We start from the raw sequence: 57,671 nt of genomic DNA, 5'->3' as shown, positions 1-57,671 counted from the left end.
CCAAAGGCACTGTCAGCAGCGATGCGGGTAGTCATTTCTATATCTGCATCCGGCAAAACGATAATCGGATTTTTCGCGCCCCCTTGACATTGCACTCGTTTGCCATTCGCCGCCCCCCGACTATATATATATTTAGCTACTGGTGTGGAACCGACAAAACTAATGGCTCGAATTTTGGGGTGTTCTAAAATTGCATCTACAACTTCTTTAGCACCGTTAACTAAATTAACAACTCCTTTAGGCAACCCAGTTTTTTCTAGTAATTGGAAAATTTTTTGCATCGTCAGCGGCACTTTTTCTGAAGGCTTGACAATATATGTATTACCGCAGGCGATCGCATAAGGTAAAAACCAAAAGGGAATCATCCCCGGAAAGTTGAAAGGGCAAATCACTGCCGCCACTCCCAGAGGTTGGCGAATCATCATCTCATCAATACCTTTGGCAATATCTTCCGAGTTAGTTCCCTGCATCATCATGGGGATGCCACAGGCGACTTCCACATTTTCAATAGCGCGGCGCATTTCACCCTGCGACTCAGCCAAAGTCTTACCACATTCTTGCGTGATTGTGCGAGCCAGATCTTGAAAATGTTCTTCCAGCAAATTCTTGAGTTTAAATAAATACTGGACTCGTTCAGTAGGAGGAGTGCGTCGCCAAGTAATAAAAGCTGCTGCCGCTGCTTCTGCGGCTTGATTTAACTCAGATACTGTTGATAGAGGCACTTGAGCTAGTAATTCTGCTGTAGCTGGGTTGAAAACTTCTAAGTATTCTGTAGTATTAGACGCACACCAGTGACCATTGATGTAATTGGGTAAAATAGGAATCGCGTTCATAAAGGTAGTGTCATTATAAAATGTAGATGCAGCAATATGACTATATTAGCCGTTCATTCTGACACACTAATTGCATTTGTCTATTGCAAATATGTTAACTGCATCAATTATAAATTTATAAAAAATGCCTGATTGAAGTATATCAATCAGGCTTAATTTCATGTCAAGAATTTAGCGGATTTTTCGCAGAAGATAAACTCTTTATACCGCAGGTTGCTGCAAATTGACCTTGACTACCTTGTTTTTTTCGGCTTCAGTTTTAGGCAGGGTTAAATTCAAAATCCCATCTTTGTATTCAGCCTTAACGTCAGTGTTTTGAATCCGGGCAGATAGAGGGATTACTCGTTGGAACTTACCGTAGTAAAATTCACTTCTGGTTCTGCCGTTATCTTCAGTTTTGGTTTCAGATTTCCGTTCGGCAACCACCTTAACTGCATTATTGGTGACTTCGATATCTAAATCCTTAGCTTCAACACCAGGGAGTTCTAGCTTCAGATGTATCGCTTCCTCAGTTTCGTGCAGTTCAGCTGCTGGAACTTTAGCAGAAATGGGTGCTGGAAAATCTTCAAATACTCGGTCGATTTGACGTTGCAGTGCGTTCAATTCTTGCCAAGGATTGTAGCGTACTAAAGTCATATTTCTCTCCAACTCGTAACTCTTTATTTACTTGATTTAGAACTTAATCATCGCTTTGATTACTATAGTAGAGATTATTTTTATTGCTGAAAATACGGTTAATCTCACTCCGAGTTTGATGATAACCGCACAACAATTACAGCCTAATTAAAGGTAGTAAAAATACGAATATTTCAGATAGGGTAAACCCAACTTATATAAATTTTACAGACGCACAATCGGGAGCACCCCACTTTTTTGCATGTCATTGCGAGCGTTAGCGTTAGCGTCTCGTACCCCTGTGGGGAAGCAAGCTACGCGCATCGTCTCCGACAGGAGAAGCGAAGCAATCGCAAAATCCTCCAACTACGAGCGAGTTCATGCGATTGCTACGTCGTTCCTCCTCTGTACGAGACGCTACGCGAACGCGATGACATTTATTCTCTCATTGAGAAATAAAAACGGGGATGCACCCCGCACAATCCTGGTTAGGCTCGATAATTGTAATACTTGTATAAAACCAAGACAGGAGATTTATATTATTGATTTAACTCAATGGTAGTGGAAACGGCGATTAGATATAATCATCGATCAATTATAACTAGCTTCGTTGTAGACAGCATTCAGCGCGGCTTGTAACTCATCTTCAACAACATTAATTAACAGTAACTTTACACAATCTTCCTTCGGGCATAGATTTTTTCTGCTGATGTTTTTGTTACAATTATTGAAATTTTTCCCTAAAATTACCACTATGACTTTATATGCTGAATTGCATCGGCATCTAGGCGGTTCGGTTGTACCTCGCGTTTTATGGCGATATTTTGAGCGACATTCGTCTGAGTTGATTTCTGGCTTTGCTGACTATTCAGAATTTGAAGACTTTTACACGCGACCGCGCAACACCCTAGATGAGTACCTGGAATTGCACACTTTAGTAGAAAGCGTGCAAACTGTGGAGACGTTGCCTTACTTTATCTACCGCTTGGTACGGGGTGCTTATATTTTTGAAAATTTAGCTTATCTAGAACTGCGCTACACTCCCTATTTGCGGACACCCGAACATCTGAGTCAATCCGGGAGAATTGATAAGATGGCGGAAATTGTAGAGGTAGTAGGAAAAGCGAGTCACCTATCAGAATATCCAATTGTTACTAGCCAAATTCTTTGTATGCACTCGCGCTTACCCTATGAGGTAAATCGGGCAATTGTTGACTTGGCAGTGCAGAATAAGCAGTACGTCTGTGGTATAGATGTAGCGGGTGGTGATAGTTACTATGCCGATCGCATGGAAGAATGGATTAAATTGTACGATTATGCGCGATCGCAAGGCGTTAACACCACAGGACATTTATATGAAACCACTGCCGGTTGTTATCCCCAACTGTTACCCTATCTGATGCGGATTGGTCACGGCATCCAAATTCCCTTGTTGTCTCCAGAGTTACTTCAGGATGTGGCTAAACGCGGGCAGTGTTTGGAAGTTTGTCCCACAACTTATCTGAAAACTGGCACTTTAGAGGATATTCGTCAACTCAAATTAGTTTTTGACCGTTGTTTTGATGCTGGGGTTGATATCGCTATTTGCACCGATAATGCTGGCTTACACAACGTACGTCTACCGTTTGAGTATGAAAATCTCTTGACTTACGACATTATTAGCTTTGAACAATTGCAAGCTTGTCAAGATGCAGCTTTTCGCCATGCTTTTGCTTGGCCTTACAGTCAACGTCCTGCATCACTTTTAAACGGCTTGCTAAAACCTGGCACTCCCAAGGTTATGGCGATTAAAGATTAATCAATTACCTCTGTGTGGTAACACAATAGAGTGATGAAACGTTCATTTTCTAACCAATGAATTTTTCTGATTACCTAGAAAAAACTGTACTGCACACTGTGCAGTACACAACAACAAACATAGTTAATCAATAAACCCGAAATATTATATCTGGGTAAGGTTTATGTGCTCAAACCTTCTATAGCGCCACCAGCTGACTTCCAGGCAGCAAAACCCCCATTGATTTCAGCTACCTCAGCAAACCCAGAATCTTGCAATAGTTTAGCAGCTTGGGCTGTTTGTTCGTCATTTTCGCCATAAACGTAGATATGGCGTTCCGCGTGCAAAGAAGATTTAGCACGAGTTACCAAATCGTCCAATGGGATAGTTATTGCCCCGCTAATATGACCGTGATTGTAAGTGGGGCGATCGCGCACATCAATAATTGTAAAATTTGGTTGACCCCATTGCAGACGTGATTTTAGCTCGTGTGCATCAGCTGCTAAATTAACACTCATAAGCATTTCCTGCTTGGTACTTTAAGAGCAATCTATCAAAAATCATCTTTTAATTGAGCTTTCTTTACAATTAATAAAAATTTCTATTGAACTGTCAATAAAATTGCTTATTCTATTCAGTGGTTGGCTGCTCGCCTACACTGTAACTTATGGCATCTACTATTCAAGCTTTACCGACAGAAGTCGTCTATCTCATTACAGCTGGAGAGGTAATAGACTCTTTAGCATCTGTAGTGCGGGAATTAGTAGAAAATTCCCTGGATGCAGGTGCAACGCGAATTGTGGTTTCTTTATGGCCGCAGCAATGGCGCATCCGTGTTGCAGATAACGGCTGCGGGATGAACATAGATGACTTGCAACAAGCAGCTACAGCCCACAGTACTAGTAAAATTCGCTCTAGTGACGATTTATGGAAAATCAACAGTTTGGGTTTTCGTGGTGAGGCATTACACAGCTTAACGACTTTGGCAGAGTTGGAAATTTTGAGTCGTCCAGCGAGTGGCAAGGTAGGATGGCGAGTTGTCTATGGTGATGGCGGCAAAGCTGTACAAGTAGAACCAACTGCGATCGCTCCTGGTACAGTTGTCACAGTCTCTAATTTATTTGCCAATTGTGCATCTCGTCGTCAGGGTTTACCAACAACAGCACAGCAAATGAAAGCCGTGCAAGCGGCAATTCAACAAATTGCCCTCTGTCATCCCCATGTGACTTGGCAAGTTTGGCAAAACGATCGTCAATGGTTAACCATCTATCCCGCTGCCACAGTCGGAAAACTGTTGCCCCAAATCTTGCCTCAAATCCGACAAGGCGACTTGCAAGAGGTAAAACTCGAAGTACCCAACCCTGCCAACTCAGTACTCCCTTGTACAGACGCGATTAATCGCGTCTGTACTCCTAACTCAGCACTCTCTTTGGTGGTAGGATTACCAGACCGTTGCCATCGTCGTCGTCCAGATTGGGTGCGAGTGGCTATAAATAGACGGATGATAAAATCACCAGAACTAGAGCAAACAATTCTTGCAGCATTTCACAGAACATTACCACGCGATCGCTATCCAGTTTGTTTTCTGCATCTTGTCATTTCCCCCGACCAAATTAACTGGAATCGCAATCCTGCAAAAACAGAAGTTTACCTCAACGAACTAACTTACTGGCAAGAACAAATTACCCAAGCAATTAACCAAGCACTGCGAATTTCTGCCGCCAATCTGAAAGAATCTGTCCACACAACACGAGTAACTAAACTCCTCAAAGCAGCAGAACAAAAGGGTAACTATAACTTCAAACCACAAAATCCTAATGAGGATAACAAAACTCCTAACTCCTGTACAGACGCGATTAATCGCGTCTCTCCTCACTCCTTAAAGGCTGTAGCGCAAGTGAGTAATACTTATATTGTTGCCGAACATCCTGGAGGAATGTGGTTAATAGAACAGCACATTGCTCACGAGCGAGTTTTATACGAACAATTATGCGATCGTTGGCAACTCGTTTCCGTGGAACCAGCAATTATTCTTTATCAACTGTCGCCAGCCCAAGTTTCCCAATTGCAACGCATCAGTTTAGATATCGAACCCTTTGGCGAACAACTCTGGGCTGTTCGTAATATACCCGCAATGTTGCAGCAGCGAGAAGATTGTGCAGAAGCGATTTTAGAACTTAGTTGGGGAGGCGACTTACAAACAGCTCAAGTCGCCGTTGCTTGTCGTAGTGCCATTCGTAACGGTACACCGATGAACTTGCCAGAAATGCAAACACTTTTAGATGACTGGCAACGTACTCGCAACCCCCGTACCTGTCCCCACGGACGACCGATTTATTTATCATTAGAAGAGTCAGCTTTAGCTCGGTTTTTTCGACGTAATTGGGTGATTGGTAAAAGTCACGGGATTTGATTTTATCTCGTACAAAAATGCAAAAAGTCAACACTATTTATGGCTTTTAAATCAATACGGTTCAGTTAAGGCTAAAACTCTTTGTCAAAGTTAAATTTTTTAACGTAGACGCTTCTGCGGCTTTTCGCAGGGTACCGCCAAGAACGCCAAGGACGCAGAGAGAAGAAAGGGAAGAAAGAAAATGTTCAACTGAACTGTATTGGCTTTTAAATACTCGCCTGAAAATTAAGTATGAAAATACCTCAAATTGAAAAATTATCCAAACCACTCATAGAAAAAGTTGCAATTATTGGTGCTGGACTTGGGGGTTTAGCTGTTGCTGTAGCACTGCGGAAATTGGGATACGACGTGCAAGTGTACGAAAAAGCACAAGATTTTCGCCCAGTGGGCGGTGGTCTCGGTTTAATGCCAAATGGCTTGAACTGTCTGAATGCGATCGAACCTGAAATAGTCAAAAATATTAGAAATTCTGGTTGTGAGGTGAACACAAGCATTTTAAAAAATACTCAAGGTGAAACAATCCGCACTAACCCAGCAACCAGGTATCAAGATAAATATGGTCAACCATTAGTCACTATTTGGTGGTGGCATTTGCAGCAAGTTCTAGTATCTCAATTACCAGATGATGTGATTCATCTTAACCATCGTTGTATTGATTTTAAACAAGATGATAGTGGTGTGGAAATATATTTTGATGCAGCACAAAAGGTAAATGCAGATTTGTTGATTGGAGCTGATGGTATTAATTCTGCAATTAGAGAAGTTTTAATTGCAGATGGCAAACCTCGCTATTTGGGAAGTATGTCTTGGCGTGCTGTCATCCAGAGTAATCAAGACATACTTAAACCGGGAGAACTCGGTTTTGTTAGAGGTAATAAAGAATTCATGTATCTACTGAATGTCGCAGACGGGTATATTTCGTGGCTGTATCGTAGGTTATCATCGGATTGCGAGCTTTCCCAAAATGTGGATCTTGTCAAATCGCGGGTTCTCTATCAATTAGCTGACTGGGGAGAATCATTGCGCTCACTTGTAGAAGCAACACCAGCCGAGCAAATTTTGGAGGGGCCAATTTGCGATAGATTACCACTCAACTTTTGGAGTCAAGGAAGAGTTGCTTTGTTAGGTGATGCTGCTCACCCAATGGCTCCGGCTTTAGGACAGGGAGCGAATAGCGCTTTTGAAGACGCGTACGAACTTGCATTGTGCTTTTCTGAAGCATCCAGCATTCAAGAAGCTCTAGCTAGCTACGAACAGCGCCGTATCCCGCGCACACAACTGATTCAAACCCGCAGTGCTTTAGGTGAGATGCGCTACTACGAAACCGACAAAGAGGCATCTGCTAGGCAAATGCAAGAGCAGTCACAAATGAGCAGTGAAGAATTTCAAGATTGGCTTTTGAACTACAAGCCTTATGAGTAGCCGTAACCCCCACCACCAGGAGTTTCAATCCCAAACACATCACCAGCCTTCATCTCCACTACAGCTTTACTTTCTAATTCCTCCACAGTTCCATCACTTCTCTCAACGTAATTTTGCCCTACTTTCCCCGCTTCACCACCACATAAACCAAAAGGCTCAACAATCCGGTGATTTGATAGAATTCCCGCTGTCATTTTCTCTAAAAAACGCAAGCGACGAATCACTCCATTTCCACCATGATGATATCCTTTACCTCCACTATTAGAACGAATTGCGAAACTTTCTAAAACTACAGGGAACCGCCATTCTAATACTTCTGGATCTGTCAGACGCGAATTTGTCATGTGAGTGTGAACTGCATCTGTACCATCAAAATCCGCACCTGCACCCGAACCACCGCAAATGGTTTCATAATATTGATAGCGTTCGTTGCCAAAAGTAAAATTATTCATTGTACCTTGGGAAGCAGCCAACACACCCAATGCACCGTATAAAGTATCAGTAACTGCTTGGGAAGTTTCCACATTTCCCGCTACAACGGCCGCAGGATACCGAGGATTCAGCATAGAGCCTTCGGGAATGATAATTTCTAAAGGTTTAAGACATCCTGCATTCAAAGGAATATCATCATTAACTAAGGTGCGGAACACATACAAAACTGCGGCTTTACATACTGCTGCGGGGGCATTAAAATTATTTAATTGCTGAGATGAAGTACCTGTAAAATCAATTTTGGCACTACGATTTTCTCTATCAATGGTAATTGTAACTTGAATAATACTGCCATCATCCAAACCGTAACTGAAACTGCCATCTTTTAAAACTTCAATTACACGACGCACTGACTCTTCAGCATTATCTTGAACAAAACCCATGTAAGCTTGTACAGCTTCTAAGCTGTAGTGTTCTACCATTTTGAGCAGTTCTTGTACACCGCGTTCGTTTGCAGCAATTTGCGCTTTTAAATCTGCAATATTTTGATTAATATTCCGTACAGGATATGGTTCGCTTGTCAACAACTGTACTAATTCTTGTTCGCGGAATTTACCTGCATCAACTAACTGGAAATTATCTAGTAAAATTCCTTCTTCTGTGACATTTATACTGTTAGGTGGCATCGAACCTGGAGTAATACCACCGATGTCTGCATGGTGTCCGCGTGAGGCTACGTAAAAAAGTGGTGAGGGAGAGACGCGATGCCAGTCGCTACAACGGGGGGAACCCCCGCAACGCGCTGGCTCATTAATCGCGTCTGTACAAGGCAGTGGGGAGTCCGGAAATACGGGGGTGATGACGGTAATATCTGGAAGGTGAGTACCGCCATTGTAAGGGTTATTGGAGACGAATACATCTCTGGGTTTGATGGTGTCGCCATAAGCAGCAATCAACGCTTGTACGCTTTCACTCATAGAACCCAGATGTACGGGGATATGAGGTGCATTTGCCACTAATTGTCCAGAACCGTCGAAGATAGCACAAGAAAAATCTAGCCTTTCTTTGATATTTACTGAAGAACTGGTATTTTGTAGTGTAATGCCCATTTGTTCGGCGATCGCTCGAAACAAATTGTTGAAAATTTCTAGCATCACAGGATCTGGACGATTTTGGATTTGAGATTGCTGATTTTGGATTAAAGATTCTGAATTAGCTTTCCGCTTTAATACCAGATGATTGCGTGGGGTTAATTCGGCTTGCCAATGCGGTTCTATAACATTCGTCCCCGTTGCTTCCACAATAATTGCCGGGCCAGAAATACAATCTCCTGGTTGCAAATCATCTCGCTGATAGACTGGTGTATTTTGCCATGCACCAGCTGTATACATCTGCACAGTCGCAACTGCCACAGGTGTACTATTATCCCTGCGTAATACTACAGTTTCCTGTGGCGCATCATGCTTTGCCACTACCTCTACCGAAACTGCCTCCACAATCAGCCGTTTCTCTGGGGCAATAAATCCATAACGCTGACGATGCAATCCTTCAAACTGACTCTGCATCATTTCCACATCGCCAAAATCCACAATCAAAGGCGCATCCGTTCCCTCATACTTCAAATGCACCTTGCGATAAATCTCTATCTTTTCTTCTTCCTTCTTATCCTCTGCATCTACGCAGTTCAATTCCCTCTTCCCCTCTGTTGCCAACGCCGCCAACACAGACTCCAACTCAGACAACAAACCCTCATTCAAGATACCTTCGACCGATTTTTCCTGAATCGTCCGCACATCCGCCAAACCCATACCATAAGCCGATAACACCCCAGCATAGGGATGAATAAACACTTGCCTCATCCCCAAAGCATCAGCAATCAAACAACCATGTTGCCCACCAGCGCCGCCAAAGCAACACAAAGTATACTCTGACACATCATAACCGCGCTGAAGAGAAATTTTTTTAATCGCATTCGCCATTTTATCAACTGCGATCGCCAAAAACCCTGTTGCCACCTCTTCGGGCGTGCGATTATCTGCAATTTCCGCTGTCAATTGTGTAAACTTTTGCCTTACTACTTCTGCATCAAGCGGCAAATCTGCATTTGGGCCAAACACCTGGGGAAAAAACTCTGGCTGCAACTTGCCTACCATCACATTGCAATCTGTCACCGTTAGCGGCCCTCCCTTCGAGTAAGAAACCGGCCCGGGATTTGCCCCTGCTGACTCTGGCCCCACTCGATACCGAGAACCATCAAATTGCACAATGGAACCGCCACCCGCAGCCACAGTATGAATTGCCATCATCGGTGTCCGCAGACACACACCTGCCACTTCAGTTTCAAAGGTACGTTCATATTCGCCATTGTAATGAGCCACATCCGTAGACGTGCCACCCATATCAAAGCTGATAATCTTATGAAATCCAGCCATTAGGCTTGTCTGGACTGCCCCCACAATCCCACCAGCAGGCCCTGATAAAATGCTGTCCTTGCCTTGGAAGTTTTCAGCATCAGTTAGTCCGCCGTTAGATTGCATGAACATCAGCTTCGCTAGGGACTGGGGATTGGGAGTTTTTCCCTCTAGATGACTAGCTACTCGATCCACATATCGCCGCAGAATTGGCGACAAGTAGGCATCAACAACAGTTGTATCGCCCCGACTAACTAATTTCATTAATGGGCTAACTTCATGCGATACTGAAACTTGAGTAAATCCAATACTCCGTGCTAGGTTAGAAACCTGCTTTTCATGGGCGGTATAACGGTAACCGTGCATGAAAAGGATGGCACACGAACGAATCCCATCATCGAATGCCGCTTGTAATTGGGGACGAACAGCATCCAAATTCAGGGGTATTAACTTCTCTCCTTGGGCGCTGTAACGTTCCTCTACCTCGATTACCCGCTCATACAGAATTTCTGGCAAAATAATCTGACGAGCAAAAATGTCGGGACGGTTTTGATAACCGATTCGCAATGCATCCCGAAATCCTTTAGTAATAACTAAAATAGTGCGATCGCCTTTTTTTTCCAGCAGTGCATTCGTCGCCACGGTAGTTCCCATCTTCACCACCGCAATTCGAGCTGCTGGAATCAGTACATTATCAGAAATCCCCAAAATTTCTCGAATTCCTTGCACTGCCGCATCGGTGTAGCGTTCTAGGTTTTCCGACAATAGTTTGTGAATCACTAGCTGTCCATCAGGGCGCTTCGCCACAATATCAGTGAACGTACCACCCCTGTCAATCCAAAATTCCCACAGGTTACTAAATTGAGAAACAGAAGTCATTACAGCTTTATGAGTACTGGCTAAATGCTATTATCGCTACCTTTAAAGACATGTAATCAACAAACCCGATAAAAAAATTATAAGAGTAGCCAGAGAAAATTGGGGACATACCACTCGTTATGACTCATTTTCTAGTTAAAATTACTTAGTTTGTAAACTGTTGAGTATATCTGTACTACTATCATTATTTCCATATGACTAAGTAACACAGTACATATGTGAGTAAATCAGAAGGCAACCTGTTTTTACTTGGCAGTTTCACATATAATCACCGTTGTTAACAGTGCTACTTCTAGAGTTATTATTTATGAATTGTCAAAAGTTCACTATAAAGATTATCTTAGGTTAACTACATGGTATTTGAAAAGAAACAGTGGTTTAAAATGGCTTTACAATTAAGAGGTTCAGTAATTGCAGCTATTTATCAACGTGTTTTCTGGTGTGGATTTTTCGGCTTTTTGATTGCCGGACTCCATTATTTAAAAATACCCGTATCTCAACCTATTTTAGGAAGTGTTATTCCCAGTATTGTTTTAGGTTTACTACTAGTATTCCGTACTAATACTGCTTACGAACGTTTTTGGGAAGGAAGAAAATGCTGGGGTTCTATAGTCAATAATGTCCGAAATCTAGCACGACAAATTTGGGTATCTATTGATGAAAAATCTCCAGTAGATAGAGAAGATAAAATTGCAACATTACGTTTGCTGGTAGCTTTTGCTGTAGCAACTAAATTGCATCTGCGGGGAGAACCTGTTAATAGTGAATTAGAAGAACTAATGTCTGCTTCGAGATACACGAAACTAAAGAGTATGAATAATCCTCCTCTAGAGGTTGCTTTCTGGATTGGAGATTACTTGCAAAAGCAGTACATACGGAATTGCTTAAATAGCTACCAATTAACATCTATTCAAGAATTATTAAATAATCTAGTGGATAATTTAGGTGGTTGCGAACGAATTTTAAAAACACCTATGCCGCTAGCCTATTCTATTCATCTCAAGCAATTGTTGTTACTGTACTGCGTATTGTTACCTTTTCAAGTAGTGCAGAGTCTTGGTTGGTGGACAGGTTTAGTTGTGGCATTAATTAGTTTTACTTTGTTTGGTATTGAAGCCATCGGTTTGGAAATAGAAAATCCCTTTGGATACGATGCTAATGACTTACCATTGGATGCAATTTGCAATACAATGAAGCGCAATATTGACGATTTAATTAGCTTATCTCCCAGCGTTGAATTTTATAATTAAAAGTTGAAAAATGAAGAATTAATAGTTAGAATTTTTCACTCAGCAATCCTCACTCTTGTACAGACGCGATTAATCGCGTCTGTACTCCTAACTTTTTATAACCGTCGAATACCAAGTTCTAAACCTTCACATACACCTGTGAGAAAATCTAAATCCAAAGTGGCGATCGCATCGCTAGGTTTGTGATAATGGGGATTCCGCATAAATGCCGTATCTGTCACCATAATTGCTGGATAACCTATATCCCAAAAAGGTGCATGATCGCTAAGTCTAGTTTGACGAACTATTAAACCTCTGTTTGGTACTGGCAACCACTGACTGGCTATACCAACTTTGCGAATACTACGACTAATGCCAATTAAGTCACGAATTGTCCGCAAATTACCAACTAAAGCAATAAAATCGCCCTGATTTGGATAAAAGCGTTCTAGCGGAGGTGGATAATTTTGAGAGCCAGGAGTAGCATCGCAATATCCCAACATTTCTAGAGACATCATTAAGCGTAGTGGTTGCTGTTGTTGGCGTAACAAGGCTGCATATTCAGCACTACCCAGCAAGCCGTATTCTTCCATATCAAAAGCAACCAACCGTAAGGGATATCTCGCTGGTGCAGCGGCAAATTTTCTGGCTAATTCCAGCAACACTGCCATCCCAGTAGCATTATCATCTGCCCCTGCTGTTCCAGGTACAGCATCATAATGAGCGCCAATTAAAATAGGTGGTAAATTTCCCTTTTTCCGCACAGCTTCGCAGGGTAAATTTAAAATCAGATTCTGGCAATTTTTACCTCCTACTTGGAAGGTGTGGAAATCCACACTCCCCCATTGGGCAAATTGTTGACGAATATATTCTTGAACAAAAAAATGCCCAGCCGTTGCTAGGTAAGGGTCGCGTTCTCGTGCTATCTCACTAAGATGAGTTTGTAATCGTTCTTTTAAATTCAAATGTTTAAAACAGTCGCAATAACAATTTTTATATATAGAGACAAAGGGAAAAGCAAGCCTGATTAGTGTGGATTTCCCAACTTGAAGATACAGTTAAGTACGGTGTTTGGACTATGAGATTTACAGCAGTTTGGACATACTAAGCATTGTCAATGCTATCCTAGTCTTGCAACTAGCTCCTCAAGCTTAAATTCCTCTACTTTTGCCTTGATGATTATTATACCATTGAGGCGTTTTCATCCTGTAGCACACAGCTAGAGATAGTCCCGCCCAATCATAATAAATGTATAAGTCACGCTAGGAGAAGAGTAACGCATGGGCAAGGTAGTCGGCATCGACTTGGGTACAACCAACTCAGTAGTCGCCGTAATGGAGGGTGGCAAGCCGGTGGTGATTGCCAATGCAGAAGGAATGCGAACAACCCCCTCCGTAGTTGGCTTCAGCAAGGAAGGTGAAAGAGTGGTTGGGCAAATGGCACGGCGACAAACCGTCCTTAACCCCCAAAATACTTTTTTCTCAGTCAAACGCTTCATTGGGCGCAAATATGGCGAACTCAACCCAGAGTCAAAACGCGTACCCTACACTATCCGCAAAGACGAAGTAGGTAATATTAAAATTGCCTGCCCCCGCCAGAATAAGGATTTCGCCCCAGAAGAAGTTTCGGCAATGGTGCTGAAGAAATTAGCAGATGATGCTAGTACCTACTTGGGCGAACCAGTCACAGGGGCAGTAATTACAGTTCCCGCTTATTTTAATGATTCCCAGCGGCAGGCTACTCGCGATGCTGGCAGAATTGCTGGCTTAGATGTGTTGCGGATTCTCAACGAACCGACAGCTGCATCTTTGGCTTATGGGTTAGACCGGGGTGATGTTGAAACCATATTAGTATTTGACTTGGGTGGCGGCACTTTTGACGTGTCGATTCTGGAAGTAGGTGATGGCATATTTGAAGTCAAAGCTACTAGTGGAGATACCCAACTTGGTGGCAATGACTTTGATAAAAAAATAGTAGATTGGCTAGCAGAGCAATTTTTAGAAGCTGAAGGGGTAGATTTAAGACGCGATCGCCAAGCTTTGCAACGTCTGATGGAAGCAGCTGAAAAAGCCAAAATCGAGCTATCTGCTGTCAGCGTCACTGATATCAACTTACCATTCATTGCCGCCGACCAGGAAGGCCCCAAACATCTGGAAACTCGCATCACTCGTTCCCAGTTTGAGGGTTTGTGCCTTGATTTAGTAGGGCGGTTGCGGACACCAGTCAAACGCGCCCTGAAAGATGCTGGACTTTCACCCGCAGACATTGAGGAAGTTGTACTAGTTGGTGGTTCCACTCGGATGCCGATGGTGAAGCAGCTAGTCCGGGACTTAATTGGCACAGAACCCAACGAAAACGTCAACCCCGATGAAGTAGTGGCAGTCGGTGCAGCAATTCAAGCAGGCATTCTCCAAGGCGAACTCAAAGATGTGCTGCTTTTGGATGTTACACCCCTATCTTTAGGACTAGAAACCATCGGCGGCGTGATGAAAAAACTCATTCCCCGTAACACTACTATCCCAGTCCGCCGTTCTGACATTTTTTCTACATCAGAAAATAACCAAAATACCGTAGAAATCCACGTAGTCCAAGGCGAACGGGAAATGTCAGCAAATAACAAATCCTTGGGACGGTTCAAGCTGTACGGTATTCCCCCAGCACCACGAGGTATTCCCCAAATTCAGGTATCATTTGATATTGATGCCAACGGTATTTTGCAAGTTACAGCCTTAGATAGAACCACTGGGCGAGAGCAGAGTATCACAATTCAAGGCGCTTCTACCTTGAGCGAGTCGGAAGTGAATCGGATGATTCAGGATGCTCAGAAATACGCTGATATTGACCGAGAACGCAAAGAAAGAATAGAAAAGCGGACTCGTGCTGAGGGCTTGATTGGCCAAGCAGAACGACAACTCAGAGAAGTGGCATTAGAATTTGGAATGCAGTTTTCCCGCAACCGTCGCCAACGAATTGATAGTATTTGCCGAGAATTGAAAGAAAGTTTACAGCAAAATGACGATCGCGGTATCGATCAAGCTTACGCTGACTTGCAAGATGCTCTCTATGAGCTAAATCGAGAAGTTCGCCAGTATTACGCTGAGGATGAAGACGACGACTTGCTTGGTACTATTCGTGACATCTTTACAGGCGGCGATAAAGAACGAGAACGAGAACGGGAACGCGATTTTTCCCGAGACACATATCGAGAACGTGATTCTTATAGTAGTAGAGACTACGGCAAGGACTATGGCAGGGACTATTCTTCCTATGACAAACGTCCTTCTCGCAAACCATCTCGTCCTAGCTACCAGGATAACTGGGATGATGACGATGATTGGTAGTACTCCCAAGTTAAGTTAAAAGTTAGGAATTAGGAATTAACTCATAACTCTTAACTTAAAATAACTGTCTAAAATTTCAAGTTAAATAACTGACTATGCAAAATTTGCAGAATTTCCGCGATTATTACGAGATTTTGGGAGTACCTAAGGATGCCTCCAGTGAGGAAATTAAAAAGGTTTTTCGGCGGTTAGCAAGGCAGTATCACCCCGACCTGAATCCAGGAAATAAAGCAGCAGAGGAAAAATTTAAAGATATCGGTGAGGCCTATGAAATCCTTTCTGACACAGCCAAGCGAGCGCAGTATGACCAGTTTAGCCGTTACTGGAGGCAAAAAGGCTTTGGCAAATCAACTCCCAAGCCTAAAAGCTGGGGAGACACTCGCCCTAATGGTCGTAACGGTACACAAGATGTAGATCCTAGCGAGTTTGCCGACTTTGAAAGCTTTATTAATCAAGTCATCGGTGTTGGCAATCGTAAAGACACCAAAAATGGTGGCAGTAGTAGTAAGAGTAGCGATCCATTTCGTTCCCCTACAAGCAAAGTTCAATACACAGTTCCGCCGAAAAGCACACCACGTCCTACACGGCGAGATATAGAAGCGAGATTGACATTACCACTGGAAAAAGCTTATCAAGGTGGCAATGAACGCATTCGTTTAGAAGATGGGCGATCGCTAGAAGTTAATATGCCCCCAGGTATGGTTACAGGTCAATCCATCCGCCTGCGAAACCAAGGTATTGGTGGCGGCGATTTGTATTTAAAAATTACCGTCGAACCTCATTCATTATTTAAGCTAGAAGGTTCTAATATATTCTGCCAAATACCTGTTACTCCCAGTGAGGCAGTCTTAGGAGGACAAGTAGAAGCACCAACTCTAGATGGTCCCGTAAAAATGGCCATTCCTCCAGGAGTCAGGTCTGGTCAAAGACTCCGCTTGGCGAATAAAGGTTACCCCACCGAAAATAGTAAACGTGGCGACCAATTGGTAGAAATTCAGATAGTTACTCCCAAAAACATTAGCTCTGAAGAACGGGAACTTTACGAAAAGTTGCGGCAAATTGAAACCTTCAAACCCCGCGCTGATTTATTAAGTTAAGCATTAATAGCTGAATACACTCGATCGACAAATGCAAAAGTAAGTATAAATTTTATGAATGCATTTAAAGAAAGCTACATAGTAGATGACAAAGGGAATTGGGTAGGAGTAATTCTAGATAGTTAGAAGGTTTACCTAACTGATGCTTACGAACTAGTAAAAGAGAATATTTACACTCTGGCTGAAGACCCCACACCACATGGTTGCTTAAAATTGACTAACCAAGAAGGATGGCGCATCCGCATTGGTGATTATCGTCTAATTTAGGAGATTGACGATGAGCAAACAATTATCACCATCCTTCATGTTGAACATCCCCGCGATGTTTATCGTTAAGGAGTTCAGGCTGGGCGACTGAGGTTTACAATATTAGAAAAAACTCGATCGCAAGGTGACCCAAACAGCCGTGAATCATCATGGGGCAATGCCACAAAGGAGTGAACCCACATATTACTCCCTGCTAGGACTCCATCCCTCGGCATCGGTAATAGACATTCGTCGTGCTTATCGGGAATTGAGCAAACGCTATCACCCTGATACTACAAATTTGCCTGCTGCTGTCGCTACTACTAAATTTCAACAAATCAACGAAGCCTACGCTACTCTTAGCAATCCAGAACGCCGACTCAACTATGACTTAAGGATTGGTTATTCGCGCTTGACCGTGGTTCAACCACCCCCTGACTTGAACCGTCCTGTCTCTCGTTCTTATGACTCCTCGAAATCAGCTTATTTAGATGCAACCGATCGCCCCCTCTCATCTGGTGAAATCTTTGCTTTATTTATTATGGGGTTAACGATTTTAGGTTGCCTACTGTTGGCGATCGCTATAGGCTTAACTCGTGGTGAAACTGCTTTCCAAACGCAACTGCAACCAAAGCCAGCAGTACACAAGCCTATTACCCATGTATCGCAACTGATTACCCCTTGGGAAATTAAAAATTAAAAATTTTCTCATCCAAAATCCAAAATCTCAAATTCTTATGTCTCTTCTTCCCCCTGATACCCCACTTTATAGTCACCCCTTACCGCAAATTGAGCAGTGGTTAAAAGACCAAGGCTGTCAACAAGATGAAACAGAGTTGCATTGCTGGCGCGTACAGCGAACCAGTTGGCAAGCTGAACTCTGGCTCGATATTGAGCAAATCGTAGTCCGATACGTCCAAGCTGGCGACAATGGACAAGATATCCAACGCTCATTCAAGTATTCCCTGAGTCGAGAAGACATAGAACAGGCTGTGTTTTCTGGCCCGTAAATAGGGATTGGGTGTCAAGGATCGGGGATTGGGCATTAGGAAAACTCTTTCCCAGTCCCCAGTCCCCTAGATTTTCCCAAACCGCCGCTCTCTTTGCTGGTAAGCACACAAGGCTTGGTGAAATTCGGTGCGATCAAAATCTGGCCAGAGGGTATCGGTAATATAAATTTCCCCATAAGCCATTTGCCAGAGCAGAAAATTCGAGAGACGCATTTCTCCACTGGTACGAATTAATAAATCTGGGTCAGTAATTCCTGCTGTGTATAGATGGCGTTCAAATACTTCTTCATCAATTTCATCAGGTTGCAGCAGACCTTGCTGAACTTTTTTGGCGATCGCCCGACAAGCTTGTAAAATCTCTTGTCGTCCACCATAATTAGTTGCTACTGAAAACCGGATTCCACGATTATTCTTGGTTGCTTCCATTGAACGAGAAATTTCTGCTTGGAGCGATCGCGGTAGGGCATGTAAATTGCCAACAAACTGAATTTGCACGTTCTCCTCAACCATTTCCCGCAATTCTTGGCGCAAAACTCTTTGAAACAGGGTCATCAAAAAATCTACTTCTTCCTGCGGTCTTTTCCAGTTTTCGGTCGAAAAAGCATAAGCTGTAAGCGCTTGAATTCCCCAATCCCGACAACAGCGGAGCAAATCCTTAAGGGCATCAACTCCTCGCTTATGACCCATAATTCGGGGTAGACCCTGAAGTTTAGCCCATCGACCATTGCCATCCATAATTACCGCAACGTGCTTCGGCAGTAGTTCCCGTTTCAAATCAGGGGGCAATTCTTGGAGTTCAGTTTGTTGTGCTGTCATTTTTTATCTCGAGAGGCGGTCGATGGTAATCCGAGTAAACGTGAAACCAGTGTTAATGCCCTACCACCAAGCTGACGACCCAAACTTAACAGACCAGGAGCAACAGCTTCCCGATCGACATTTGGGGATAATCGAGCCTCTAATGACTCTTTCAGTTTCCTAATCGTCAGCGGTCTATTTAGGGTTCCCCGTTCCGCTAAGGAAATAGAACCCGTTTCTTCTGATACCACGACACAAATGCAATTTTCGACCCGCTCAGTAATTCCCATTGCCGCCCGATGGCGCGTGCCCAACTGGCGCGAGGCTGTGCGTCCCGAAAGTGGTAAAATTATACCTGATGAAACAATCCGTGAACCACGAATCAACGTCGCCCCATCGTGTAACAGAGTTTTTGGTTGAAAAATTGTTTGTATCAGTTCTTTAGAAACATCAGCATTTAACTTTACTCCAGGTACAGAAAAATCCCGCTCGTCAATTGGGCCAGTTGTTTCCAAAATCAGCAAAGCTCCAATGCGGTTTTTTGAGAGTTCTTTAACCGCTTCCACAATTTCATCAATCACACTATCAGACTTAGGGACTGACAGATTGGATGGTTGAAATAACTGCCGGAATTCACCACGTCCTAATTGTTCCAAAAATCGGCGAAACTCTGATTGGAGAGCAACTGCCATCGCTACAGCACAGCCAATCACCAACTTTTCTAATACAAAATTTAGTAGTGGTAGTCCTAATCTACCACTGAGTGCCGAAGCTAACATTAAGATGATAAATCCTCGCACCATCCATAGTGTCCGGCGCTCGCTAATAATGACTAGGATCATGTACGTCAGCGCCAGCACAAATACAATATCCAGAGTCCCAAGTAGCAAGGACTGCGACCATCCCAGGTTTGTCAGCCATTGCTTCCACCAATCTCTCATGACATCTGGTGTGAAAGGATGAAGTATGTAGATACCCTCTGGGCGGCTTGTGGTTCGCCCTTGGCATTGCCGCGGCGTAAGGTAGGGTGAAGGATAAAGTATAAAGGATGAAGTGTGAAGTTATAAAGTATGAAGCTATAAAGTTTGAAATTGAAAATTTTCATCCTTATCCTTTATCCTTCACCCTTCTATCTTTCATCCTACCTTACCCTACGGGTTCTCCGTTGGCGCTAGCGTCTCCGTAAAAGAAGCAGTACGGGAACGGCTAAAGCCGAACAGCCTTTATTCTTTATTCTGCTTGAGTCTTTCTGGTAAGCGATCTTGCCGAATCAAGTCTTGGTAAGTTTCGCGTTGCAAAATCAAATTTGCTTCGCCATTCGCCACAACAACTGCTGCCGGTCGAGGTAAGCGGTTGTAGTTAGATGCCATACTGTAATTGTACGCACCAGTTCCCATAACTACGAGAATATCTCCTGGTTGAGTTTTTGGCAGTTGAGCATCTTTAATTAAAACATCTCCTGATTCACAGTGCTTACCAGCAATTGTTACTGTTTCTGTTATGGGAGCAGAAATTTTGTTAGCAACTACTGCCCGATAAACTGATTGGTAAGTAATTGGGCGCGGATTATCAGACAATCCTCCATCCACAGCCACATAAGTACGGATATCAGGAATAACTTTTGATGAGCCGATTGTGTAAGCTGTAACGCCAGAATTAGCAATTAGCGATCGCCCAGGTTCACAAAGTAATTTTGGCAAAGGTAGATTTTCTGCCGCACAAGCTTCTTGAATCACCTCACAAATTGGTATAACCCACTCTTCAATGCTAGGTGGATCGTCTGATTCTGTATAGTTAATCCCTAAGCCACCACCAACATCTAACTCTGTCAGAGTTAAACCATAGCTAGCAGCTTTAGTTAACCACTGCACCATCAAAGCAGCTAGATCGCGATGCGGTTGGCGTTCAAAAATTTGGGAGCCAATGTGGGCGTGTACTCCTATGCAATTTAGAGCTGGTTGCTGACTTACAAAAGTAAACACCTCATCTAAATCACCTGGGTCAAAACCAAATTTACTATCTAAGTGACCAGTACGAATATATTCATGGGTGTGACAATCAATACCAGGTGTTAGACGCAACAATATGCGAACAGGTTGTTGCTCTGGTGCTAACTCAACCAGAGTCTGCAACTCATACCAGTTATCTGCCACAATATTGACACCTGACTCAATTGCGTAAAGCAATTCTGCATGAGATTTATTGTTACCGTGGAAGTAAATTTTATGAGGATTTAGACCAGCAGTTAGTGCTGTGTAAAGTTCTCCTCCAGAAGCAACATCGATTCCCAAGCCTTCACTATTGGCTATAGCGCAAACAGCTAAACAATTCCATGCTTTTGAAGCATACAGTACCTGAGATTCACCTTGATAATATTGCTTGAGGGTATCCCGGTATTGTTGGCAAGCTGTCCGCAGAGTTTCTTCATCTAAAATATATAAAGGTGAACCAAACTGCTGAACTAGGGTTGTGACATCACACCCACCAATTTCCAGGAATTCATGACTATTAACTCTAGCAGTCAAAGGTAAAAGTTCCTGGTTGGGCGAAAGTTTTGCGTCTGTGCTGCGCCTTTGAGGTAAATACTGAGTACCAGCATGTTGAACCCCAGTGGGGTGAGTCGATACCATAACTATGTAAGTTTTCCTTGCTCAAATTACGGGCGCGAGTAAGTCACCCGATTCTCAGTTTACCTAATTTCGCCAACTGAGAAGAAGGCAGAGTGCAGGATACAGAAGGCAGAAGGTTATGTTCTGAAGGGAATTCAGACCCTTGCTCTATTGGTCGCTCTTATTTTCTAGGCAGGGAGGAAGGTAAACCTTCTGTCCTCTGCCTTTGTTTTTGACAAAGAGTTTGTAACCTTATCCAAACTAAATGCGATCTTATTTAGATTTAAAACTTAAATTACTGACCATAGAGGATGTGAGTGCGATCCTGGAACTGGATGCAGCCTGCTTTGGCGGTTTGTGGACTCTTGAGGGCTACCAACGCGAGTTGGCAAGTCCTAACAGTGACTTACTTGGTTTATTTTCCCCTTTTGCTACTGCTAAACTGTTGGGAATGGGTTGCTTTTGGTCAATTTTGGAGGAAGCCCACATTACAATTTTGGCGGTTCATCCCCAATATCACCGTCAAGGTTTGGGTCAAGCTTTACTGTATTCTCTACTGAAGACAGCTAGCGATCGCGGCTTGGAGCGAGCTACTCTTGAAGTCCGAACTTCTAACTTAGCAGCAATATCTCTGTATCAAAAATTTGGCTTCAAAACAGCCGGACGGCGGCGGCGTTATTACCAAGATAATGGTGAGGATGCTCTGATTCTATGGCTATCAGATTTGCAACAACCCAAATTTCAAAAGACTTTGGCAGACTGGCACAATATTGTTAGCGAACACCTCAGCAAATCTTCTTGGCAGCTGCTTTTATAGTCACAACTCTACAATGCCATATTTTTTATCTGGATGGCATCTGCGTGTTCCTGCCAGTTTCATTATTATTTTTAATTAAAGAAAAATTTATTATTGAAATAATATATGAGTGCTTTGTATTCTTGAATTTAAGAATGTAGATATGTTAATAATTAATATTTGTGACTGGCAAAATAAATCTTTAACCACGATGGGCGGCTGTGTGTAGTCAAGCCCAGAAATGCCGATAAACTCAAGCTCCTCAGTACGGCAGCTACACAAAAAGTAATGAATAGTTAGTAGTAGTATCATCATCTTGGATGATACTTCTTGTGATGTCTATAATCTTTATACAGGCATCCAAAAGCCTAGCCTGTGCTAAAATCAGCGTACCGGCACGACGCAGGTGATGGGATCAATGTTATATGTTTGAACGCTTCACAGAAAAAGCCATTAAGGTAATCATGCTGGCCCAAGAAGAGGCCCGCCGTCTAGGTCACAATTTCGTCGGTACCGAACAGATCCTCTTGGGTCTAATTGGAGAAGGAACCGGCGTAGCGGCCAAGGTGTTGAAATCCATGGGTGTCAACCTCAAAGATGCCCGAATTGAAGTAGAAAAAATCATAGGCCGGGGTTCGGGCTTTGTTGCCGTGGAAATACCGTTTACGCCACGGGCAAAGCGAGTTCTGGAACTATCCTTAGAGGAAGCGCGCCAATTAGGGCATAACTACATTGGCACCGAGCATCTGTTGTTGGGCCTGATCCGGGAAGGGGAAGGTGTGGCAGCCAGGGTGCTAGAAAACCTCGGGGTGGATCTATCTAAGGTAAGAACCCAAGTCATTCGGATGCTGGGAGAAACAGCCGAAGTTGGTGCCCCTGGCAGTCAGTCAGGACGTACCAAAACTCCAACCTTGGATGAATTTGGCTCGAACCTCACCCAAATGGCGACAGACAACAAACTCGATCCAGTGGTAGGACGTGCCAAAGAAATCGAGCGCGTAATTCAGATTTTGGGTCGCCGGACTAAAAACAACCCAGTGCTAATTGGTGAGCCAGGTGTTGGTAAAACGGCGATCGCTGAAGGTCTAGCATCACGCATTGCTAATAAAGATGTCCCTGACATCTTAGAAGATAAGCGTGTCGTCACACTGGATATCGGCTTGCTCGTAGCAGGAACCAAGTACCGGGGTGAATTTGAAGAACGCCTGAAGAAAATCATGGATGAAATTCGCCAAGCAGGCAATGTCATTCTCGTGATTGACGAGGTTCACACCTTAATTGGTGCAGGCGCGGCAGAAGGTGCAATCGACGCAGCAAATATCCTCAAACCAGCTTTGGCAAGAGGTGAATTGCAATGCATCGGCGCGACAACCTTAGATGAATACCGCAAGCACATTGAGCGGGATGCAGCCTTAGAGCGTCGCTTCCAGCCAGTAATGGTAGGTGAACCCACTGTCGATGAGACAATTGAAATTTTGTATGGTTTACGCGATCGCTACGAGCAACACCACAAGCTGAAAATCTCCGATGAAGCCTTAGTGGCGGCGGCGAAGCTATCTGACCGTTACATTAGCGATCGCTACCTCCCAGATAAAGCCATCGACTTGATTGATGAAGCTGGTTCCCGCGTGCGCTTGATTAACTCCCAACTGCCACCCGCAGCCAAAGAGTTAGACAAAGAACTGCGGCAAATCCTCAAAGAAAAAGACGATGCAGTCCGTTCCCAAGACTTTGACAGAGCCGGGGAACTACGCGATCGGGAAATGGAAATCAAAGCCGAAATCCGTGCCATTGCTCAAAGCAAAACTAATGGCTCCGGTACAGAAGGCGAAGAACCAGTAGTCACCGAAGAGGACATTGCCCACATTGTCGCTTCCTGGACAGGCGTACCAGTAAACAAACTCACCGAATCTGAGTCCGAGAAGCTGCTGCACATGGAAGACACATTGCATCAGCGTCTAATCGGGCAAGAAGATGCTGTGAAGGCAGTTTCACGAGCCATTCGCCGCGCTCGTGTCGGTTTGAAGAATCCTAATCGACCCATTGCCAGCTTTGTCTTCTCCGGGCCTACCGGGGTGGGTAAAACCGAGCTAGCGAAATCCTTAGCGTCTTACTTCTTCGGTTCCGAAGAAGCAATGATCCGCTTAGATATGTCGGAATACATGGAGCGCCACACCGTCAGTAAGTTGATTGGTTCGCCTCCTGGTTATGTTGGTTACAACGAAGGCGGTCAGTTAACCGAAGCAGTGCGTCGCCGTCCTTACACCGTGGTGCTATTCGACGAAATCGAAAAAGCCCACCCCGATGTATTCAACATGCTGCTGCAAATATTGGAAGACGGACGGTTAACCGATGCTAAAGGTCGCACCGTTGACTTTAAGAATACCTTGCTGATTTTGACTTCCAATATCGGTTCTAAGGTAATTGAGAAAGGTGCTTCCACCATCGGCTTTGAATTTGCGGATGATACTGGTGAATCGCAGTACAACCGGATTAAAACCCTGGTGAATGAAGAATTGAAGCAGTACTTCCGTCCAGAGTTCCTCAACCGATTGGATGAGATTATCGTCTTCCGTCAATTGAACAGAGACGAGGTGACACAAATCGCCGATATCATGCTCAAAGAAGTGTTTGGTCGCTTGACTGAAAAAGGTATCAACCTAGAAGTCACCGAACGCTTCAAAGACCGCTTGATTCAAGAAGGTTACAGCCCTAGCTATGGTGCAAGACCTTTACGCCGGGCGATTATGCGCTTGTTAGAAGATAGCCTAGCAGAAGAGATTCTGTCTGGTCGCATCAAAGATGGCGATACAGCCGTTGTTGATGTCGATGAAAGCGGTAACGTTCAGGTGACTTCTCAACAGCAGCGCGAATTGTTGCCTCAAGGAGTTGAGTAAGATTTAAAATTTGGGATTAAGTCTCAAATATAGAATTAGAAAACGGTAGAAGCATGTAAGTCTCTACCGTTTTTTGTGTGAAAAGGTCTTCTTTAAATTTGGAATTGATCGCGGGCGATCGCACTGGAGGTTTCTAGATCGTTTACTAACTGGCAATGAAATCTCAAGTCATCCTACGGGAGGCACTCTTCTCCAAAATCGATTGCATAGTCACCCTCAAGCATCCTCTGTTATTCATCCCAGTAAGGAGAGCAATATAAAGACCTTATACCATTTCCCAAAAATAATGATGCAGATCCAAACCCAGAAACCTAGACTAAATGGGACTTTCTTAATTACGAATTACGAATTACGAATTACGAATTGGTATTACTCCTGCCTCCAGTTCTAATTTTTCATTCCCGACAATTGCCACATCTTCCACATATAGCTAGAAATCCAATTCGTTATAATGTGAGCGACAATTGGCACTAACAAGTTACCACTGATGAGGGCGCTATACCCCAGTATTAGACCAATAATAGTTGCCCAAATGACATAAGGCCATTGTTGGGAACCGCTGAGGTGCAAAACACCAAAGCAAAGACTGGATACAATTACAGCCACATGATCTAAGCCTAAAGCTGGCAGCATTACACCCCGAAATAATAATTCTTCACTCAACCCCGGTAGCAACCCCAGCCAAATTAAGTCTGGCAAAGCTAAGGGACTCAGCACTACTTCTAGGTAATAATCTGCACTTTTACGGTAAGGAGGGCAAAAGCGATAAGCTAAGCCACTCAAAGCTGTAATCGTTAATCCTAACGTCAGCCCCAAGAGTAAATCCCTTTGATCCCAGTACCACTTAAATAGTGATACATTACCAAAGTGCAACCACAGCTTGGCAACTATCCACAAAATGATTGCCGTTGCTCCCATTGCCACCAGTACTTGGATGCGTGTGAGGTAGGGAATTTCTGGTTCGTGTTTTTGTTGTTCTACCACGGGTATTTAGAATATGAGGGAGATGAGGGAGACAAGGCAGACAAGGGAGAGAATAATAACTACTCCTGCCTTCTAACTCCTGACTACTGACTGCAAAGAGGATAATTTGGGACACAGAGCAGATGGATTAATACCTGCTTTATGTGCTACCACTATACCCACTGCTTCTAAATATGAGTGTACCTGTATGGATTTGATCCCCAGGGATTGCGGAGGAACTTGTATTAAAGTTTTATTTTCCTCCACTGTAATTATCTGGCATTGCCTCTGGCTTAAACTCAGTAAGGCGGTACTGCCACAAGCGGTTGCAGGTACGATCGCAGCATCAACTTCATCTGCCCAAATATCTTCCTGTAAAGACCTGGCTAACTCTTTCTCTAATATAAATTGTGGGGCACGACTTAAGCCTACAAGTACGCACGGTAAAAAAGTATAACCTAATTCTTCGGCGGCGGAGCGGGGCGATAAATTGGGGTCTGGGGGTGCGATCGCAAGGGCAGGAGAATGGGCGCAAGGAATTTGAAAGGTTCGTACTACTAAATGACTAATTACCGCTTCTGCACCCGCTAGGGGATCTACGCCTTGACCGTGACGGTAGTTTTGCACAGCCTCTTCATCCATATCATCGGGGAAACGCGCTACAACTGCGATCGCTTCTGCCCCCGCTTTTTTAATTAATGTCTCGGCTGCCCTGAGTAAACTATCAGGATTGCCAATTGTTCCCCAACTCGCCCCCGATGATGCAGACCGTAATTCTACATTTAACGGCGCATCAGTGATAACATAATCTGTTAAAGTTAAGCCCAGAGTTGCCCTAGCTGCGTCGGCTGCTTGCAAATGTCGCAACCGCAATTCCGGCTCAATACCTTGGTCTAAAAGTAAACCAATTTTGTTGTTGCGAACTGGGCGCAAACCCCAGCATCCAGAAGCAAATTTGTCAAGCCCGTAACCTTCAACATAGAAAGCGTTGGGGATATTCCAGTACAGACTCGCGCCATTGAGGACATTGGGGTGAGTAATTAGGCGATCGCAAACCTGTGCTAAAACCTTGGCAACAGGTAGTGCATCTCCGGCATAACCTCCAATTGCTGCCCCAATCCCAGTGGGAACAATTAAAATAGTAGTGTATGGCCGATTCATAAAAAGTCTTGTGTGCTGAGTCGGAATCAGCAAGAATAATTTCAGATTGATTCATGAACTTCAAGTTCTGGGTTTCTAATCCTTTAGTATTTCTAACTACTCAGAACTCAGCACGGGCTAAACGCGCCGCTACCGCTAACAGAACTCAGCACTCAGAACTTGCTTTAGTTACAACTGCTTCCACAACAGCCTTTTGCTGGTCAGCGTCTACAGAAGTAATTGCCCAACGTAGGGGTTCTCCTTGGTTTTTCAACTCTGCTTCAATTGCTTTTTGCAGTTCTGTGGGAGTTTCTTGCAGGTCAATTTCAGCAGTAATAAAATGAGTAGTCATTGCGGTGATCCTTGTGAATTGCAGTTTCTAGAATAGCTGAATAAAGTGTGAAGGATGAAGTAAAAATTGAGTTTTCTTTATCCTTCATCATTCCATCCTTTTATCGATCTTTTCCAAATTGCAGTTGATAAACTATTTCTTCCTTTTCTGTATCAATTTTCAAATCTGAACGGGGATAAGCAACACAAAGCAATACATAACCTTGTTTTTGCAAATCTGGACTAACGCCCATACCATCAGTTTGATCGACAGTACCCTCAACAATTTGACCAGCGCAAGTTGTACAAACACCTGCATGGCAAGAACTCGGTAAATCTATACCAGCGGCATCAGCTACTGACAAGATAGTTTCATTTTCAGGAACTTGCAAAGTATGAGTTTTGCCTTGGTGGTTAATTTCTACGGTGTAAATTTTGGACATATACAAAAGCAGGGTGTTCCAACGGTCAAATGGATTATTTTATCTGATAAATAGATGCAAAACCAAATTCTGCAATGCAAATAAAAGAATTATTTTCAAATAGCTTTATCGGCAAAAGTAGCTTTACAGTGTAATTATAAGTCCTAGCCAGACGAAAAGCTTAAAGCCAGGAGCTTCACTTCTCGTTAATTCAACCTGTCAAGACTTATGAAGTTGAATTATCATAAAGCTTCGGAAGTAATTATAAATACTTAACAAATGTTTGGCTAAATATCTTGGAGTGTAAAATGCTAGAGTCATATCGTCAACACGTTGCCCAAAGGGCAGCACTAGGAATTCCCCCCTTACCGTTAGATGCAAAGCAGACATCAGAACTGTGCGAACTATTGAAGAATCCGCCAGCTGGTGAAGAAAGTACATTATTACATTTATTGCGCGATCGCGTTCCTCCTGGTGTTGATGAAGCTGCTTATGTCAAAGCTGGATTTCTCACCGCCATCGCTAAAAAGGAAACTACCAGCCCTTTAATTTCGCCAATCGAAGCGGTGGAATTGCTAGGAACAATGGTAGGTGGCTACAACGTGCAAGCTTTAATTGACTTGCTGCAATTACCTACTAAATCTGTATCAGATTCTTCCGATACACCTTTGGTGATGGGTGGACAAGGAAAAGAACCAATAGCCGCATACGCCGCCACCGCCTTAAGCAAAATCCTTTTGGTGTATGACGCTTATCACGATGTCTTGGAATTATCTAAAACCAACCCCTTCGCTAAGCAAGTGATTGACTCTTGGGCAGAAGCTGAGTGGTTTACTATTCGTCCGCAGCTACCAGAATATATTAACGTCACTGTTTTTAAAGTTCCTGGCGAAACCAACACCGACGACTTATCCCCCGCCACTCAAGCCACCACTCGCCCAGACATTCCCTTACATGCGTTGGCGATGCTGGAGTCAAGACAACCGGGAAGCTTAGAAATTATTGTCGAGTTGAAGAAGAAAGGGCATCCTGTTGCTTACGTGGGGGATGTAGTTGGTACTGGTTCTTCGCGCAAATCTGCCATCAACTCAGTATTGTGGCATCTGGGAAATGATATTCCCTTTGTACCCAACAAACGCGCTGGGGGATATATTTTAGGTAGTGCGATCGCGCCTATTTTCTTCAACACTGCTGAAGATGCCGGTGCTTTGCCAATTCAATGTGATGTCACCAAACTAGAAACTGGCATGGCGATCACCATCTATCCTTACAAAGGTACAATCACCAACGAAGCAGGTGAAGTTATTTCCACCTTTACCCTTAAACCCGATACCATTCTTGATGAAGTCCGTGCCGGGGGACGTATTCCTCTACTTATCGGACGTACCCTCACCGATAAAACACGGCAAGCACTCGGTTTAAAACCTAGCACTGTCTTTATCCGTCCTCAACAACCCAGCGATACAGGCAAAGGCTACACTCTAGCACAGAAAATGGTAGGTAAAGCTTGTGGATTACCTGGCGTGCGTCCCGGTACATCCTGCGAACCTATCATGACCACCGTCGGTTCCCAGGATACCACAGGCCCCATGACCCGCGATGAGTTAAAAGAACTCGCTTGTTTGGGTTTCAGTGCAGACTTAGTAATGCAGAGTTTCTGTCACACCGCTGCTTATCCCAAACCTGTTGACATCAAAACTCATCACGAACTCCCAGACTTTTTTGCCCAACGTGGTGGCGTTGCCCTACGTCCTGGTGATGGTATTATCCATTCTTGGCTGAACCGGATGCTGTTACCCGACACCGTAGGAACTGGCGGCGACTCTCACACTCGCTTCCCCTTGGGTATTTCCTTCCCTGCTGGTTCTGGGTTAGTTGCGTTTGCGGGTGCTTTGGGTGTCATGCCTTTGGATATGCCAGAGTCGGTTTTAGTACGCTTCAAAGGTGAATTGCAACCCGGTATCACTCTTCGAGATGTCGTAAATGCCATTCCTTACGTAGCAATTCAAAAAGGTTTGCTGACGGTAGAGAAGCAAAACAAGAAAAATATTTTCTCCGGGCGAATTCTGGAAATTGAAGGCTTACCAGATTTAAAAGTCGAACAAGCCTTTGAACTCGCTGATGCTACTGCTGAGCGTTCTTGTGCAGGTTCTACGATTAAGCTGAGTGTAGAGACAATTGCTGAATATCTGCGTTCTAATGTAGCCTTGTTGAAGAATTTAATCGCAAGGGGCTATCAAGATGCCCGTACCATCCTGCGCCGTATAGCCAAGATGGAAGAATGGTTAGCAAATCCCGTGTTAATGGAAGCCGATGCCGATGCGGAGTATGCCGAAATCATTGAAATTGATTTGAACGAAATTAAAGAACCAATTGTCGCTGCTCCCAATGACCCCGATAATGTGAAATTATTATCGGAAGTTGCTAATGACCCCGTGCAAGAAGTATTCGTCGGTTCTTGTATGACGAATATCGGTCATTATCGGGCAACAGCGAAAGTTTTGGAAGGCGCAGGTGAGGTAAAAACTCGTCTGTGGATAGCACCACCAACCCGGATGGATGAACACCAACTCAAAGAAGAAGGTATGTATGCCATTTTTGGTGCTGCGGGTGCGCGGACAGAAATGCCCGGATGCAGTTTGTGTATGGGAAATCAGGCGCGGGTTGCTGATGGCACAACGGTGTTTTCTACCTCGACACGCAACTTCAATAACCGTATGGGTAAAGATGCACGAGTGTATCTTGGTTCAGCGGAATTAGCCGCAGTTTGTGCATTATTGGGGCGCATTCCCACAGTGCAAGAATATCTGGATATTGTGGCGAAGAAAATTGATCCTTTTGCTGGTGATTTGTATCGGTATTTAAACTTCGATCAAATCACTGGTTTTGAGGATGAAGGGCGAGTAATTCCGTTGGAAGAAATGCCCAGAATTGAAGATATTTTGGGTATGCCTACAGCGGTACGGTAGTAATAACTATCATGTATGTCCGCAGTTTAATTAGGGTGGGCAAAGCCCACCCTAATTAATACTTACTTTTGAAAAAGCTGAAAAATTGCCAGTAAATCAGGCCCTTCTATAGGTACAGTAGACGAATCTTTTCTTATAAAAGCTGTTTTTCCAACAAAAGATACGGTTTTTTGCGGAGGAATGGTAATTCTAATAACTAAAAATCCTTTGTATGAAATTGTGTCAAATCTTGCTAGCACTTGCGTTTTCAATAGCTCAGTAAGCTCAGAATTTTGAATAGCATTGGTAAGTAACTGCTAATTGATAATCGGTAATATCAGCGCATTCTTGCCTAGAAAGAATATTAAAATCTTTTTCTCTTGCTATTGGGAAAATACCATTTTCGGACAATTGTTTAGCATAAGAAAATTCATTAATATCAAAATACTGTTTTTGATAAGCGAACGAGTTTTCTATAAATCCAAAAACTGCATTTAATCTTTGCATTCCATCCACAATTTCATATTTCCCACTACCATATATTTGAGGACGCTCTGCTAACAAAATAAGAGGAATTGGATACTTCATCAAAATACTGCTAATCAATTTTTCTTTTTCTATTACTGTCCAAACAAGTTTTCGCTGATACTTACGGTTAATTAATAAATTGCCAGAGCGATAAAGTCAGTAAGCTTCTGTCACATTCATCGGGCGAGGTGCAATACTCATAGTTATTCTTAGACTTAGTAAGATTTAAAGCATATTATATACTGGGTTCAAAGTTGACAAGTTGTATTTAAGACCCTTTTAAATGTGCATTGCACTTTCTCATCTTGCATACAAACCTAACCCCCTAACCCCCTTCCCTTGTAGGGAAGGGGGAGAAATCTGACTCCCCTCTCCGCATCGGAGAGGGGTTGGGGGAGAGGTCAGCCATAATGTATAAATCAACATAAGTATTTATGCTTTACACATGAGCAATCCAATACCACAGCAACCCTCGCCACGGGAAGAGAAGGGAAATCGCAACATTGTTATTGGACAAAAATTAAACCCAATTAAAGTGCAACGTGCTAAAGAACTTCGTCGCCAAATGACACCAGAAGAAAAGATTCTTTGGCAACATCTTCGTGCTAATCGCTTGAATGGTTTACACTTTCGCTGTCAACAAATTATTGATGGTTTTGTTGCAGATTTTTACTGTCATGCAGCTAGGTTAGTGATAGAGGTAGATGGAAAAATTCATGAACAACAAGTTGAATATGATGCAGAATGTGACAAAGTTTTGACAGGACGGGGACTGCATTTGTTACGCATTAAAAATGAACAAGTAAGACAGGAACTCGATCAGGTTTTGATACTTATTTCTCAGGCTTGTTGTAAAGAAACCTAACCCCCCAACCCCCTTCCCTCGTAGGGAAGGGGGAGAAATTTAGCTCCCCTCTCTGCTTCGGAGAGGGGCTGGGGGAGAGGTCAATCCATGCGATCGCACTCCTAATTACCCAGTGCGCTCGTCTTAAACTGAAGATGTAACTCAAACTTCAGGTTATGCAATGAAGTCTTTGCAAGACTACACTACTGTAATCCGTCCCGATGACAATGGTACTTTTGTCGCCTATGTTCCAGCCATACCTGGTTGTCATGCTTGGGGACAAACGCCAGATGAAGCTCGTGCTGAACTTGTTTCTGTTTTTGAAATGATTCAAGAAGAATACACAGAGCAAGGTCGTTCTCTACCTGGAGATGTTGAACTGGTGATTGCAAATGCCAGCTAAAGCCATTGAATTGGAAAGGATTGCCCGAAAACTGGGATTTGAAAAAGTACGACAGAAGGGTAGTCATGCTCGTTGGCAACATCCAGATGGACGAGCAACGACAATTCCAATTCATGGCAATGCTGAAATTGGTAAATGGTTATTTCATGAAATTCTCAAACAGTTGGGTATTACAGAAGAAGAGTTTAATCAGCTACGGTAATTAGGCGTGCGATCGCCCCTTCAATTCCTCAAGGGCGAAACGCACCACAGATTATTTCTCATCTTCTTCTGAATCACCCCAGAACAGCCTGACAAACTCCTCAGCCGCAGCAGGCTCAATTTCCGCAAGTGCTTTGCGAATTTTCACCACCGTATCACCCGGTGGATCTGCAATTTCATTTACCCAACCAAAAACACTAGAACGATTGACCCCCATCACTACTGCCAATCGATTTTGAGTGATGCCATAAATTTTTAGTACTCGTTTGAGGGCTTTTCCTGCTTGTGTCATGCCTCCGATTTTGTCAGAGGCTAATACCCAAGTAAATGTTTGTAATTACGAACTACATGATATAGTTAATATATGTTCGTAATAACGAACATAAGTTTTAGTAAAAATTGAGGTCAACTATAATGAACAAAAACTCTCAACTTTCCACGCAAACAGATTCAGACCGAGAACCCGTTAGTTTCCTCGTTATCGGTTCGCGCCAAACAGTTATCAATACTGTTCACACGCTCTATAGAATGGGTTTTGCTGAGATTAGCGAGTGGAGTCCACTTTTACCCGCTTCTGAACCAGGCAAAGTGATGAAAATTTTAACCCGAAGCGTTTCTACGGACTGACAATTGTATTGCGTTGGGCGAAGCCCTTGCCGCAGGCATCGCACCCCTAATTCACCAAGTGCGATCGCTCTTTAAATATGAGACAATCACAGTTCTTCATGATTTAAGGATTTTGCCTTATCTTAGGTCATTCCTTCTATCATCTTGGCTGCTGTCTTTGCATGTCCTGTTGTTGTCTCAATTGTTCCAGTTGCTGTTGTTGTTGTAGTCTCAGTTCCTGTTGTCTCAATTGTTCCAAAGATTGTTGTCGTAGTCTTAGTTCATTTTGTTGTCTCAATTGTCGCAGTTGCAGTTGTTGTCGTAGTCTCAGTTCATCTTGTTGCCTAAATTGTTCTAGTTGCAGTTGTTGCCGTAGCCTCTGTTCATCTTGTTGCTGTCGAAATTGTTGCCACAGCTGTTGAGGTTGTTGTTTCAAATTATCCTTCCATCTACTCGTCTCCTCCCATTGTCTTTTCAATTTCTCCCGTGGTTGTTTTTGCTGCTGTAGGTTTTGAGGAATCGTCTCACTGATTTCTGCCCATACAGGAGAATGAATCAACGAAGCTATTGTTATGATTGTGAGCGATAACCCCGATCTAACTATGAATGAATAATCCATATAGTTTTCTCTGAAATTGTGACAGATTAAGATGACTGTTCGGCGTTCTAGTAGAACTATATAAACAGTGAACACATAATATATATCTAGTTTTCTGAAAGAAACTAAAGCTGTCAAAAGTATAGTTTTAAGGTATTTCCAGATATCGCACCTTAGTTAAAAAATGCGATCGCCTAAGTTGATAATGAGGAATTAGCGGCAGTTTTTACGTTAATAAGATACATTTATAAATTTCAGTAATATTTGATATACTAACGCAAATATTCATCCTTTTGCCGATGAGTTATATCGATATTTAAACTTTAATCAAAATTAAATCTCATGCAGAGAAACACACTTGCGTGATGAGTCCATAACTACGGAAGAATTTGCAAACATTCTTTCGCAGTGAATTGAAAAATAGGTAAAAACCATGAAATTAGAAAGTAGCGTCTTTGATAATAATGGTTTAATTCCAGCAAAATATACCTGTGATGGGGCAGACATTTCTCCACCTTTAATCTGGCATGAAGTCCCTACAGGAACACAAAGCATAGTATTGATTGTTGATGACCCCGATGCACCTGGGCGGACATTTGTTCATTGGGTTGTTTATGATATTCCAGCTACAGTTAGCCAACTACCAGAGCGAATTCCATCTGTCAAAACTCTGCCTAATGGTGGTGTGCAGGGAACAAATGATTTTGGCAAGTTGGGTTATGGTGGCCCCTGTCCACCCAGTGGTACTCATCGTTACTTTTTCAAACTTTATGCCCTAGATCAAAAGTTGGCTTTGGCGGCAGGTGCTACCAAAAATCAAATTTTGGCAGCAATGGAAAGTTATGTTTTGGCAAAAGCAGACTTAATTGGACTTTATAAACGCCAACGTTAAATAACAAAAAGCACCTTTTTCAAGGTGCTTTTAAAATTCATGATATTTAGTTTTGCAAAAGAATTCTTAAGTATGGTAGTTAGTTCTAGGACTGCGTACACCAGCAATAGATCCCATCAATGACGCAGCTAAACCTAGTAAAGAACCAAATACAAACCACCACAAACCTCTTGAAGTTGCAGCAGCAATATCACGAGCTTGCTCTGCAGTTACATTCGGTACATTTTGCGGTACTGTAGTACCTGGTCGTTGTACTTGATTGATCACTTCGCCAGCATTAGAAGCAGCAACACCAAAAGCACCCGATACCCCACTTGCTAATAACCAAGAACTGAGTGCCAAAGTAGTAGCCCAAAAGATTGCACCGTTAAGTAGGGCTGTGTTACGGTTCATTGGGCCAGCAGCGCGGGCTGTCACCCAACCACCAGTGAAGAGAGAAATCAACAAAGCGATAGTTGACCAAAGTCCCACATTACCCGCGACATTGGGTGCAATTGTTCTTGGCGCTCCTGAACCTGCAACGCTACCTGCTCCAATTGCTCCAAACAAGGAACTTAAAACCAATTGAGTAGCCAAGGCAACTAAAACACCAGCAATTATCGGACCCCAGCGAACACGGTCATGGTATTCACCTACTCTAGCTGCCACTGCTGGCTCATTAATAACATCATCACCTACGCGATTCACGTATGACATATTTTATTGTTCTCCCTAGCTATTTTAGCAAAGTTTTTAGTCAGCTATATTCATGCTTATTATTTATAGATTAAATTGCTAATCTTATATTTTCATATCTATCAATAGAAAGAGATATGTACTCTATCTTTAGTAGTAATAAATACATTGTTTTACAACTTGTAATTTAACTTAATCAATCCCTAAAATATTAACTTTTTGTCTTTAACTTAATTCATACTTTAATTTAAAATATACCTGTAAAATTTTCAATAATTTTAATATTTACTGCAAGCGATAGTGAATTAATGATAAAAAATATTTTTAGGAATAGGTAATAGGTAATTTTAACTAAAATATTACCCATTTTCCTCGAGCGCCAGGCTATAAACAGAGTTTTAAAAATGAAAATACTAGCGTATTTTGACAGCAGTACCTGTAGCGGTAATCAATAATAGAACTCCTGACTGGTCAATATTGATTGTGCCAGTATCAATTTCAATTCCAATCACAGCGTTTGCTCCTAAACGCTGCGCTCGTTGTTCCAATTCTGCTATTGCTTTCCGCTGGCCCTGCTCAAACAAACGCTCATAGCTGCCGGTGCGTCCACCAATAACATCCCGAATGCTGGCTAAAAAATCCCGTAGGAAATTACTGCCATAGACGACTTCCGCCGTCACAATACCTAAATATGACTCAATAACTGCACCTTGAATCACATCAGTTGTAGTTAAAATCATAAATTAGCCTCGCAATTAGTACATCGGCTAGACATCTCTTATAAAAATAGCAAGAGAAATCGAAAGGAGAAGCCACTGCGTTGGGGAGACTCTACGTTGTGCGGGTGAAGAGCATTGAAGCAAGTGGCATTGTCTCCGTTTGGGCGAACTTCAGAGAGCAGAGGGGAAGTAGCAGTAAGTTTTCCGTTGGGCATGAGGTACAAACGGAAACATTTGCTAACAATATTTATTTTAGATTTACGCAAACACACTTTTGCTTCAGACTTTTTCTTGGACAAAGTCGAGCATGTAAAGGAACATTTCATCTTTTGGCTCGATCTGATCTTGGTAATGCTCAAAGAATGATGAAAGATTTTGAATAAACAAAAGGGAAAAATTTGATACTTAATCTACCGATTTTCAAGTGGCAGCATCATAAATAATTAAGATTCGACACCTCACATAAAAGATGTATACTCTGTCTGTATTAAGAACAAGATGCGAAAACTACTGATAACCAAAGATATTTTTTTTTCGAGTTCCAGATTAATCTGCGGATTTTACTTAATTATTTATACTGAGCTATCTATCTTTCAGTAGAAAATTTCGCGCTTTTGTACTGTTATCAAGTATTAAAATTTATGATTTATTAATATTTCGTAAAAGCGAATAAATACAGTTTTCAAAAATCAATATTTTTGTTTTAATGTACAAGAAAAAAATGTTCTAAAATTTCAGGAAATTTACTGTGTACAAGCGCATTTCACTTATAGTTAGCGTACTGTTATTAGGATGTTGTACCGTTACCATCCCCTCAGAGGCTCAGGCTCAGGCAATAGTCGCGCAAGCCAGAAACCCTGAGTTAAAGGAAATCTTAGAGGAAGGGCGGAGGCTTGTGAATACTGGTGATTATAATGGAGCGATCGCAGTTTACCAACAAGCTGCTACCTTAGATCCCAAAAATGCCAAAATTCATTCCGGGATTGGCTACTTATACGCCCAACAAGGAAATTTCCAATCGGCGTTAGCCTCGTATCGTCGTGCTATTGGTATCGACCCCAACAATAGTGATTTTTACTATGCTGTGGGTTATATCAAAGGTAATTTAGGTGATACTGCTGGGGCCAAAGATGCTTACCGTCGTGCTATCCAGCTGAACCGCAACAACGTTAATGCTTATTTAGGATTAGGTGTCACGCAAGCCCGCTTGGGAGACTACGAAGCCGCGATGTGGGCATATGAGCAAGCAATCAGCCTGAATAAGAACAATGCCCAAACTTATGAGTTTATGGGTTCGATGTATAAACAGCGACGGCAAGCTAAACAAGCAAGTACTGTACTGCAAAAAGCTCGTACCCTATATCAGAAGCAGAACGACTTGGATGGAGTAGCTAGGGTAGATGCCATGTTGCGAGAGTTGGGAGGATGATGAGACTACTAATCTTTCAACTTTGAACTGACGGATTCAAATTGGACAAGGGCGACAATGTGAGACAGGGCTACAGGAGGGTTTACCTCCAAAGCCACTTCTGTGCTATGGTTCCCCCGTTTCAGAAACTGGCATCAGGCGACTGCATTAGCGGACGCACCACAAGGAGCGTCACCCAAAGGGTAAAAATTCTTAAAAATTTTACCCGTTAAATTAACCTTGACGCTCTACTACTAACATTCCGTGAGTTTGACTAATGCACCATCATTTTGGTTATCCGACTATTAATTCAGATAAATGCTTCTTCAAGAGAGAGAAAAAATAGATATTCTCAGTCTATGTGCAATTAGCCCCTGCTTTGGTAACACCCATGTAAGTACCTATTGAGAATACCGATGTGTCTTGGCTGAACATAGGTAAAGCGATCGTCTTAACATAGTTAATTACATCAGTGTAAGTAGAACGGCTGAAATAATTCACGCTATGTCATTGCGAATGGAACAAAGTGGAATGAAGCAATCGCAAGGGTTATATTGATTTTACATTCTGTTACATAGCTAGGTTTATTTTCACCGACTTACTTAATTTTTAGGAAAAATTGTATGATTCTTGAGGCAGCAATGCTGCACGTTAAACTTGGCCTAGAATCTGATTTTGAAGCTGCTTTCCAAAATGCTTCCAGTATTATTTCATCGAGCAATGGATATTTATCCCATGAACTCCATAAATGCATAGAAGTTCCAGGAAAATATTTATTACTTGTGAGATGGGAAAATTTAGAATCTCATACTATTGGCTTTCGAGGCTCTTCCGAATATCAAGATTGGAAAAAGCTTCTACACCATTTTTATGAACCATTTCCCACCGTTGAACATTTTGAACAAGTAGAAATATAGCCACTTAGCTACAGTTTTAGATATACATAATTAATTGTATTTATATATATCAGTATATCACTCTACTTTTTGCAACTGTGCTACTCTGGGGTCAATAATTTTTTGACCAAGACTAGAGAATTTAATCGCCACAGAAATCTTATGACCAGCTCCAAAAACGTGGGTTATTTCACCAATACCAAAGGTTTTGTGTAATACTCTGTCGCCCACTTGCCAATTTTGTGTTGTGTTTTGCTTGCCATTAGTTGTAGCTGCGCTTTTGGTATAAACCTGACGAATTTTACTTTGAGTAGTTAATAATTCTTCTGGTAATTCATCAAGAAATTGCGATCGCAGTGCGGGTTCGCGAGAACCATACAATCGGCGTTCGCGGGCGTGTGATAAATACAACCTTTCTTGGGCGCGAGTAATACCTACATAACACAGACGGCGTTCTTCTTCTAAGGATGCGGGGTCACCCAGCGAACGGTAGCCAGGAAATAATCCCTGTTCTAATCCCACCAAAAACACTACGGGAAATTCCAAACCTTTGGAAGCATGCAAAGTCATCAAAGAAACGGCTGTTTGTCCTTCTTTTAAGTTATCTAAATCGGAACTGAGGGCAGCACTACTCAGAAAGTCTCGCAGAGAAACTTCTTCGTTTTCTTCTTGAAATTGCAGTGCGGCGTTGTAAAGTTCCTGGACGTTTTGTACCCTATCTGTAGCTTCATCTGTGCCTTGACTCATCAAGTCTTGAACGTAACCAGAGTCTTCTAGTATTCCTTGCAAAACCTCAGTCACGGGAACTGTCGCGATTTGCGCTTGCCAATGGCTAATCATTTCAGCAAAGCTATTCACGGCTTTTGTCGCTCGTCCAGCTAATGTATTAACTGATGTTTCATCGCTAATAATTTCCCACAAGGTTGTCCCTAATTGCTGAGCAGCATTCACCAAAGCGTCAATAGTGGTTTTGCCAATTCCCCGGCGGGGAGTATTGATGACTCGCAATAAACTGACTGTATCAGCTGGATTAGCGATCGCTCTTAAATAAGCGATGACATCTTTAATTTCTTTGCGATCGTAAAACTTCATTCCTCCCACAACTGTGTAAGGAATTTGATATTTTACTAACAATTCTTCAAAAGGTCGAGATTGGGCATTTGTCCGATAAAGTATGGCAAAACTACCCCAATTCAATTCGGGATTTTGGTGTTCTAAAGTGCGAATTTGCCGAATTACAAAGTCGGCTTCTTCTAGTTCATTATCCGCTTTGTGAGAATAAATTTCCTCACCCGCCCCCCGTGTAGGCTTGAGGACTTTATCAATCCTTTGGGTATTATTTTCAATCAGTTCGTTAGCCGCTTGCAAAATATTTTCGCAAGAGCGATAGTTTTCTTCCAGCTTCACCATTGTGTGCGTGTCATCATCTGGTAAACCATCGCCAAAATCATTCTGAAATTCCAGCAAGATGGTGAAATCTGCCATCCGAAAACTATAAATTGACTGATCCGCATCGCCTACAACAAAAACTGAGCGATTCTGCCATTCCCATTCACTCTTTCTGTCTTCGCCGTTTGTCACTAATAGCCGAATGAGGTCGTATTGAGTGCGATTAGTGTCCTGATATTCATCTACGAGAATATGACGGAATTTGCGATGCCAATAACCTAATACATGCTCGTTTTGCTGAAACAATTTAGTAGGTATGAGAATTAGATCGTCAAAGTCGAGAGCGTTATTTTCTGCTAGCTTATCTTGATAGCGACTATAGACATCCGCAATTACCCGTCCGCGATAATTGGGTTGCTCGCGCTCGAATTCTTGGGGTGAGAAGCCTTGGTTTTTGGCGTTACTAATGGCGTAGCGGACAGAACGGGGTTCAAATTTTTTATCGTCTAGGTTTAACTGTTTAGTAACAATTTCTTTGACTAGACTTTGAGCATCGGATTCGTCAAAGATGGAGAAATTACGATTCCAACGCCGTCCTTTTTCGTCTTGGTATTTCTCAATATCAAAACGGAGAATCCGAGAAAATAGACTGTGAAAAGTGCCACACCACAAGTCTTTGATGTAGGTGCGCCAGACTTGCGATCGCAGTTTGGTTTGTTCGTATTCTGTCAGTAAATCAAACCGCTTACCGTGTTCTTTGATTGCCAATTGTTCGGCAAACAACTTTTGAATCCGTTCTTTCATCTCCCGTGCGGCTTTATTGGTGAACGTAACCGCCAGGATATTTTCAGGATCGACACGGTGTTTGAGAATCAGGTTAGCGATGCGATAAGTCAGCGCTCGCGTTTTACCGGAACCTGCGCCAGCAACAACTAGTAACGGGCCGCAGTAGTGTTCGACGGCTTGCCGTTGGCTGGGATTAAGGTGACTGAGAAAGTCAATGGTTGTGGTCATGGATGTGAAAGAGCGATCGCCTAGCGTCACATCAATAAAGAGTGGCTATTGCCCAGGTTACAATATCCTACCGAAACTTGGTCAACAAAGATTGTTTGAAGATATTCTTATACCAAAATCTAAAATTGCAAGTCAATCCAGCTTATTCTTGTACAGTCAGTGGCAAGTAAACGGTAAAAGTAGAGCCAACCCCTAGCTGACTTTTGACAATAATTTCACCGCCCATCATCTGACAAAAGTGGCGGCTAATTGCCAATCCCAGTCCGGTACCACCATACTTTTTCGTGGTTGAGGTATCCCCTTGGGTAAAGGGTTGAAATAACTGTTGCTGTTGACCACCAGTCATCCCAATGCCTGTGTCAGCAACAGTGAAAGTAATAATGCCAAAAGGAGCATTCCGTAGCAAGCTTTGCTTTTCGCTCTTGACTGTCAATGTCACATTACCGTTGGTGGTAAACTTAGCAGCGTTACTCAGCAGGTTTAACAGAACTTGCCGCATCCTAGTCTGATCTGCATACATCGTTCCCAACTGCTCATCGTAATCCACTATTAGGACATTGCCATTTTTTTCTATGGCTGGCTTGACAGTGAGAACAATGTTATTAATCAGCGTTGCAATTTCAAAAGTCTCCGGATAGAGGGTCATTTTCCCCGCTTCAATTTTTGACAAGTCGAGGATGTCGTTAATCAACTCCAGTAGATGCCTACCAGCAGAGTTGATTGTTTCCAAGTCAGTAATAAAGTCTCCGGATAAGTTTAAATCGGTAGCATCGTCTTGCAGAAGTTGACTCAAGCCAATAACAGCATTCAATGGTGTGCGTAACTCGTGGCTGACATTTGCTAGAAATACGCTTTTGGCTTTGCTAGCTGCTTCGGCTAATTCTTTGGCTTGTTCTAGTTCTTTAGTCCGTTCAGATACCCGCTCAATTAGACGATTAAGTGATTTAGCGAGTAAGCCAATTTCATCTTCGGTGGTGACTGGTGCGCGTAAATCGAAATTAGATTTCCTTGCTACTTGCTCAGCGACTTGAGTGACAGTGATTACTGGTTCAGCGATCGCTCGACTGGTACGCCACGCTACAATGGCTGCGATCGCCACTGATACCAACATACTCACCATCACAATTAATCTCTCAACTCCTTTGGCTTGCTCTACATCTGTTTGCCTTCTCTGCTCTCGATTTTCAGCAGTTTGCAAGATATTAGTCAATTTTAGCGAGAGATAATCTAACTGCTTGGCTGTTTCACCACGCATAATTTTCAACAACTGCTCTTGTGCTGAGTCTATTTGCTGTGGCTGTACTTGTTGGGAATCAATTACCTGCAAAACAGTCTCTATTTGGGCAACGTATGATTTTAGATTAATTTCGTAATCCTGTAATAAAGTCTGTAAATTAGCACTTGTTGCTGCTAGATCGCTAGGTCTTTTGTCGATAAAATTACCAATTTCTTGCTCCAATTTCTTCGCTTTGTCAACATTCTTCAGAAATTCGGCTTTTTTGATTGGCAACTGCTGTGGATCTTCTAAGAATGCAGGTAGGTTGGCACTGTGTAGTTGTGCCCCTACTACCGCATCTTTATAATTAGTTAATAATTGTGTCTGTTCTTGAGCTTGATTAAATTGCCTGATTTCTCGCCCCCGGTAATAGTTGGCAATGACTAATCCAGTAAGTGAACCGAAAAAGCCAATTCCAATTGCCACAAAGTACCCATAACCAATTTTTTGATGTATGCGCCAGGAACTGGCTTTCAGTTTCCCTCGTGAGGGAAATTCTATAGTCGGGAGTTCGTCCGATGGTTCTTGAACTGGCACTTTTTTGCTTTCTGAACTGCTGTTAACAGGGATTGGCTTTTGAGTTTGCATCCCTCAAATCTCCTTGCCCTCCTGTAAAAATCACCACATCAATCTCGCTTTGACAATCATTGCTACCGCTAATTAACACTTACATTATCTTCTTTTATAACAAGCCATGATTATAGCTTTTATAGATAATTTGCATGACTTCATGATATTTGAGCAGTTTTGATATGAATATTTACACGCTGATTTTGCAGGAACAAACAACAATTACTTTTTTCCAAAATTTAGTAGTTATGAGAATAAATATCTTTTTAGGAGCTTACCCTCCTCACCCTGTTCTTGATACTCAGTTAATTGCGGTAATATTATATCGGCTATACTGCTACTTTATCTTACCCTTACCCTTCTCTACAAGAAGCAACTGTAGGTCTATGATAACGCTTGACAGTAAAGTATAAGCCACACAGAGAGCTTACAACAATGTCACCCTATTTTCAGCAAAGAACATTCAAGTAGCTGCTCCTGATAGGTAAGCCTGTATCACGACTGATTTTAACATCCATTTGTCTAATTTTATAAAAACTTTGAATTTTTGAAAAACTTCTGACGTTGAGAAGTTGGCAGATTTAGAGAATCTTTACTCCAACAAATAATGCAAATAATTTTGCACAACGTATTAACCTAGTCTGCCTGTTCTATCTCATGCTAAAACTGAATTTTTTTAAGTATACTGGCTGCTGAATGTATATACAGCAAAATTCTGAATTCAGAAGTAGAAGAGGCTTTATATATAGCTTTTAAGCTTAGACCCTGTACTTAATTTACTTGCAAGCTGCTGTAAATAAAATACAGAATAGTTGAAAATTTCAAGTACAAATTGGGATAAAAAATCTCTGCCTTTATGCTGCTATTGCAACTACAAGGCAGAGAGAGTTTTTTGTTTAATACCAAGGTGTTCAAAGATAGCAAGGGGTCATACCAATTCACAATTCGCAATTCGCAATTTGCAATTAAAAAACTTAGATGCAGCAAGGCTTTCAGGGTTTACATCTGTTTCATAATTTTAGTGAATTGGTATCAGAAGGTAGGAGACAAAAGTGAAGAATTATCTCCTTGTCCCCTCATCTCTCCTTGCTACCCTTACTCCCCGACTCGCCCATTGCTCTAGGCGATCGCTGCTGAAAGGGACTGATTAACTGCCTGCTTCAACAATTCCGCCTTATCGGTATGTTCCCACGGCAAATCTAAATCATTGCGACCAAAATGACCGTAAGCCGCGACGTCCTGATAAAAACGTCCGCCTCGTTCATTTGGCAAGTTGCGTAAGTTAAAGGCATGGATAATTCCTGCTGGACGCAGTTCAAAGTTCTTTTTGACTAACTCCAGCAAAATATCATCGCCTACTTTGCCTGTACCAAAGGTTTCTACCAAAATGCTTGTTGGTCGGGCTACACCAATAGCATAAGATAGCTGAATTTCAACTTTGTCTGCCAGCCCAGCAGCGACAATATTTTTCGCCACATAGCGAGCAGCATAAGCAGCAGAACGGTCTACTTTGGTGGGGTCTTTGCCAGAAAAAGCACCACCGCCATGGCGTGAATAGCCACCGTAGGTATCAACAATAATTTTCCGTCCTGTTAGACCAGAGTCTCCTTGCGGACCACCAACAACGAATTTACCTGTGGGGTTGACTAAAAAGCGTGTCTCCTGAGTCGGCTTAATGTCAATGTCACTAAAAACAGGCAGGACTACTGCTGTCCACAAGTCTTCTTTAATCTTGGCTTGTACAGCTGCCTCATCAGTGATTTCCCCAATCTTGGCTGTATGTTGGGTAGAAATCAAGATAGTATCAATGCCTACAGGTCGTCCATCTTCATAGACTACAGTTACTTGTGTTTTGCCATCGGGGCGCAGGTATGGCAATTCACCTGTTTTGCGAACTGCTGCCAAGCGACGAGCAAAGCGGTGAGCAAGACAGATGGGCAAGGGCATCATATCTGGTGTTTCGTTGCAGGCAAAGCCGAACATAATACCTTGATCGCCTGCGCCAATTTTGTCGAATAGTTCATCACTATCCTGTTGGCGCGTTTCTTGGGCAGTGTTAACCCCTTGGGCAATATCAGGTGATTGTTCGTCTAAAGCGACAATTACACTGGTACTGTTAGCAGAAAAGCCATTATCAGCATCAACATAGCCAATTTCGGCAATTTTCTTGCGAGCGATATTGACATAATTGACATTGGCTTTAGTGGTAATTTCACCCGTGATTAATACCAAGCCAGTATTAACTACGACTTCTGCTGCCACACGGCTACTGGAATCTTGTGTAAGTAAGGTATCCAGAATTGTATCAGAAATCTGATCGCAGATTTTATCTGGATGACCTTCAGTAACTGATTCGGAGGTAAATAAATAACGACGAGACAAAGAGAATTCCTCCTTTGTTGACTATTTTCGCTGGCTAAATATTTGGCATTTAGCTTCGCTAATAATTTTGGGAATCATAATAATATTGACACATTCAGTAGTTAGTGTCTTATGATGTTTTGACAAACCACGAAATGAAACTGAGTATCTTTTAAAGTAATAATATTTACTGCTTGAAAATTTTAATTAATTAAAAAAATTGACTTACAAAAAAAGGGAGTGCTTGAAAGCACCCCCAAAGCTTTGACACAAACACTGCTGTTTTACACCCGAACTGCCAGCTTTGCTTCCTTTGCAGTTAAACGCTCATAAGCCGCGCGCATTTTTAAACCTGTAAGCACTTGGAACAAACCAGTACCATTGTTAGAACCTGGATACTCACGGTGTTGGAGTAACAAATGAGTCAACTCACCTTCATATTTGGTGGATGTATTACTGAGATGGGTTTCGATATAAATTACTTCTTCTAGATTATCAAATTGACCATCTACTTCTAATACTGAGACGTAACGACCGTAGTAGACATCTGAACCATAGTAAAGTTGCATACCAGGGTAGGAACAGGTCAGCTTGCGTCCACAGGGAGTCCAAGTAATTGTAGACCCTTCATCAAAGAGGTAGGCTGGCTCAAAGCCTTCCCTACTTTCTTGCTGGAGCATACGTACTCGCAGGACTTTGCGCTCAGTGTCGTTTTTGATGAGGTTTGTGGGCAATACCTGGAGAACCACATCAGCAAATTCTCTTTGTGGTTCAATAAACTTATCAAAGTCAGGTTTGCGGGAATTGATTTGCGCTAAAACATCTTCGTAACGATGACCCCTTTCTGCCATATCACGCTGGATTTTCCAGGCAATTTTGACTTCATCGCTGATGTCAAAATAAACGCTGAAATCGATTAGCGATCGCATCCGCTCATCATATAAAGGATGCAGTCCTTCCACAACTATAATGTGATTCGGCTCGATCCTTTCTGGTGGATCGATCGCGCCAGTTTCGTGGTTGTAAATCGGCTTATCAATCGCTTGACCATTTTTGAGCGCTTTTATTTGCTCGTACATCAAATCAAAATTGTTGGCTCTGGGGTCAAGCGCAGTTATTCCTGTTTCTTTACGCTGTTTGCGATCTAGAGAATGATAGTCATCCAAACAGATAACTGTCATTAATTCTTCCCCAAACAAATCTATTAAACGACGCAAAAACGTAGATTTACCACATCCGGAGTCTCCGGCTACTCCAATTAGTACCACGCGTTCTGGCTTACTTGTCATAAATCTCCTCTAGATACTAAATGTGTCAATCAATAATTTTTCACACAGCAGATTTTGAAGCCAAGAGTTTACCCCATCGGTTTATCCGGCGTTCTCGCTACCCAGCAACGCTACAATATATCAGACAAGCGTACAACCAAGTCATAGTTGCTACTCGTCTGATTAGCTCTAATTCGCTACTGGTGAGTATTTTATCCTAGTGATATATACAATTTTAACAGAACGGGGTATTCGATAACAAGATTTGCTGTCAGCAAGAATCCAATGGTTTATCCATCATCCTAATGATTTATTTCTTGATTTTAAAAGACTTGTCACCATTACCCACTATTGGCGTAGTAATGTCGTCATCCTGTTTGTGTCCCGATTCATCAAGTCTATAAGGTATATTTTTTTGACAGCAAAATTTTTACAGTTGCTGAATTTGAATTTGACCTCTGACAAAGCTCTATACATTTTCAGCCAAAATCTATCCAAAGAAGGAGCAAGCAGATTGTCTCACAAAATCCTTGGGTAGTAAGTTTCTGAAAATGCTCAAATATGATAACCAGTATTAAAGCTAATCATCATTCAAATTGCATCTCTGTTGTCCCTGCGTCTCCCTTCGAGTTCGCAGTTGCCTAGGTCGGGAAACCTTACCAAGAAAGCTGTCTCACCGCCTCTTTCTGGCAATCTGAATCATGCAACTTCAAAGCACATTAGCTTAGATTCAGTCTATTCGTTAGTGAAGAACCTAATGAGTTGAATCAGCACATACTGATAGAGGTTGACAGATGTTTCACATCACGTAAAACTTATTATAGTTGCTTATATCACGTCTTTCTCTGTCATTAATGTTTTATTGCTGTACCTGTCCTCTGTTATGGAATTAGCCATAGTAGGGAAATTAACACAGCCAAAAGCATTTTTGCCAGAGGTGTGCGCTTAGGGAAGTAAAACCAATTTGGAATAAATCTTTCTTAATTAGTGTTACCCAGTGCAAACCCCAAAAAAGCAGAGCATGGCAGCAAATTGTGAAGGCAAAATTAGTAATGGCTTTTGCCAATCAAAATAGCCTTTTCATGTTACGAACCATAACTTTTATCTTTTTGGGCAGTATATAGCTATATCCCTGACGAAGGTTGTAGTTCACGAAAAAAAGATTAAATTGACTCATTATTAACATTCTCCAAAAGACTTATCCTTTACCTTAGAAGGTGAACAGGTGTGTTTTTTGCTATGCCTGCATGTCTTTGGTGAGTGTACTTAGCAAGGCATTATCTTACCTATGCCGCTTTCCCAGAGCGCCAGTTTCGGTAGCACAAAATCCGATAAACTAAAGCTGGCGTGAAATGAGAATAGTTTTTTTTGAGAAACGGTTAAGTAAATATCGGAGTGGTAGAACGAATGTACAATCAAGGTGCTGTTGAGGGTGCTGCCAACATAGAATCAGGTAGCCGCGTCTTCGTTTACGAAGTGGTGGGTCTGCGTCAGAACGAAGAAACCGATCAAACGAACTACCCAATTCGTAATAGTGGCAGTGTGTTCATCAGAGTGCCTTACAACCGCATGAATCAAGAAATGCGACGTATCACTCGCCTAGGCGGCAAAATTGTTAGCATACAACCATTGAGTGCAATAGAGCAACTCAATGGTAGAGCCTCATTAGCAACTGGGGAAATAGCTAATAATAAGGGGAATGGTAAAGCCACACCTGCGAATGCTAACGCTGAAGAACAGCCCAAGAATAAGGACAATAAAGGCAACACCATGACTCAAGCGAAAGCCAAACACGCTGATGTTCCTGTCAACACTTACCGGCCCAATGCTCCGTTTATTGGTAAGGTGATTTCTAATGAACCATTGGTGAAAGAAGGCGGGATTGGTATTGTTCAGCATATCAAGTTTGATCTGACTGGCAGCAATCTGAAGTATATAGAAGGTCAAAGTATCGGCATTATTCCGCCAGGTTTAGATAAAAACGGCAAGCCAGAAAAACTCAGACTCTACTCAATTGCCTCGACTCGTCATGGTGATGATGTAGATGACAAGACAGTATCGCTGTGCGTGCGTCAGTTGGAGTACAAGCACCCAGAAACAGGCGAAACAGTTTATGGTGTTTGCTCTACTCATCTGTGTTTCCTCAAACCAGGGGAAGATGTAAAGATCACTGGCCCTGTGGGTAAGGAAATGTTGTTACCCGATGACCCCGATGCCAAAGTCATCATGATGGCAACTGGAACAGGTATTGCGCCCATGCGGGCTTACCTGTGGCGGCAGTTTAAAGATAAGGAAAGAGCAGCTAACCCAGAATACCAATTTAACGGATTCTCTTGGCTAATATTTGGCGTTCCCACAAGTCCAAATATCTTATATAAGGAAGAACTGGAAGAAATCCAACAGAAATATCCTGACAATTTCCGCCTCACTTACGCCATCAGTCGGGAACAGAAAAATCCCCAAGGTGGCAGAATGTACATCCAAGACCGCGTAGCAGAACACGCTGATGAACTGTGGCAGTTGATTAAAGAAGAAAAAACCCACACATACATCTGCGGTTTGCGAGGCATGGAAGATGGCATCGATGCTGCTTTAACAGCTGCTGCCGCCAAGGAAGGAGTAACCTGGAGTGATTACCAGAAACAAATCAAGAAAGCTGGCCGCTGGCACGTAGAAACATACTAAGTTAGTCACTAGTCACTGGTCAGTGGTTAATGAAAAATAACTAACAAATAACAACTGACAACTGAACAAAGGATAATTAGTAGGGTGGGCTGTTTGCCTACCCTACAATTGTTATTGGTGAAATTGGGTGCAAAGTTTGTGGGTGTAAAGCTGGGAATACTTGGATTAGGCACTGTGGGGACGGGTACGGTGCAGTTGCTGCAAGATACGGTTGGTCGTCACCCGTTGTTACAGGAGATAGAAATATATCGGGTGGGAGTCCGATCGCTCTCTAAACCCCGTACAGTAGAATTGCCAGAAGGTGTAATTACCACGGATTTAGAGGCAATTGTCAACGACCCGGCGGTGGATATAGTCGTCGAGGTCATGGGAGGGCTAGAACCAGCGCGATCGCTCATCCTGAAAGCATTAAGTAATGGTAAGCACGTAGTTACCGCTAACAAAGCTGCGATCGCTCGTTTTGGGGCAGAAATTTTTACAGCTGCCAATCAAGCCGGGGTATATGTGATGCTGGAAGCCGCGGTCGGTGGTGGCATTCCTGTGATTCAACCTTTAAAGCAATCGTTAAGTGTTAACCAGATTAACGCCGTTACTGGCATTGTTAATGGTACAACTAACTACATCCTGACACGGATGCAAACAGAAGGTAGCAACTTTGATGATGTCTTAGCTGATGCCCAGAGATTGGGTTATGCGGAAGCCGACCCCACCGCTGATGTCGATGGCTTAGATGCAGCAGACAAAATCGCCATTCTTGCATCACTTGGTTTTGGTGGACGCATTCACCTGGAAGATGTTTACTGTGAGGGAATTCGGCAAGTTAGCAAAACAGATATTGCCTACGCCGAAAAATTGGGATTTGTGATTAAATTATTAGCGATCGCCAACAGAACTTCCTTATCTCCTTCATCTCCCCTCTCTGTTCGAGTCCATCCCACTTTATTGCCCAAAGCACACCCGTTAGCCAGTATTAACGGGGTTTATAACGCTATTCTCGTAGAAGGGGAACCCATCGGACAAGTAATGTTTTTTGGACCCGGCGCTGGTGCTGGTGCAACTGCCAGTGCCGTATCTGCGGATATTTTAAATCTCGTCGCTACCCTAAAAACCAGTACAGCTAACCCAAATCCTTTATTAGCGTGTAGACATCAAGATTACTGTGAAATTGCTCCAATTGCCGAACTCGTCACGCGATTTTATGCTCGGTTCCTCACCAAAGACCAGCCTGGAGTTATTGGTAAACTAGGTACTTGCTTTGGCAATTTTGGTGTCAGCTTAGAGTCAATTGTCCAAACTGGCTTTCAACGAGAACTCGCAGAAATTGTTGTTGTCACCCACGATGTTCAAGAAGGCGACTTCCGGCAAGCCCTGACAGAAATTCGTAATCTGGAAGCGATAGATAGCATTCCCAGCATACTGCGGGTATTGTAAAAAGTATGGACAACTTTACCGTTTCCGTACTCCTTCTCCTATAAAGATATAAAGACACTAGCACGTAGCTTGCTTCACCGTAGGGGTACAGAGAACTCTTTGGGCAGAGTAGGATAAAGGATAAACTATGAAATTTTCATACGTAATACTATAAGCTTCACACTTCGTACTTCATTCTGTGGCTTAATTTGTTTTAGATACAAATTTTTTTGCAGCTACTAGGGTAATTACGATGACAAATAGACCTCCTTCCGATCCAGAGTCATCTCAGAAAACTGCCCTCGGCTTCGATGAATTTATCGGAATTTTCGTTGCCTTCACTACTATTGGTGGAATTCTATTTTGGTCATTTTCCCGTAAGGATAATGGCTTGAACTTCAATGGATTGCTGTCACCCTTTCCGACTCCATCTTCTAGCGTTCAACCCAATAACCTACCATCACCATCACTGACCCCCCAGTTGGAACCGAATAAGGATTCTAACTTCAACACCTTGCCATCATCGCCAAATGTAGATGTTGTTGAACCTAGTATTACCCCAGCCCCAATTGCCCCAGTAACTCCTAGTCCTAGACTTCCATTTACTAAGGTGGCTCCCATCGAGTCAACAAGGACACAGGAGCCTGTGTCTCTAGCCAAAAGCTTTGAGTCGTCAATTAAATCATCACCTTTGCCTTTAGTCTCACCTGCCGAACAGAAGTCAACCATTCCACCACCAATTGCATTTAACGATGTGTCTACTGACTTTTGGGCAGGGCGTTTTATTAACGTTCTTTCTTCCCGTGGCATTATCAAAGGCTTTCCAGATTATTCTTTTAGACCCAATCAGCCTGTCAATCGCGCTGAATTTGCTGCTATACTCCAACAAGCTTTTGAAAAAGAGGGTATTGACTCCACCATATCCTTTAAAGATGTATCAGCAAACTCTTGGGCAACACCAGCAATTAACGAAGCCATTCGCAGTGGATTTTTAAAAGGCTACCCTAACAAAATTTTTAAACCAGAACAGAAAATTTCACGCGTACAAGTGTTGGTTGCTCTTGTGAGTGGGTTGAACTTGAAAGAACCAGCTGCCCCATCTCAGGTTTTAAGTATTTACAAAGATGCTCAGGATATTCCTAAATATGCTACTGGCAAGATAGCAACTGCTACAGCCAATGGTCTTGTAATTAACTATCCCAATCCAAAAGTTTTTGCTCCCAACAAAGAAGCTACCCGTGCTGAAGTAGCAGCAATGGTTCATCAAGCTTTAGTGCAAACTGGGAGAGTGGATAGAATTTCATCTGAAAATATTGTCCAACTGCCTGAGTGAACCTAGTGCCAGAAGGTAGGGCGAGCAAGAGGATAAGGAGAGTAACAACTGACCCCTTTATTTTGCTGGGAAATTTTGAGTATTTAAAGAAGCCTGAGCAGTGGCTTTCACCGCTCAGGCTTCTGTAATTTTATACTGGAGTATAACACCCGCAGGCTAGTTTCCCGGAGGATAGCGTCGGTAAGATATTAAGCTTGTTTGCCGACGACCTGTGATTTGAGAGTTGTAATTTCATCAGTCAGCTCTCGCCTGGTTGAAGCTTTAAGTAAATAACGGTAAACAAACCAAGCAGAGTAACCAATACCAATCAACTCAAAGGTAGGTGCGACTAAAGGAATATCATTCAAAGCATCTAATATTGCCAAGAGTACTTTAACCGCAACAATTGCTCCCACAATTAAACCAATACTAACCAAGGGTTGCTTGTACCGATTGAAGAAGCTTCCTACATATTCGGGTAGTGTTGCTAAAAAGCTGGAAATTTGTTCTCCGTATTTTAGCCATTCCTCTTGAGACTGCACAGGAGGTTGGAGTTTAGTGATAGTTCCAGTTTGGCTGTTAATGTCTGGCACTGTTGTCTCTTTAGACGTGGTTTCTGTGAATTCCGGTTCTTGCATTTTCACTTCCAATAAATTTGACAGTTGGGTTTTTCTAATCCGGACAATGACAACTAAAGGGCTGCTGATTAGGCAATGCACGAGTGCATCACCACAACTGGATTTAGAGCATAAAAGGGTTCAGTGTCAACCATAATTGCCCTTTAACCTCCGTTGCATCAACTACAAGGTAGACAGTCAGTAGGAGGATAGAAGTCAGAAGGCGGCAGGATTGGTTAGAATCAGCTTTCTGAAGTTCTATTTTTATGAATCAACTGAAATCCTCAAGTTGTAATTATCTGATGCCGTGTCAGTTGCTCATAATCGTACTCATTAAAGTACAAATCATGCAAAAATCAGACCACTTCTCATTTATATAAGCATAAACGCCGAATTTATCTGATATTAAAGCTATCTTAAGCCGCGTTCGTCAATTGAGCTATTGGTTCTTGATATTAATCCGTAATAAAAGTTTTTATGTAGTAATTAAGACTAGACAATAGCGCTATTTTATGCTATGCATGTCAGACTAATGCAGTGTGGTAAAAAGGTATAAGAGTAAGAGCTTTACCTTAGGGAAGAAGAAAAGGAATTAAACAAGTTCTTCCGCTTTTCCCTTGTTCTTAACCTTTAAGATGCCCGAAAAGATTTGCCTCCTGACTCCTGACGATGTTTCATGGAAAGTTTTGAAATAATCAGGAAAGGCTTGAGGAGATAATCAAGAAGATTACTGGTTCTCCCCTAGCCCAATTAATAAAGCGAAGCTGTTACACCCAGAAAATAGCGCATTGACTCAAGTAGACCGCTAGTCGTTGATAGTTAGCGGTCATCAGTTAACATTGATGCTAATTAAATGCGCTTTAGCTTAATCCCAATCAGGTATTTGTGCCCCATCTTCGCCGCCAATACCAATTCCAGTATGATAGATTTCAGCATCAGTAATATTCATATTGTCCATTGATGCCCCATAAACATTAGAGTCGACAATTTGGGCACGAGTAAAATTTACTCTGTTGAGATTCGCTTTTTTGAAATTAACATTGGTGACTAAGGCTTCTGTTAAGTTAGCCCCTTTCAAATTAGCATTGGTGAAATCTGCGCCTTCGAGGTTAGCACCAGAGAGGTTAGCACCTTGGAGATTTGCTCCTCGCAAGTCAGCACCAATTAAATGAGCGCCACTGAGGTTCACGCCTGATAGATTACACCCAGTACATTCCCCAGTTGAAGATAGTTTTTGTAATTCCTGTGAATTCCCAGCGTTGACCGTGCTAATGAAAAAGAGGGGAGTGGCTAAGGCTAAAGCCGCGAATAGCTTGATTTTCATGATTTTTCCCCTTTGTAACTAAATTGTATCCGTTCTTTCCCTCACGCTCCTATTATCTCACTAAGTTGCTTGAGTATGTTGATTTAACTCACAAGATATTTATGTTGTGAAATATTATGGTGGTGATGCCAGAAATATTATTAGTTATAGCTTTTGGCTATTTCTGAGGAACAAATCTGCACAAATCCCATGATTAAACTAGTGTTAAATCTTATGAAGAAAATGCGCTATTGTAAATAGTTTTGTCATGAGATTTTAACCATTATTTTGCTATTACTAAATAATACCTTGTACTTTTATAACTAGTATTTCAAAGCACCAAATATTCCTTCATATACTGATTAACTATCTCAGGCTGTTCTTGCTGCACCCAATGTCCGCAATGGGGAATATACCTAACTTTTAGGTTTCTGACATAAGCTGCGGTGTCGTAGGTGAGTTCCTTCCCGAGCGCAGTATCGTTTTCTCCCCAAATCATCAGTGTTGGCACATCCAAAATATCCCATTTTCTATTGGGCATAAATTGCAGTAAATTGTTGCGGTAATAGTTCAACATTGCAGCGATCGCACCGCGTTTTGCCGCAGCATCTTTATAAGCATCTAGATCTGCTTGAGTGAAAGCACTTTTATTAAATGCTGTACCTTGAATAGTCCGTTCAATTAATTGGAAATCTAAAGATTGTAAGAGTAATTCTGGTAGTAAAGGGAGCTGAAATAAGAAGATGTACCAGCTGCGGAATAACTGTTGAGGAGTGTATAAGCCTTGGATAAACTTGGCAGGATGAGGCAGATTAAGTATGATTAATCGCTCTACCATTTCCGGATGAGCATAGGCAAAAAACCAAGCGATCGCCCCTCCCCAATCATGTCCAACTAAAATACATTTGTCGTATCCTAATCCTTTAATTACTCCCTTTATATCTTTGACAAATTCATCCATGACATAAGCTGATTGTTCTTTTGGTTTATCACTATCGTTATAGCCACGTAAATCAAGAGCAACAACTTGGAAATACTTGGCAAATTCTGGTATTTGATGCCGCCAAGAATACCAAAATTCCGGAAACCCATGTAACATCACCATCAAGGGGCCTGCTCCTTGGGTAACATAGTGCAGTTTCACCCCATTAGTATTTATATATTCATGTTTCCAAGAATTTGGTATTACAGACATATGTTGTATTTTTTTTAGGTAGAACGTCACTGTTGTTTAAATTATGTATAGCGTTTCCCATCAAAACATCTGTTAAAAGACAGTTGTAGACTAGCGATTCACCCTTAGGTAGATGTTGTTGTCAAGTCAGGAAACTCTCATAAAAGTATTATTTGGGGATTGAGTATTGAGAAAAGACAAAGAGGTAAGGAGAAAAGCTTCGCTTTGGGCAAGGGGGAAAGGAATTAACCAAAGTTCTTACCCTTTGTGTTTAACCTTTCCCTTTTCCCATTCTTAGTACCCAGTAGATAAATCATGAACACAAAAGAAATACGTGGTGTCTGGTTGACCACTACCGACAGTAAAGTTCTCCGAGCAAAGCAACGTATTGCCGAGGCGATGGAATTCCTCGCCGAGACAGGATTTAACGTGGTGTTTCCTGTGGTTTGGAATAAGGGGGTCACTTTGTATCCCAGTCAGACAATGCAGCAAATTTTTGGAGTCGAAATCGACCCCATGTTTGTTGGTCGCGATCCCTTAGCAGAAGTAGTTACAGAAGCGCGGCGGGTTGGGTTAAAAGTCATCCCTTGGTTTGAATACGGCTTTGCTAGTTCTTACAATTTGAATGGCGGTGTACTTTTACAGAGAAAACCAGAATGGGCAGCTCGTGACTGTAACGGTAACCTACTGAAGAAAAATGGTTTCGAGTGGATGAATGCCCTTGACCCCCAAGTGCAAGAATTCTTGTTGAACTTGGTGCTGGAAGTAGTAAATAATTATGATGTTGATGGCGTTCAAGGAGACGATCGCTTTCCTGCTTTACCCTGTGAAGGTGGCTACGACCGGGGAACTACCGCCCGCTATCACCAACAGTTTCATCAAAATCCCCCAAAGAACCCCAAGGATCGGCAATGGTTACAGTGGCGTGCAGATATTCTCACTGACTACTGGGCACGTCTGTACAGTGAGGTAAAAGCGGTTAATTCTGATTTGTTGGTGTCGGTGGCTCCTAATATTTATGAATGGGGATTCCAGGAATATCTGCAAGACTCTCCCACATGGATAAAACGGCGGCTGGTCGATATTATCCACCCACAGATTTATCGTCGTGAGTTTAATAGTTACAGAGCGATCGCTGATAAATTGGTAAATCGACAGTTCACAGATGCGACGTTGCCAAGGTTAGCCCCAGGAATTTTGATGAAGCTTGGCAGTTACTGTATTAGTCCAGAATATTTGGTGCAGGCAATTGAATATAATCGCCAACTGGGCATTCAAGGTGAGGTATTCTTTTTTTACGAGGGTTTGCGAGAGAATAACAATGCCCTAGCTAAGGTACTGCGAAATGGCCCCTATGGTCAGTCTGCCTCTTTTCCTACTTTGTCCGATTTGAGTGTTGCTCAGGCAAGCAACAAGAGAACATCCTCTATTTGGCAAGGAATGGAGAGGTTTTTTAGAAATCTTTAGCTAGCATAGAGGCACACCCGAACAGAGCGCGTCTATTTAGTATCAAGCTTATCCTCTTCATAAACTAATAAGTCCCCTGGCTGACACTTGAGTGCTTTGCAAAGTGCATCCAACGTGGATTCGTCAATTCTGGTGAAGCGGCGACGAACTTTTAGTCTAGAAATCGATCTGGCATTCATTCCAGTTAAGACAGCCAGCTCTTTGTTACTAATATTGCGCTCAGCCATCATGACTGCCAGTTTCCATCGAATCACCACTAAAACGCTCAGTTAATATCCGTGATGTAGCAAGGCAGATGCTAACACTTTGTTTTAGCAATTATTAGTTATTAGACCGTTAAAGTCTTTTATTAGACCGGAGCGGTTGTAAATATTCTCGATTCACAATAGACTTGGTATGTACAGATAACAAAGCGATCGCCCCCTCGCCTGGAAAACTTGAGAGCGATCGCGTTCATCAACTAAAAATTAGGTGATACATATCATGATAGAACCTCGTTCAGTTTCGCAGCTACTCAAAGCGCCTATTCCTGATGCACCCCAAGGCAAGCAACCTGTCCGCCTTCTAGCCTGCGGTGCTGCTAAAAGTGTAAATAGTATTGTTCACAGTTTGCATGTTCTCGGCTTTGCTGAAGTAGGCGAATGGACTCCACCCTTACCCTCACCTGTGAATGGAGAAGTCATTAGAATTTTGACTCGTTATATGAATACGGGGGATTAAATCTTGAGTGCGTAGACGCAAAGGTCTACGCAAACATTGTAAAATTGCTTTTAAGGAATCAGGCGCATGGAATCTCAATTGCAAGTAGATCGGGTAATTCAAACTCTCAACCAGGATTTACCGACACTTTTTGAGAAAGATATCTCTTACAACATCTATACGCAAGATATCTATTTTCAAGATCCGGTAAACAAATTCAAATGGAAATTCAACTATCGCATCATATTTTGGACATTGCGATTTCATGCTCGGCTATTTTTTAGCCAAATTTACTTTGATGTGCATGAAGTCTATCAGTTAGCCGAAGACACCATCTTAGCAAAGTGGACAGTTCGCGGAGTATTGCGCGTTCCCTGGCAAGCAAAGGTGTTTTTTAATGGCTATTCCACGTATAAACTCAATCAAAATAATTTGATATACGAGCATATCGACACCTGGGATCGCAAACCAAGTGAGATTTTACAACAGTTCTGGCAAAAGGGCTGAAATAGGCGATCGCTTGTAAATATTTAACTTTTGATAACTATGCGAGTATTGGTCAACCAAAGATAGGTAGACTTTACACACTTATAGAAACTGACTTTGCCAGTATCCCTCTTTTATCACTTTGGGAGAACCCAATCGCTGAAAGCCTTTCGAGGCTTTAATTTCTAAGTTTTGGCTATAAATTTTAGTTACTGTTAGAAAATAAAGGCTCAAAGCTTGACTCAATCAAAGTTTCAGAATCTTG

The 57,671-nt window shown here is 42.5% G+C and carries 52 protein-coding genes (1 of these 52 running past the window's edge); 25 read left to right on the top strand and 27 right to left on the bottom strand.

Annotated features, from left to right (window positions below):
- Positions 1–833, bottom strand: the 5' portion of a protein-coding gene (locus RMY31_RS02105) for a CoA-acylating methylmalonate-semialdehyde dehydrogenase (protein WP_322665875.1). 646 nt of this gene lie to the left of the window's left edge; only the first 833 of its 1,479 coding nucleotides appear in the window; its start codon is at positions 831–833; its stop codon lies off the left edge, out of view.
- 201 nt (positions 834–1,034) lie between these two features.
- Complete coding sequence (locus RMY31_RS02100) at positions 1,035–1,469, bottom strand: Hsp20/alpha crystallin family protein (RefSeq protein WP_322665877.1); 435 nt, start codon at positions 1,467–1,469, stop codon at positions 1,035–1,037.
- A gap of 733 nt (positions 1,470–2,202) precedes the next feature.
- Between RMY31_RS02100 and RMY31_RS02095 the strand changes: the two genes are divergently transcribed.
- On the top strand, positions 2,203–3,246 hold the full coding sequence (locus RMY31_RS02095) for an adenosine deaminase (protein WP_322665879.1): 1,044 nt from the start codon (positions 2,203–2,205) through the stop codon (positions 3,244–3,246).
- A 161-nt stretch (positions 3,247–3,407) separates the two neighbouring features.
- Here RMY31_RS02095 and RMY31_RS02090 read toward each other — a convergent pair whose 3' ends face one another.
- Positions 3,408–3,743, bottom strand: a complete 336-nt coding sequence (locus RMY31_RS02090; RefSeq protein WP_322665881.1) for a rhodanese-like domain-containing protein — start codon at positions 3,741–3,743, stop codon at positions 3,408–3,410.
- A 149-nt stretch (positions 3,744–3,892) separates the two neighbouring features.
- On the opposite strand from RMY31_RS02090, the gene mutL reads away from it, so the two are divergent.
- Both mutL and RMY31_RS02080 read left to right on the top strand, forming a co-directional pair.
- Positions 3,893–5,638, top strand: coding sequence for a DNA mismatch repair endonuclease MutL (gene mutL, locus RMY31_RS02085; protein ID WP_322665883.1), 1,746 nt, complete (start codon positions 3,893–3,895; stop codon positions 5,636–5,638).
- 231 nt (positions 5,639–5,869) lie between these two features.
- On the top strand, positions 5,870–7,060 hold the full coding sequence (locus tag RMY31_RS02080; protein ID WP_322665885.1) for an FAD-dependent oxidoreductase: 1,191 nt from the start codon (positions 5,870–5,872) through the stop codon (positions 7,058–7,060).
- Here RMY31_RS02080 and RMY31_RS02075 read toward each other — a convergent pair.
- Positions 7,051–10,782 carry a hydantoinase B/oxoprolinase family protein gene (locus RMY31_RS02075; protein ID WP_322665887.1) on the bottom strand — a complete coding sequence of 1,244 codons (3,732 nt, stop codon included), beginning with the start codon at positions 10,780–10,782 and terminating at the stop codon, positions 7,051–7,053. The two genes, RMY31_RS02080 and RMY31_RS02075, sit on opposite strands and share 10 nt — an antisense overlap.
- 353 nt (positions 10,783–11,135) lie before the next feature.
- On the opposite strand from RMY31_RS02075, the gene RMY31_RS02070 reads away from it, so the two are divergent.
- Positions 11,136–12,032 carry a bestrophin family protein gene (locus RMY31_RS02070; protein WP_322665888.1) on the top strand — a complete coding sequence of 299 codons (897 nt, stop codon included), beginning with the start codon at positions 11,136–11,138 and terminating at the stop codon, positions 12,030–12,032.
- 95 nt (positions 12,033–12,127) lie between these two features.
- On the opposite strand, the gene RMY31_RS02065 is transcribed toward RMY31_RS02070, so the two are convergent.
- Positions 12,128–12,976: a M28 family peptidase gene (locus RMY31_RS02065; RefSeq protein ID WP_322665890.1), complete on the bottom strand. Its 849-nt coding sequence runs from the start codon at positions 12,974–12,976 to the stop codon at positions 12,128–12,130.
- 315 nt (positions 12,977–13,291) lie between these two features.
- On the opposite strand from RMY31_RS02065, the gene dnaK reads away from it, so the two are divergent.
- From dnaK to RMY31_RS02045, 4 genes are all read left to right on the top strand, one after another.
- Positions 13,292–15,352, top strand: coding sequence for a molecular chaperone DnaK (gene dnaK, locus RMY31_RS02060; RefSeq protein WP_409877113.1), 2,061 nt, complete (start codon positions 13,292–13,294; stop codon positions 15,350–15,352).
- A 95-nt stretch (positions 15,353–15,447) separates the two neighbouring features.
- Complete coding sequence (locus RMY31_RS02055; RefSeq protein ID WP_322665893.1) at positions 15,448–16,449, top strand: J domain-containing protein; 1,002 nt, start codon at positions 15,448–15,450, stop codon at positions 16,447–16,449.
- Between the two features lie 424 nt (positions 16,450–16,873).
- Positions 16,874–17,395 carry a J domain-containing protein gene (locus RMY31_RS02050; protein WP_322665908.1) on the top strand — a complete coding sequence of 174 codons (522 nt, stop codon included), beginning with the start codon at positions 16,874–16,876 and terminating at the stop codon, positions 17,393–17,395.
- 37 nt (positions 17,396–17,432) lie between these two features.
- Entirely contained in the window at positions 17,433–17,705 is a 273-nt protein-coding gene (locus RMY31_RS02045; RefSeq protein ID WP_322665896.1) for a DUF3143 domain-containing protein, read from the top strand.
- Positions 17,706–17,771: 66 nt separating this feature from the next.
- Here the strand turns inward: RMY31_RS02045 and RMY31_RS02040 are convergent, their stop codons facing one another.
- From RMY31_RS02040 to lysA, 3 genes are all read right to left on the bottom strand, one after another.
- Complete coding sequence (locus RMY31_RS02040) at positions 17,772–18,521, bottom strand: isoprenyl transferase (RefSeq protein ID WP_322665898.1); 750 nt, start codon at positions 18,519–18,521, stop codon at positions 17,772–17,774.
- Positions 18,518–19,441 carry a diadenylate cyclase CdaA gene (gene cdaA / locus RMY31_RS02035; protein WP_322665901.1) on the bottom strand — a complete coding sequence of 308 codons (924 nt, stop codon included), beginning with the start codon at positions 19,439–19,441 and terminating at the stop codon, positions 18,518–18,520. Before cdaA ends, RMY31_RS02040 begins: the two co-directional genes overlap by 4 nt.
- 282 nt (positions 19,442–19,723) lie before the next feature.
- A complete protein-coding gene (lysA, locus tag RMY31_RS02030; protein ID WP_322665902.1) occupies positions 19,724–21,130 on the bottom strand; it encodes a diaminopimelate decarboxylase in 1,407 nt (468 codons plus the stop codon).
- 244 nt (positions 21,131–21,374) lie between these two features.
- On the opposite strand from lysA, the gene rimI reads away from it, so the two are divergent.
- The gene (rimI, locus tag RMY31_RS02025; protein WP_322665904.1) at positions 21,375–21,926 is read left to right on the top strand and encodes a ribosomal protein S18-alanine N-acetyltransferase; all 552 of its coding nucleotides are present in this window, start codon (positions 21,375–21,377) and stop codon (positions 21,924–21,926) included.
- Positions 21,927–22,330: 404 nt separating this feature from the next.
- The gene (locus RMY31_RS02020) at positions 22,331–24,802 is read left to right on the top strand and encodes an ATP-dependent Clp protease ATP-binding subunit (RefSeq protein WP_409877109.1); all 2,472 of its coding nucleotides are present in this window, start codon (positions 22,331–22,333) and stop codon (positions 24,800–24,802) included.
- A gap of 387 nt (positions 24,803–25,189) precedes the next feature.
- Here RMY31_RS02020 and RMY31_RS02015 read toward each other — a convergent pair whose 3' ends face one another.
- The 4 genes from RMY31_RS02015 to RMY31_RS02000 all read right to left on the bottom strand — a co-directional run bounded on the left by RMY31_RS02015 (position 25,190) and on the right by RMY31_RS02000 (position 27,678).
- A complete protein-coding gene (locus tag RMY31_RS02015) occupies positions 25,190–25,786 on the bottom strand; it encodes a CPBP family intramembrane glutamic endopeptidase (protein ID WP_322662342.1) in 597 nt (198 codons plus the stop codon).
- 72 nt (positions 25,787–25,858) lie between these two features.
- The gene (locus tag RMY31_RS02010; RefSeq protein WP_322662344.1) at positions 25,859–26,926 is read right to left on the bottom strand and encodes a DUF3326 domain-containing protein; all 1,068 of its coding nucleotides are present in this window, start codon (positions 26,924–26,926) and stop codon (positions 25,859–25,861) included.
- A gap of 145 nt (positions 26,927–27,071) precedes the next feature.
- Positions 27,072–27,257 (bottom strand): hypothetical protein, encoded by a 186-nt coding sequence (locus RMY31_RS02005; protein ID WP_322662346.1) that lies wholly within the window; start codon positions 27,255–27,257, stop codon positions 27,072–27,074.
- A 100-nt stretch (positions 27,258–27,357) separates the two neighbouring features.
- Complete coding sequence (locus RMY31_RS02000; RefSeq protein ID WP_322662348.1) at positions 27,358–27,678, bottom strand: 2Fe-2S iron-sulfur cluster-binding protein; 321 nt, start codon at positions 27,676–27,678, stop codon at positions 27,358–27,360.
- 287 nt (positions 27,679–27,965) lie between these two features.
- Here RMY31_RS02000 and acnB point away from each other — a divergent pair, with 287 nt between their 5' ends.
- Entirely contained in the window at positions 27,966–30,626 is a 2,661-nt protein-coding gene (acnB, locus tag RMY31_RS01995) for a bifunctional aconitate hydratase 2/2-methylisocitrate dehydratase (RefSeq protein ID WP_322662350.1), read from the top strand.
- Between the two features lie 62 nt (positions 30,627–30,688).
- Here the strand turns inward: acnB and RMY31_RS01990 are convergent, their stop codons facing one another.
- Together RMY31_RS01990 and RMY31_RS01985 are read right to left on the bottom strand one after the other, a co-directional pair.
- Positions 30,689–30,877: a hypothetical protein gene (locus tag RMY31_RS01990; RefSeq protein WP_322662352.1), complete on the bottom strand. Its 189-nt coding sequence runs from the start codon at positions 30,875–30,877 to the stop codon at positions 30,689–30,691.
- A 13-nt stretch (positions 30,878–30,890) separates the two neighbouring features.
- Positions 30,891–31,265, bottom strand: a complete 375-nt coding sequence (locus RMY31_RS01985) for a DUF262 domain-containing protein (protein WP_409877119.1) — start codon at positions 31,263–31,265, stop codon at positions 30,891–30,893.
- A gap of 313 nt (positions 31,266–31,578) precedes the next feature.
- Between RMY31_RS01985 and RMY31_RS01980 the strand changes: the two genes are divergently transcribed.
- From RMY31_RS01980 to RMY31_RS01970, 3 genes are all read left to right on the top strand, one after another.
- Positions 31,579–31,998 carry an endonuclease domain-containing protein gene (locus RMY31_RS01980; RefSeq protein ID WP_322662355.1) on the top strand — a complete coding sequence of 140 codons (420 nt, stop codon included), beginning with the start codon at positions 31,579–31,581 and terminating at the stop codon, positions 31,996–31,998.
- 160 nt (positions 31,999–32,158) lie between these two features.
- Positions 32,159–32,380: a type II toxin-antitoxin system HicB family antitoxin gene (locus RMY31_RS01975; protein ID WP_322662357.1), complete on the top strand. Its 222-nt coding sequence runs from the start codon at positions 32,159–32,161 to the stop codon at positions 32,378–32,380.
- Positions 32,370–32,582 carry a type II toxin-antitoxin system HicA family toxin gene (locus RMY31_RS01970; protein WP_322662359.1) on the top strand — a complete coding sequence of 71 codons (213 nt, stop codon included), beginning with the start codon at positions 32,370–32,372 and terminating at the stop codon, positions 32,580–32,582. Before RMY31_RS01975 ends, RMY31_RS01970 begins: the two co-directional genes overlap by 11 nt.
- 51 nt (positions 32,583–32,633) lie before the next feature.
- Here the strand turns inward: RMY31_RS01970 and RMY31_RS01965 are convergent, their stop codons facing one another.
- Positions 32,634–32,873, bottom strand: a complete 240-nt coding sequence (locus RMY31_RS01965) for a helix-turn-helix transcriptional regulator (protein ID WP_322662361.1) — start codon at positions 32,871–32,873, stop codon at positions 32,634–32,636.
- A gap of 122 nt (positions 32,874–32,995) precedes the next feature.
- Here RMY31_RS01965 and RMY31_RS01960 point away from each other — a divergent pair, with 122 nt between their 5' ends.
- Complete coding sequence (locus RMY31_RS01960) at positions 32,996–33,208, top strand: hypothetical protein (RefSeq protein ID WP_322662363.1); 213 nt, start codon at positions 32,996–32,998, stop codon at positions 33,206–33,208.
- A 139-nt stretch (positions 33,209–33,347) separates the two neighbouring features.
- Here RMY31_RS01960 and RMY31_RS01955 read toward each other — a convergent pair whose 3' ends face one another.
- Positions 33,348–33,806 carry a hypothetical protein gene (locus RMY31_RS01955; protein ID WP_322662365.1) on the bottom strand — a complete coding sequence of 153 codons (459 nt, stop codon included), beginning with the start codon at positions 33,804–33,806 and terminating at the stop codon, positions 33,348–33,350.
- A 412-nt stretch (positions 33,807–34,218) separates the two neighbouring features.
- Here RMY31_RS01955 and RMY31_RS01950 point away from each other — a divergent pair, with 412 nt between their 5' ends.
- Positions 34,219–34,677 (top strand): YbhB/YbcL family Raf kinase inhibitor-like protein, encoded by a 459-nt coding sequence (locus RMY31_RS01950; protein WP_322662367.1) that lies wholly within the window; start codon positions 34,219–34,221, stop codon positions 34,675–34,677.
- 66 nt (positions 34,678–34,743) lie between these two features.
- On the opposite strand, the gene RMY31_RS01945 is transcribed toward RMY31_RS01950, so the two are convergent.
- A complete protein-coding gene (locus RMY31_RS01945; RefSeq protein ID WP_322662369.1) occupies positions 34,744–35,373 on the bottom strand; it encodes a hypothetical protein in 630 nt (209 codons plus the stop codon).
- A 392-nt stretch (positions 35,374–35,765) separates the two neighbouring features.
- Positions 35,766–36,092 carry a YbjQ family protein gene (locus tag RMY31_RS01940; RefSeq protein WP_322662370.1) on the bottom strand — a complete coding sequence of 109 codons (327 nt, stop codon included), beginning with the start codon at positions 36,090–36,092 and terminating at the stop codon, positions 35,766–35,768.
- Between the two features lie 727 nt (positions 36,093–36,819).
- On the opposite strand from RMY31_RS01940, the gene RMY31_RS01935 reads away from it, so the two are divergent.
- Entirely contained in the window at positions 36,820–37,500 is a 681-nt protein-coding gene (locus RMY31_RS01935) for a tetratricopeptide repeat protein (protein WP_322662372.1), read from the top strand.
- Positions 37,501–37,836: 336 nt separating this feature from the next.
- Here the strand turns inward: RMY31_RS01935 and RMY31_RS01930 are convergent, their stop codons facing one another.
- Positions 37,837–37,980, bottom strand: a complete 144-nt coding sequence (locus RMY31_RS01930; protein ID WP_322662374.1) for a hypothetical protein — start codon at positions 37,978–37,980, stop codon at positions 37,837–37,839.
- A gap of 122 nt (positions 37,981–38,102) precedes the next feature.
- Between RMY31_RS01930 and RMY31_RS01925 the strand changes: the two genes are divergently transcribed.
- Positions 38,103–38,396, top strand: a complete 294-nt coding sequence (locus tag RMY31_RS01925; RefSeq protein ID WP_322662377.1) for an antibiotic biosynthesis monooxygenase — start codon at positions 38,103–38,105, stop codon at positions 38,394–38,396.
- 57 nt (positions 38,397–38,453) lie between these two features.
- Here RMY31_RS01925 and pcrA read toward each other — a convergent pair whose 3' ends face one another.
- The 4 genes from pcrA to RMY31_RS01905 form a co-directional block, all read right to left on the bottom strand.
- Positions 38,454–40,778, bottom strand: coding sequence for a DNA helicase PcrA (gene pcrA / locus RMY31_RS01920; protein WP_322662379.1), 2,325 nt, complete (start codon positions 40,776–40,778; stop codon positions 38,454–38,456).
- Positions 40,779–40,920: 142 nt separating this feature from the next.
- Positions 40,921–42,642 carry an ATP-binding protein gene (locus RMY31_RS01915; RefSeq protein WP_322662381.1) on the bottom strand — a complete coding sequence of 574 codons (1,722 nt, stop codon included), beginning with the start codon at positions 42,640–42,642 and terminating at the stop codon, positions 40,921–40,923.
- Between the two features lie 1,101 nt (positions 42,643–43,743).
- Positions 43,744–45,006, bottom strand: coding sequence for a methionine adenosyltransferase (metK, locus tag RMY31_RS01910; protein ID WP_322662383.1), 1,263 nt, complete (start codon positions 45,004–45,006; stop codon positions 43,744–43,746).
- 263 nt (positions 45,007–45,269) lie between these two features.
- On the bottom strand, positions 45,270–46,274 hold the full coding sequence (locus RMY31_RS01905) for a phosphoribulokinase (protein ID WP_322662385.1): 1,005 nt from the start codon (positions 46,272–46,274) through the stop codon (positions 45,270–45,272).
- Positions 46,275–46,294: 20 nt separating this feature from the next.
- On the opposite strand from RMY31_RS01905, the gene RMY31_RS01900 reads away from it, so the two are divergent.
- The 4 genes from RMY31_RS01900 (at position 46,295) to RMY31_RS01885 (ending at position 51,681) form a co-directional block, all read left to right on the top strand.
- Positions 46,295–46,474 carry a hypothetical protein gene (locus tag RMY31_RS01900; RefSeq protein WP_322662387.1) on the top strand — a complete coding sequence of 60 codons (180 nt, stop codon included), beginning with the start codon at positions 46,295–46,297 and terminating at the stop codon, positions 46,472–46,474.
- A 1,186-nt stretch (positions 46,475–47,660) separates the two neighbouring features.
- A complete protein-coding gene (gene petH / locus RMY31_RS01895) occupies positions 47,661–48,938 on the top strand; it encodes a ferredoxin--NADP reductase (RefSeq protein ID WP_409877100.1) in 1,278 nt (425 codons plus the stop codon).
- A 138-nt stretch (positions 48,939–49,076) separates the two neighbouring features.
- Positions 49,077–50,369, top strand: a complete 1,293-nt coding sequence (locus tag RMY31_RS01890) for a homoserine dehydrogenase (protein WP_322662463.1) — start codon at positions 49,077–49,079, stop codon at positions 50,367–50,369.
- 232 nt (positions 50,370–50,601) lie between these two features.
- Positions 50,602–51,681 (top strand): S-layer homology domain-containing protein, encoded by a 1,080-nt coding sequence (locus RMY31_RS01885; RefSeq protein WP_322662390.1) that lies wholly within the window; start codon positions 50,602–50,604, stop codon positions 51,679–51,681.
- 188 nt (positions 51,682–51,869) lie between these two features.
- Here the strand turns inward: RMY31_RS01885 and RMY31_RS01880 are convergent, their stop codons facing one another.
- The 3 genes from RMY31_RS01880 to RMY31_RS01870 all read right to left on the bottom strand — a co-directional run bounded on the left by RMY31_RS01880 (position 51,870) and on the right by RMY31_RS01870 (position 54,775).
- Positions 51,870–52,298 (bottom strand): CAAD domain-containing protein, encoded by a 429-nt coding sequence (locus RMY31_RS01880; protein ID WP_322662392.1) that lies wholly within the window; start codon positions 52,296–52,298, stop codon positions 51,870–51,872.
- An 844-nt stretch (positions 52,299–53,142) separates the two neighbouring features.
- Positions 53,143–53,601, bottom strand: coding sequence for a pentapeptide repeat-containing protein (locus RMY31_RS01875; protein ID WP_322662394.1), 459 nt, complete (start codon positions 53,599–53,601; stop codon positions 53,143–53,145).
- Between the two features lie 310 nt (positions 53,602–53,911).
- On the bottom strand, positions 53,912–54,775 hold the full coding sequence (locus RMY31_RS01870) for an alpha/beta hydrolase (protein WP_322662395.1): 864 nt from the start codon (positions 54,773–54,775) through the stop codon (positions 53,912–53,914).
- A gap of 294 nt (positions 54,776–55,069) precedes the next feature.
- On the opposite strand from RMY31_RS01870, the gene RMY31_RS01865 reads away from it, so the two are divergent.
- Positions 55,070–56,221, top strand: coding sequence for a glycoside hydrolase family 10 protein (locus tag RMY31_RS01865; protein ID WP_322662397.1), 1,152 nt, complete (start codon positions 55,070–55,072; stop codon positions 56,219–56,221).
- A 32-nt stretch (positions 56,222–56,253) separates the two neighbouring features.
- On the opposite strand, the gene RMY31_RS01860 is transcribed toward RMY31_RS01865, so the two are convergent.
- A complete protein-coding gene (locus tag RMY31_RS01860) occupies positions 56,254–56,478 on the bottom strand; it encodes a helix-turn-helix transcriptional regulator (protein WP_322662399.1) in 225 nt (74 codons plus the stop codon).
- A 226-nt stretch (positions 56,479–56,704) separates the two neighbouring features.
- Here RMY31_RS01860 and RMY31_RS01855 point away from each other — a divergent pair, with 226 nt between their 5' ends.
- Positions 56,705–56,941 carry a hypothetical protein gene (locus tag RMY31_RS01855; protein ID WP_322662402.1) on the top strand — a complete coding sequence of 79 codons (237 nt, stop codon included), beginning with the start codon at positions 56,705–56,707 and terminating at the stop codon, positions 56,939–56,941.
- 66 nt (positions 56,942–57,007) lie between these two features.
- Entirely contained in the window at positions 57,008–57,427 is a 420-nt protein-coding gene (locus RMY31_RS01850) for a DUF2358 domain-containing protein (protein ID WP_322662404.1), read from the top strand.
- Positions 57,428–57,671 lie beyond the last annotated feature (244 nt).

This window comes from Dendronalium sp. ChiSLP03b, from assembly GCF_034531165.2.
Taxonomy (GTDB): Bacteria; Cyanobacteriota; Cyanobacteriia; order Cyanobacteriales; family Nostocaceae; genus Dendronalium; species Dendronalium minutum.
The sequence above is the reverse complement of the archived record's forward strand: the minus strand, read 5'-3'. Positions and strand labels throughout refer to the sequence as shown.

Bases quoted from the DNA above. Each gene is read 5' to 3' on its own strand.
- RMY31_RS01960 (WP_322662363.1), top strand. From the start codon at position 32,996: ATGAACAAAAACTCTCAACTTTCCACGCAAACAGATTCAGACCGAGAA.
- RMY31_RS01875 (WP_322662394.1), bottom strand. From the start codon at position 53,601: ATGAAAATCAAGCTATTCGCGGCTTTAGCCTTAGCCACTCCCCTCTTT.
- RMY31_RS01850 (WP_322662404.1), top strand. From the start codon at position 57,008: ATGGAATCTCAATTGCAAGTAGATCGGGTAATTCAAACTCTCAACCAG.
- RMY31_RS01915 (WP_322662381.1), bottom strand. From the start codon at position 42,642: ATGCAAACTCAAAAGCCAATCCCTGTTAACAGCAGTTCAGAAAGCAAA.
- RMY31_RS02010 (WP_322662344.1), bottom strand. From the start codon at position 26,926: ATGAATCGGCCATACACTACTATTTTAATTGTTCCCACTGGGATTGGG.
- lysA (WP_322665902.1), bottom strand. From the start codon at position 21,130: ATGGTATCGACTCACCCCACTGGGGTTCAACATGCTGGTACTCAGTAT.
- pcrA (WP_322662379.1), bottom strand. From the start codon at position 40,778: ATGACCACAACCATTGACTTTCTCAGTCACCTTAATCCCAGCCAACGG.
- RMY31_RS02070 (WP_322665888.1), top strand. From the start codon at position 11,136: ATGGTATTTGAAAAGAAACAGTGGTTTAAAATGGCTTTACAATTAAGA.
- RMY31_RS01880 (WP_322662392.1), bottom strand. From the start codon at position 52,298: ATGCAAGAACCGGAATTCACAGAAACCACGTCTAAAGAGACAACAGTG.
- RMY31_RS02095 (WP_322665879.1), top strand. From the start codon at position 2,203: ATGACTTTATATGCTGAATTGCATCGGCATCTAGGCGGTTCGGTTGTA.
- RMY31_RS01855 (WP_322662402.1), top strand. From the start codon at position 56,705: ATGATAGAACCTCGTTCAGTTTCGCAGCTACTCAAAGCGCCTATTCCT.
- mutL (WP_322665883.1), top strand. From the start codon at position 3,893: ATGGCATCTACTATTCAAGCTTTACCGACAGAAGTCGTCTATCTCATT.
- RMY31_RS01900 (WP_322662387.1), top strand. From the start codon at position 46,295: ATGTGTCAATCAATAATTTTTCACACAGCAGATTTTGAAGCCAAGAGT.
- RMY31_RS01950 (WP_322662367.1), top strand. From the start codon at position 34,219: ATGAAATTAGAAAGTAGCGTCTTTGATAATAATGGTTTAATTCCAGCA.
- RMY31_RS01975 (WP_322662357.1), top strand. From the start codon at position 32,159: ATGAAGTCTTTGCAAGACTACACTACTGTAATCCGTCCCGATGACAAT.
- RMY31_RS01865 (WP_322662397.1), top strand. From the start codon at position 55,070: ATGAACACAAAAGAAATACGTGGTGTCTGGTTGACCACTACCGACAGT.
- RMY31_RS01925 (WP_322662377.1), top strand. From the start codon at position 38,103: ATGATTCTTGAGGCAGCAATGCTGCACGTTAAACTTGGCCTAGAATCT.
- RMY31_RS01970 (WP_322662359.1), top strand. From the start codon at position 32,370: ATGCCAGCTAAAGCCATTGAATTGGAAAGGATTGCCCGAAAACTGGGA.
- RMY31_RS01870 (WP_322662395.1), bottom strand. From the start codon at position 54,775: ATGTCTGTAATACCAAATTCTTGGAAACATGAATATATAAATACTAAT.
- RMY31_RS02050 (WP_322665908.1), top strand. From the start codon at position 16,874: ATGCCACAAAGGAGTGAACCCACATATTACTCCCTGCTAGGACTCCAT.
- RMY31_RS01945 (WP_322662369.1), bottom strand. From the start codon at position 35,373: ATGTCATACGTGAATCGCGTAGGTGATGATGTTATTAATGAGCCAGCA.
- RMY31_RS01940 (WP_322662370.1), bottom strand. From the start codon at position 36,092: ATGATTTTAACTACAACTGATGTGATTCAAGGTGCAGTTATTGAGTCA.
- dnaK (WP_409877113.1), top strand. From the start codon at position 13,292: ATGGGCAAGGTAGTCGGCATCGACTTGGGTACAACCAACTCAGTAGTC.
- RMY31_RS01980 (WP_322662355.1), top strand. From the start codon at position 31,579: ATGAGCAATCCAATACCACAGCAACCCTCGCCACGGGAAGAGAAGGGA.
- RMY31_RS02090 (WP_322665881.1), bottom strand. From the start codon at position 3,743: ATGAGTGTTAATTTAGCAGCTGATGCACACGAGCTAAAATCACGTCTG.
- RMY31_RS02005 (WP_322662346.1), bottom strand. From the start codon at position 27,257: ATGACTACTCATTTTATTACTGCTGAAATTGACCTGCAAGAAACTCCC.
- RMY31_RS02000 (WP_322662348.1), bottom strand. From the start codon at position 27,678: ATGTCCAAAATTTACACCGTAGAAATTAACCACCAAGGCAAAACTCAT.
- rimI (WP_322665904.1), top strand. From the start codon at position 21,375: ATGCGATCTTATTTAGATTTAAAACTTAAATTACTGACCATAGAGGAT.
- cdaA (WP_322665901.1), bottom strand. From the start codon at position 19,441: ATGAGAGATTGGTGGAAGCAATGGCTGACAAACCTGGGATGGTCGCAG.
- RMY31_RS02075 (WP_322665887.1), bottom strand. From the start codon at position 10,782: ATGACTTCTGTTTCTCAATTTAGTAACCTGTGGGAATTTTGGATTGAC.
- RMY31_RS02080 (WP_322665885.1), top strand. From the start codon at position 5,870: ATGAAAATACCTCAAATTGAAAAATTATCCAAACCACTCATAGAAAAA.
- RMY31_RS01955 (WP_322662365.1), bottom strand. From the start codon at position 33,806: ATGGATTATTCATTCATAGTTAGATCGGGGTTATCGCTCACAATCATA.
- RMY31_RS01885 (WP_322662390.1), top strand. From the start codon at position 50,602: ATGACAAATAGACCTCCTTCCGATCCAGAGTCATCTCAGAAAACTGCC.
- petH (WP_409877100.1), top strand. From the start codon at position 47,661: ATGTACAATCAAGGTGCTGTTGAGGGTGCTGCCAACATAGAATCAGGT.
- RMY31_RS02045 (WP_322665896.1), top strand. From the start codon at position 17,433: ATGTCTCTTCTTCCCCCTGATACCCCACTTTATAGTCACCCCTTACCG.
- acnB (WP_322662350.1), top strand. From the start codon at position 27,966: ATGCTAGAGTCATATCGTCAACACGTTGCCCAAAGGGCAGCACTAGGA.
- RMY31_RS02055 (WP_322665893.1), top strand. From the start codon at position 15,448: ATGCAAAATTTGCAGAATTTCCGCGATTATTACGAGATTTTGGGAGTA.
- RMY31_RS02020 (WP_409877109.1), top strand. From the start codon at position 22,331: ATGTTTGAACGCTTCACAGAAAAAGCCATTAAGGTAATCATGCTGGCC.
- RMY31_RS02040 (WP_322665898.1), bottom strand. From the start codon at position 18,521: ATGACAGCACAACAAACTGAACTCCAAGAATTGCCCCCTGATTTGAAA.
- RMY31_RS01965 (WP_322662361.1), bottom strand. From the start codon at position 32,873: ATGACACAAGCAGGAAAAGCCCTCAAACGAGTACTAAAAATTTATGGC.
- RMY31_RS01905 (WP_322662385.1), bottom strand. From the start codon at position 46,274: ATGACAAGTAAGCCAGAACGCGTGGTACTAATTGGAGTAGCCGGAGAC.
- RMY31_RS02100 (WP_322665877.1), bottom strand. From the start codon at position 1,469: ATGACTTTAGTACGCTACAATCCTTGGCAAGAATTGAACGCACTGCAA.